Annotated in this window: 32 protein-coding genes (1 of these 32 running past the window's edge); 19 read left to right on the forward strand and 13 right to left on the reverse strand. The window is 66.9% G+C overall.

The features are described from left to right. Together IG178_RS12065 and IG178_RS12070 are read right to left on the reverse strand one after the other, a co-directional pair. Positions 1 to 621, reverse strand: a 621-nt coding sequence (locus IG178_RS12065) for an RNA polymerase sigma factor (RefSeq protein ID WP_193212808.1), incomplete at its 3' end; no start/stop codon positions are given. Between the two features lie 80 nt (positions 622 to 701). After that, positions 702 to 1,592: a glycerophosphodiester phosphodiesterase gene (locus IG178_RS12070; protein WP_193212809.1), complete on the reverse strand. Its 891-nt coding sequence runs from the start codon at positions 1,590 to 1,592 to the stop codon at positions 702 to 704. Positions 1,593 to 1,778: 186 nt separating this feature from the next. Between IG178_RS12070 and IG178_RS12075 the strand changes: the two genes are divergently transcribed. Beyond that, complete coding sequence (locus IG178_RS12075) at positions 1,779 to 4,109, forward strand: alpha-galactosidase (protein WP_193212810.1); 2,331 nt, start codon at positions 1,779 to 1,781, stop codon at positions 4,107 to 4,109. A 27-nt stretch (positions 4,110 to 4,136) separates the two neighbouring features. Here the strand turns inward: IG178_RS12075 and IG178_RS12080 are convergent, their stop codons facing one another. Both IG178_RS12080 and IG178_RS12085 read right to left on the reverse strand, forming a co-directional pair. Further along, positions 4,137 to 5,534, reverse strand: coding sequence for a sulfatase family protein (locus tag IG178_RS12080; RefSeq protein ID WP_193212811.1), 1,398 nt, complete (start codon positions 5,532 to 5,534; stop codon positions 4,137 to 4,139). A gap of 139 nt (positions 5,535 to 5,673) precedes the next feature. Continuing rightward, a complete protein-coding gene (locus IG178_RS12085) occupies positions 5,674 to 6,843 on the reverse strand; it encodes an AraC family transcriptional regulator (protein WP_193212812.1) in 1,170 nt (389 codons plus the stop codon). 248 nt (positions 6,844 to 7,091) lie between these two features. Here IG178_RS12085 and IG178_RS12090 point away from each other — a divergent pair, with 248 nt between their 5' ends. The 4 genes from IG178_RS12090 (at position 7,092) to IG178_RS12105 (ending at position 18,290) form a co-directional block, all read left to right on the forward strand. Further along, a complete protein-coding gene (locus IG178_RS12090) occupies positions 7,092 to 9,680 on the forward strand; it encodes a choice-of-anchor D domain-containing protein (protein ID WP_193212813.1) in 2,589 nt (862 codons plus the stop codon). Positions 9,681 to 9,767: 87 nt separating this feature from the next. Further along, positions 9,768 to 11,225 (forward strand): arylsulfatase, encoded by a 1,458-nt coding sequence (locus IG178_RS12095; protein ID WP_193212814.1) that lies wholly within the window; start codon positions 9,768 to 9,770, stop codon positions 11,223 to 11,225. A gap of 239 nt (positions 11,226 to 11,464) precedes the next feature. Next, positions 11,465 to 15,892 (forward strand): Ig-like domain-containing protein, encoded by a 4,428-nt coding sequence (locus IG178_RS12100; protein WP_193212815.1) that lies wholly within the window; start codon positions 11,465 to 11,467, stop codon positions 15,890 to 15,892. A gap of 181 nt (positions 15,893 to 16,073) precedes the next feature. Then, the gene (locus IG178_RS12105; RefSeq protein ID WP_193212816.1) at positions 16,074 to 18,290 is read left to right on the forward strand and encodes an immunoglobulin domain-containing protein; all 2,217 of its coding nucleotides are present in this window, start codon (positions 16,074 to 16,076) and stop codon (positions 18,288 to 18,290) included. A 66-nt stretch (positions 18,291 to 18,356) separates the two neighbouring features. On the opposite strand, the gene IG178_RS12110 is transcribed toward IG178_RS12105, so the two are convergent. After that, positions 18,357 to 19,070, reverse strand: coding sequence for a DNA alkylation repair protein (locus tag IG178_RS12110; RefSeq protein ID WP_193212817.1), 714 nt, complete (start codon positions 19,068 to 19,070; stop codon positions 18,357 to 18,359). A 75-nt stretch (positions 19,071 to 19,145) separates the two neighbouring features. After that, positions 19,146 to 19,616 (reverse strand): hypothetical protein, encoded by a 471-nt coding sequence (locus IG178_RS12115; RefSeq protein WP_193212818.1) that lies wholly within the window; start codon positions 19,614 to 19,616, stop codon positions 19,146 to 19,148. A gap of 106 nt (positions 19,617 to 19,722) precedes the next feature. Here IG178_RS12115 and IG178_RS12120 point away from each other — a divergent pair, with 106 nt between their 5' ends. The 7 genes from IG178_RS12120 (at position 19,723) to IG178_RS12150 (ending at position 34,997) form a co-directional block, all read left to right on the forward strand. Continuing rightward, positions 19,723 to 20,766: an alpha/beta fold hydrolase gene (locus IG178_RS12120; protein ID WP_193212819.1), complete on the forward strand. Its 1,044-nt coding sequence runs from the start codon at positions 19,723 to 19,725 to the stop codon at positions 20,764 to 20,766. Positions 20,767 to 20,918: 152 nt separating this feature from the next. Further along, positions 20,919 to 22,322, forward strand: a complete 1,404-nt coding sequence (locus IG178_RS12125; RefSeq protein ID WP_193212820.1) for a L,D-transpeptidase family protein — start codon at positions 20,919 to 20,921, stop codon at positions 22,320 to 22,322. A gap of 60 nt (positions 22,323 to 22,382) precedes the next feature. Next, positions 22,383 to 23,765 carry a sulfatase-like hydrolase/transferase gene (locus IG178_RS12130; RefSeq protein ID WP_193212821.1) on the forward strand — a complete coding sequence of 461 codons (1,383 nt, stop codon included), beginning with the start codon at positions 22,383 to 22,385 and terminating at the stop codon, positions 23,763 to 23,765. Between the two features lie 207 nt (positions 23,766 to 23,972). Next, entirely contained in the window at positions 23,973 to 28,673 is a 4,701-nt protein-coding gene (locus IG178_RS12135; RefSeq protein WP_193212822.1) for a putative Ig domain-containing protein, read from the forward strand. Between the two features lie 312 nt (positions 28,674 to 28,985). Then, positions 28,986 to 31,430: an autotransporter outer membrane beta-barrel domain-containing protein gene (locus IG178_RS12140; RefSeq protein ID WP_193212823.1), complete on the forward strand. Its 2,445-nt coding sequence runs from the start codon at positions 28,986 to 28,988 to the stop codon at positions 31,428 to 31,430. 72 nt (positions 31,431 to 31,502) lie between these two features. After that, positions 31,503 to 32,162, forward strand: coding sequence for a c-type cytochrome domain-containing protein (locus IG178_RS12145; RefSeq protein ID WP_193212824.1), 660 nt, complete (start codon positions 31,503 to 31,505; stop codon positions 32,160 to 32,162). Between the two features lie 222 nt (positions 32,163 to 32,384). Next, complete coding sequence (locus IG178_RS12150; protein ID WP_193212825.1) at positions 32,385 to 34,997, forward strand: PH domain-containing protein; 2,613 nt, start codon at positions 32,385 to 32,387, stop codon at positions 34,995 to 34,997. Positions 34,998 to 35,343: 346 nt separating this feature from the next. Here IG178_RS12150 and IG178_RS12155 read toward each other — a convergent pair whose 3' ends face one another. Next, complete coding sequence (locus IG178_RS12155) at positions 35,344 to 36,156, reverse strand: DUF899 domain-containing protein (protein WP_193212826.1); 813 nt, start codon at positions 36,154 to 36,156, stop codon at positions 35,344 to 35,346. 120 nt (positions 36,157 to 36,276) lie between these two features. On the opposite strand from IG178_RS12155, the gene IG178_RS12160 reads away from it, so the two are divergent. From IG178_RS12160 to IG178_RS12170, 3 genes are all read left to right on the forward strand, one after another. Beyond that, a complete protein-coding gene (locus IG178_RS12160) occupies positions 36,277 to 37,497 on the forward strand; it encodes a helix-turn-helix domain-containing protein (protein WP_193212827.1) in 1,221 nt (406 codons plus the stop codon). Between the two features lie 9 nt (positions 37,498 to 37,506). Further along, complete coding sequence (locus IG178_RS12165; protein ID WP_193212828.1) at positions 37,507 to 38,151, forward strand: Vgb family protein; 645 nt, start codon at positions 37,507 to 37,509, stop codon at positions 38,149 to 38,151. A 94-nt stretch (positions 38,152 to 38,245) separates the two neighbouring features. Further along, on the forward strand, positions 38,246 to 39,469 hold the full coding sequence (locus IG178_RS12170) for a hypothetical protein (RefSeq protein ID WP_193212829.1): 1,224 nt from the start codon (positions 38,246 to 38,248) through the stop codon (positions 39,467 to 39,469). Here IG178_RS12170 and IG178_RS12175 read toward each other — a convergent pair. Beyond that, positions 39,466 to 43,257, reverse strand: a complete 3,792-nt coding sequence (locus IG178_RS12175) for a LamG-like jellyroll fold domain-containing protein (protein ID WP_193212830.1) — start codon at positions 43,255 to 43,257, stop codon at positions 39,466 to 39,468. The genes IG178_RS12170 and IG178_RS12175 overlap by 4 nt on opposite strands. A gap of 254 nt (positions 43,258 to 43,511) precedes the next feature. Then, on the reverse strand, positions 43,512 to 44,006 hold the full coding sequence (locus IG178_RS12180) for a hypothetical protein (RefSeq protein WP_193212831.1): 495 nt from the start codon (positions 44,004 to 44,006) through the stop codon (positions 43,512 to 43,514). A 393-nt stretch (positions 44,007 to 44,399) separates the two neighbouring features. Between IG178_RS12180 and IG178_RS12185 the strand changes: the two genes are divergently transcribed. Further along, positions 44,400 to 45,704, forward strand: coding sequence for a sugar-binding domain-containing protein (locus IG178_RS12185; protein WP_193212832.1), 1,305 nt, complete (start codon positions 44,400 to 44,402; stop codon positions 45,702 to 45,704). 16 nt (positions 45,705 to 45,720) lie between these two features. On the opposite strand, the gene IG178_RS12190 is transcribed toward IG178_RS12185, so the two are convergent. Beyond that, positions 45,721 to 46,143, reverse strand: a complete 423-nt coding sequence (locus tag IG178_RS12190; protein WP_193212833.1) for a hypothetical protein — start codon at positions 46,141 to 46,143, stop codon at positions 45,721 to 45,723. Positions 46,144 to 46,250: 107 nt separating this feature from the next. Here IG178_RS12190 and IG178_RS12195 point away from each other — a divergent pair, with 107 nt between their 5' ends. Next, positions 46,251 to 47,819: a hypothetical protein gene (locus IG178_RS12195; protein ID WP_193212834.1), complete on the forward strand. Its 1,569-nt coding sequence runs from the start codon at positions 46,251 to 46,253 to the stop codon at positions 47,817 to 47,819. A gap of 9 nt (positions 47,820 to 47,828) precedes the next feature. Here the strand turns inward: IG178_RS12195 and IG178_RS12200 are convergent, their stop codons facing one another. Continuing rightward, a complete protein-coding gene (locus IG178_RS12200; RefSeq protein WP_193212835.1) occupies positions 47,829 to 48,389 on the reverse strand; it encodes a GNAT family N-acetyltransferase in 561 nt (186 codons plus the stop codon). A 229-nt stretch (positions 48,390 to 48,618) separates the two neighbouring features. After that, a complete protein-coding gene (locus tag IG178_RS12205; protein WP_193212836.1) occupies positions 48,619 to 49,776 on the reverse strand; it encodes a hypothetical protein in 1,158 nt (385 codons plus the stop codon). A 488-nt stretch (positions 49,777 to 50,264) separates the two neighbouring features. Here IG178_RS12205 and IG178_RS12210 point away from each other — a divergent pair, with 488 nt between their 5' ends. Further along, the gene (locus IG178_RS12210; protein ID WP_193212837.1) at positions 50,265 to 52,676 is read left to right on the forward strand and encodes an esterase-like activity of phytase family protein; all 2,412 of its coding nucleotides are present in this window, start codon (positions 50,265 to 50,267) and stop codon (positions 52,674 to 52,676) included. 149 nt (positions 52,677 to 52,825) lie between these two features. Next, positions 52,826 to 55,831, forward strand: a complete 3,006-nt coding sequence (locus tag IG178_RS12215; RefSeq protein ID WP_193212838.1) for a hypothetical protein — start codon at positions 52,826 to 52,828, stop codon at positions 55,829 to 55,831. 40 nt (positions 55,832 to 55,871) lie between these two features. Here the strand turns inward: IG178_RS12215 and IG178_RS12220 are convergent. Further along, positions 55,872 to 57,671, reverse strand: part of the annotated coding region (locus IG178_RS12220; RefSeq protein ID WP_193212839.1) for a delta-60 repeat domain-containing protein (this coding region is incomplete at its 5' end). 461 nt of the annotated region lie beyond the right edge of the window; 1,800 of its 2,261 annotated nt are in view.

Genomic DNA, 57,671 nt, shown 5'->3' on the forward strand with positions numbered 1-57,671 from the left:
GGCCGCCGCCACCGCCCCGGCCAAGGCGGCGGGTGCCGGCGTCACGGCATGCGCGGGCAGCAGCACGGCGAGGGCGGCGGCGCTGGTCGGGATGCCGCGCCGGACCAGCTGCGCCCGCAGTTTTTCCAAGGCGCGGGACGCGCGTTTGCGGGCATTGGCTTCCGAGCAGCCCAGCTGCGCCGCGATGCGGGCGTGGGGTTCGTTGCGGTAGTACTTGGCCAGCACCAGCTCGCGGTCGGCGGCTGGCAGATTGTCCACCAGTTCGTCGACCAGGGGAGCGAGCTGCTCCCAGCCGGGGTCCGGGGATGTCGTCATGGCTTCGTTCTGGAGGGAGGCCCGCTCGCGGTGCTTGCGCCGTTCCTCGGCGCGCACCAGGTCGATCGCCAGTGAGCGGCTGGTGCGATGCAGCCAGGCGGTCAGGGAAAGGCCGCGCGGAACCGTGGCCGCGCGCTCCGCCAGCCGGACAAAGGTCGCTTGCGAGATGTCGCGGGCCAGCTCGCGGTTGGCGGTCACACGCGACGCCACCGAATGGACGAGGTCAAGGTGGCGGTCGACCAGCTCGCGGAAGGCAGCCTCGTCGCGGTCGGCGAGATAACGGTCGAGCAGGCGGCGATCGTCCATGGTTCCTCCATGATTCGGCACCGCCCCGCGATCGTGACAGGAAAATTTCGGCCGGGCCGCCGCCAGCCGCGGCGATTCGCCTAGCGACGCCCGTAGTAGTCCCGCACCGTCGCCGCCGCGAAGTCAGGGAAATCGGTGGCAAAGCTGGCGACGCCCAGGTCCATCAAGCGGACGAACAGCGCCTTGTCGCGGCTTTGCCACGGCAAGGCCTGGAACAGGATCCCGTGGGCGCGGAGCCTGGCACCCGTCTGGCGGAGAAAGGCGGCCGATGGGGTGAACCCGTCCGCGGCCGGCTTGACGTGGATCTGCAGCTGGTCGACACCGGCAAACTCCACGGCTTCCAGTTTCGCGATCCGCTGCGAAAGCACCGCTTCGTCGCCGCCCATCCAGTGCAGCGTCTTCGATTCCGGTGCCAGGTCCTTCCACTTGCGGATCACCGCGTGGTCGGTGCTGGCGAGGATCAGCCGGTCCGCGACGCCGGCCTCCTTGGCAAGGCGGGCGAGCTGGCCGAGGTCGACGTTCTTGATGTCGACATAGACCCGGCGCCCCGGCTTCTCCTTCATCTGGGCGAACATCGCGTCGATCCGCGGCACCCTCTGGCCGGCGAACTCCGCTCCTTTCCATGCGCCGATGTCGAGCTCCGCGACTTCGCTCCAGGTGAGGTCCTCGATTCCCTTCTTCTTCGTCTCCGCGCTTGCCGCCGGCAGGATGCGGGCGAAGTCCGGGTCATGGAACGCGACGATCACGCCGTCCTTGGTCGTGCGCAGGTCGGCCTCGGGAATGGTGCCCAGGCTCCAGGCGAGCTCGAAGGTTTCCCGGGAGTTCTCGGGGGCCAGGTTGCCCGCACCACGATGGCTTTGGATCACGAAATCCTCCAACGGTACATGGTCGCGGACATTCCAATCCGCCGCGGGGACGATGGCGGGCGCGAGCAGGAACAGGAGGGCGGAGGTCAGGCTGGGAAGTCGCATGGGAGGGGTTTCTACGGCCCGCGGGCCTGCGCTCCATCCGGGAATGCGTGCCGGTCCCGTCACCCAATATCGTCCTCGGAATTGTCTTAAAACATCATGATTTTGACCAAAACGAGATAAAATGAGCGACTCAAGAAACATCCGGATCGTGCTTTCGTATCACTTCCCGCCTCTCCCATGCCCGTCATGAAGCTCCTCATCCTGCCACTTTTTGCCGTTCCGCTGCTCGCGGCGCCGGAGTCGATTACCCTCGAGAACCAGTTCCTCAAGCGGGTGGTGACGGTCGGAGAGAGCATCGGCACCACGTCGATCACCAACAAGCTCGATGGCCGGACGCTGGCGCTGGAGTCCGCCGAAGCGTTCGTCATCCACCTCGCCGACGGCACCAGCCTCGCCGCGTCCGACTTCACGGCCACCGGCATCGACGACGGTTCCGGCGCAAGCGGGCAGGATGTCACGCTTCACCTCAGCTGCGCCGATCCCGCCGTCGGGGCGACCGTCCGCTACCAACTCGGCAGCGGCGACTTCTACCTGCGCAAGTCGGTGACCCTCACCCCGGAGGCCGACCTCGCGGTGGCGGACATCGAGGTCGAATCGCTCAAGGTCGCCGGGGCCTACCAGCCCTACACCATGTCGCAGATCACCGCCCGGGGAGCCGGGCAATGGCGGCCCGGTCTCGGCCAGCCGCTTTACACCCGGGAATCGGGGACCTTCTGGGGCCTTGAGTATCCGGCGGCGGTCAATCGTGTCACCGACGGGCACCTGATTTGTTCCAAGTTGGTCGGGACAACCTTGCCAGCCGGCAAAGTCCATATCGCTCCCAGCGCGGTCTTCGGCGTCGCCGGTTCGCCGGATTTCGTCCAGGACGCGTTCTTCGACTACATCGACCGGACCCGGATCCGGCCGTTGCGACTACAGACGCAGTACAACAGCTGGTTCGACTTCGGGCCCGGAGTCGATGCCGGCAAGTTCGCCTCCAGCGTCGAGACCATCCACCGCGAGTTGGTCACCGGACGCGGGGTGCCGCCGCTCAAGGCCTACGTGATCGACGACGGGTGGCAGGACAAGGGCGCCGACTGGAGCAAGGGCCTGTGGCCGGTCAACGGCAAGTTCGATCCCTCATTTGAAAGCAGCTTCAAGGTTGCCTCTGCGGCCGGTTCGCAGCTCGGCCTGTGGCTGAGCCCGGGTGCCCTGTTCGGGGCTTCCGCGGCCATCCCGAAGATGAAGGCCGCCGGGCTGCGCTCGCTCGACCCGTGGATGTCGCTCGACGACCCGGCTTACACCGGCCTGTTGGAGAAGCGGATGGTGGAACTCGCCCGCGCCGGCGTCGGCTATTTCAAGCTCGACGGGATCTTCGGCCATCTGAACACCCGGAATTTTGATATCGAGGGATTCAAGGGCGGCGAGGCGGAACTCAACGATCCGAAATACGACCGGCAGAAGATCCAGTACCTCAGCGACGGCACCGACCGGCTGGTCCGCATCTTCGCCGCGATGGCCGGGGCCGATCCGGACATCTACATCGTGATTTCGAACGGTGCCTGGCTCTCCCCGTGGTGGCTGCAGCACATCGACGCGGTGTGGATGATCAATGCCGGCGACGCGGCGTCGGGCGCCGACCGCACCGGCGAGCTGACCTACCGCGACGAGGTGTATCACCAGCTCGCGGTCGAGGAGCAGACGCAGTTCCCGCTCCACTCGATCTTCAACCACGAACCGAAGAAGACCTCGTCGGAGGAGACCAAGGACAGCTTCCGCCGCTACCTCTACATGAACCTGTCGCGAGGTACGGGGTTCATCGAACTTTACCTCAAGACCCCTCTCCTCAAGGACTACGACTGGGACGTGCTCGCCGAAGGCCTGCACTGGGCCCACGCCGTCTTCCCGACCTTCAAGCGCTCGCGCATGCACGGCGGTGATCCCGGCAAAGGGGAAGTCTACGGTTACACCGCCTGGAACGACCGCCAGGGCTACGTCTCGATCCACAACCCCTCGGCGGAGAGTCGGACCTACGAGATCAAGCTCGACCGGCGCTTCGGCCTGGGTCCGGGAGCGGTCGCGGACCAGACGCTCTTCCACCTGTCCTCGCCGCTCGCCGGGAGCCTCGATGGCCTGGCCGGTCAATATCGACCCGGCGACGTGCTGCGTTTCACCCTCCGGCAGAAGGAAATCCGCATCCTCAATTTCGACACCGAGCCCCGCGACTGGTCGGTCCTGGAAGACCTCCAGGCCCGCACGGCCGCCGACTACCAGCCGCCGGAGCCGGTTGACCTGACGGGCCACCCGCTGCTCGGGACCTGGAGCTACTTCGCCGGCGGCGTGGCGCACAGCCGCGAGTTCCGGGCCGACGGCACCTGCATCCTGAGACAGGGCAACAAGGTCAACTGGACCAAGTCCTTCACCGCCGGCGGTGACGGGGAACTCGTCGTCGAAGGTGGCTACCGCCACCGCTTGAACGCCGATGGCACGCTCGACATCGAGGGCCGCTACACCGGGAAGCGGGCGGGCAAACCGTGACGGGCCGCCCCGTTCCCGCCGGGCGGATCAGCGGTCCTGGTCCTCGTCGGCGGGCTTGCGCTTCGGGGCCGGGCGGCGGGCCTTTTCGGTCGCCATGCCGTGGTCGTCGAGGGACTTCATCCACTCATCGACCGCGCCGCGCAGCCGGGTCAGCTCGTCGGCGTGCTCGGACTTTGCCACCAGGTTGACCAGTTCGTCGGGGTCGGACTCCAGGTTGTAGAGTTCCTCGGCCGGGCGGTGGAGGTAGCGTTGGACGATCGCGGCGATCTTCGGGTTGTCCTTGGCGTCCCTGACCCAGGACGGCCAGTAGCCGGTATCCTTCGAGGCGAGGTCGACGTGGCTGTGGAATTCCAGCGTGGGGTCGATGTTGCGGATGTACTTCCACCGGCCGATGCGAACCGAGCGGGCGGGGAAGAAGTTGAATTTCCCGTCGCCGCTGTGGGTGGCGAGGATCCGGTCGCGGTGCGGCTTGGCCGGGTCCTTCAGCACCGGCAGGAACGAGCGGCCGTCGATGCCCGGCGCGGCCTTGGCCGGGTCGGCCCCCGCGATTTCCATCAGCGTGGGCATCAGGTCGAGCCAGCTGACCATGGCGCCGGTCCGCTGGTTGGCGGCGACGTGGCCGGGCCAGGAGACGATCAGCGGGACCCGCAGGCCCGCTTCGTAGAGGTTCCACTTGGAGAACGGGAACTGCGAGCCGTGGTCGGAGGTGAAAAGGAACACGGTCTCTTCCGGGAGGTGGCGCTTCACCGCGGCGCGGACCTGGCCGAGGTCGCGGTCGGCGTTGCCAACGGCGGCGGCGTAGCGCGCGCGGGCGACCCGGGTTTCGGGCGTGTCGGCGAGTTCCGGCGGGAGCTTCAGGCTGTCCGGCGGGATCTTGCTTTTGACCGGCCACGGGACGTGCGGCCAGTTGGTGCCGACGAACAGGCACAGCGGCTTGCGCGACTTGCGCTGCGCCAGCCACTCGACGGCTTTCTCCACGCAGGCGTCCTGATGGTATTTGTAGAAGCTGGCCTTGTCGAAGCCGTAGGAGGTGACCTGAGCGTAGTGGGCGACCTTGCCGATCGCGACCACCTGGTAGCCGAGGTCCTGGAAAAACGACGGCCACCTGCGGATCCCGGTGTCGACCGGCTGGTGGTTGAAGGTGCTGCCGCTGCGGAGCCCGTAGCGGGCGGTCAGCAGCGCCGCCCGGGACGGCGCGCAGCTGGGGGAAGCGACGTAGGCGCGGTCGAAGGTCAGGCCTTCCTCCGCCAGCGCCTGCATGTGGGGCGACTTGATCCCGCGGTTGCCGTACGGCGTGCAGTCTTCCACCGACAGGTCGTCGGCGAGGAAAATGACGAGGTCCGGCGGACGGTCGCCGGCGGCACGGAGGGCCGCGGTCAGGACCAGCGAGGTGGCGGCAAGCAGGACGGCAATGGGAAATCTCATGTTCGGGTGGATGGGCTCGAGGTACCGTTTCGCGAAAGTCCGTCCTGTTACCCGGAATTCCCCCTCCGGCGTTGGGCGGGGACGTTCCACTGGCCCGCAGCGTTTGGCCCGGCAATCTCGCGGGTGCGGCCGGGCGGGATCATGCCCCGGACTTGCCCGGGCGAACGCTGCGGCGGAACTCGGCGGGGCCCATGCCGGTCTGGCGGCGCACGAAGTTGAAGAAGTTCGACGCCGCCGGAAATCCGCAGCGTTTGCCGATCTCGCGGGTTTCCAGGTCGGAATCCGCGAGCAGGCGGATCGCCTCCAGCTGGCGGCGGCTGCGTGCCTCGGCCGCGATCTCGAAACCGTAGGCGCTGCGGAACCGTTGCCGCAGGGTGGCCGGGGCGCAGCCGGCGATCGATGCCAGTTCGCCGACGGTGACCCCTTCCACCGCGTGGCGGTCGAAGTGCCGTTTCGCGCGCTCGATCGCCAGCCTTCCGGAGAGGCCGCCGGTGCTCTGGCGCATCGCGATTTCGCGGCACGGGACCAGCCGTGAAACCCGCTCCGGCGTTGCCCCGGACATCCAGCGGTCGAGCAGCTCCGCCGCCTGGTGTCCGATGTCCTCGCCGGGGATCTTCACCGTCGACAAGGGGCAGGGGCCATAGCGGCCGATGATCCGGTCGCCTTGGCCGAGGATTGCGACGTCGCCGGGGACCCCCAGGCCAAGATCGCGGGCGACCTCGTAAACCATCACGCCGAGGTAGTCGTCCTGGCATAGCAAGCCGGTCGGCCCCGGCAACTGGCGGAGGTAGTCCTTCAGCCCGGGGATGCTGGCCCCGTGCCAGAGCAGCGTGGGGTCCCACACGGGATGGTGGTCGCGCGTGTCGAACTCGGTCCACTCCAGGCCCGCGTCGAGCACCCGCTGCCGGAGGTCCTCGACCCGCGGCACGCGCCGGTCGTCGACGCGCAGGTTGCGGCCGATGTAGCCGGCGCATTCGATGCCCGATTCCTGGAAGTGCTCCACCGCCAGGCGGTTGATCGAGTGGCGGTCGAAGGTGATGCGCAGGCGGCGTGACCCGGGGCCGGCGTCCTCCTGCTGGTCGGTCGCGCCGACCTCGATGATCGGGATTCCCCAGCCGCGGATGGTCTCGGAAATCGCGTCCTGCTTCCAATCCCACAGGATCACCCCGTCGAAGTAGCGCCCGAGATCCGCCGTGACCCGGGATTCCTGGGGGTCGAGCTCCATCAGCCGCCAGGGACCGCTGCGGTTCGCCCAGTCCATCACCCCGCGTCTCACGCTGCGCCCGTACTCGTAGAACATGGGTAGCATCAGCGCGACGTTTCGGAATGCTGGAGTTTGCATGAAGGATGCTAATATCTCCGGGCTTTTCACAAAAAGTGAACTGAGATTGCAACAACGGAAATTGCGGCTCGAAGGCGCGGAAACCCAGCCTGCGATGATCCAAGGCAAGGTTTTCGGATCCCCGGATGGCACCCCGCTCCCTTCCCGCGAAGTCCCCCGCGGCGGCTCCGGATCTCCGCCAGGCACCCTGCCTTGGTCCCAATAAAACCATCGCCATGAAATCCCTCAGAGTTCTTGCACTCGCCGCCGCGGCCCCGGTCTTGCTCGCCCTGCGATCCGGCGCCGACACCATTCTCATCGACTACAGTGACGGAGGCTCCGACGGGGAGCACGACGTTGCCGTCAACGACGGCGACTTCTCCCTCCAAGGCCCGTCCGGGACCGGCGCGGTTGCCGCGCCCTGGGTGCTGATCACCAACAGCCAGTTCCTCAGCAGCAACGCTTCCGGTGTCGGCAGCGCGATGAACTTCGCGTCCATGGGGGGCTCCACCGCCGAGAACGCCCGCCGGATCGGCATCGATGCCTCGGGCAGCTCGGGCTACACACTGGCGGTCGGCAATACCTTGAACGCCTCGTTCATGGCGCGCCCGGCGTCCGGTTGGGCGGCGAACGACTCAATGGGGCTGACGCTGTTCTACACCGAAGACGACACCCTCACCGGTGCCGCGACCACGCTGGCGAGTTTCGTTTTCACGGGGAGAAGCGACGGGACCTGGTCGACCGAGACCTTCCCGCCGGTGGTCGTCTCCGACGCCGGAGCAGTCGGCAAGAAGCTGTTCGCCAGCATCCAGACCGCCACGCCCGGCACCACCGCGACCGGCAACTACTGCCGCATCGACAACCTCTTCGTCTCGGTCAACACCGCGACCCTCAGCCCGTTCATGGTGGTCGAGCCGGAGTTCACGTTCTCGAACACGGGTTCCACCACCAACTACGGCATCCCGGTTTCCAATGCACCGGGTGACGGGACCACCGCCCTCAACATCAGCGGCGTGGCGGCGAGCGGCGATGCCGCGGGCGATGTTTCCAACATCGTCTTCCCGTCCACCCTGGCCGCGGGATCGGCGGACAACATCACCTTCGACTTCACGCCCAGCGCGGGCGCCGGCACCTACACCTTCGACCTCGAGATCACCTCCGACGATGCGTTCGAGTCCCCGTCGCGGGTGATCCCGGTGGAGGTCACCGTGCTGCCGAGCCCCGACCTGGAGGCGGTCGCGTCGATTTCCTTCATCAACGACGGGACCTCGCAGGGCTACTCGGTCACGCTCACCAACAATGGCGCCGACGGGACCACGGCCCTCAACATCGACGACGTCACCGCGTACGGCTTCGACGCGACCTACGTCTCCAACCTCGCCTACCCCTCGTCGGTCGCTTCCGGGGAAAGCGGCGATATCACCTTTGACTTCCTGCCGTCCGACGGCGCCGGGATCTACACCTTCGACCTCGAGGTCTCCTCGAACGACGAGAGCGACTTCTCGCCCTGGGTCATCGAGGTGACCATCGACGTTCGCGACCCGGTGATCGCCGCCGCCGCCTCGTCGATCCAATTCGGCAACTTCACCGTCAATCCCGGCCCTCAGACCGCGACGCTGACCATCACCAACACCGGCGGCGGTAGCGACCTCGTCATCGACCAGCTGCTCACCGCCATCACGGGCGACACCGCGTTCACCGTCACCTCGTTCCCGGGACCAATCGCCCCGGGTGCCAGCGGTGACATCGAGGTCACCTTCGACCCGGGAGCGGTCGAGGGCCTGCACTCCGCGACGCTGGCGATTGTCTCGAACGACTACCAGGACAGCACCCCGCAGATCGCGCTCACGGCCTTCGTGGTGCCGCAGGGGAACGTCGCCGCGGCCGACTTCGGCAGCGCGGATTCCGGAGTGGCGGCGGATTACACCCGTTTCGTCGTCGGCGAAGGCGCCGTCCAGAGCCTGGCCGGCGTGACCCTCCAGATGGTCTCGAAGAACGGCGACATCGCCACCTTCAGCGGCCTGGCGTCCGGCGACCTGCTGGGTGACGGGGCGGCCACCACTTTCAACGGCGGTGCCGGCAACTACATCAGCATTCTCCTGACCGGCCTGGCGGCCGGGGAGCTGAACCTGGTGACCAGCCACGACTACGATTCGGGCTACGGCCTGCCACAGAACATCATGTTCGGCGAGCAGGGTGCCACGCTGGACACCGTGGCGGCCAACTTCAACCGTCCGGGCCAGTTCGCCCACACCGCCACCGTCGAGTCCGGGAAGACCTACGAGCTGAGGATGCTGGAGAACGGCAACGCCAACCTTGCCTACATCAGCAGCCTGATCCTGTGGGGCGATGCCGTTCCCGGTGGCACCGCCTTCGGTTCCTTTGTCAGCGGCGCCGGCCTCGATCCCGCCACCACCGGCCTCCCGGACCTCGATCCGGACCAGGACGGGGTGGCCACCGGCATCGAGTGGGTGATCGGTGGATCGCCGAACGACCCGGCCAATCCCGACAGCGCGAAGCTGCCCGGCGGTGACCTGGTCACCGCGGATCCGGACGGCGACGCGACCGCGTCCTCCTACCTGCGCTTCACCTACCGCCGCAGCGACCTGGCCGCCGCCGATGCCAACACCGCGATCGGCGTCGAGTATGGCAACGGGCTCGCGGGGTGGACCACCGCCGCCGACGGGGTGGACGGGGTGGTCGTGGTGGAGACCAACGACGGCTTCGAAACCGGAATCGACCGGGTCGAGGTTTACATTCCGGCCGCCCTCGCCGCGGACGGCAAGCTCTTCGCCCGCCTCGCCGTCACGGTGGGCAACCCGTGATGAACGCAACGCCGGGAAAGGTTGCTACGATGAAAACCGTAGGATCACGGCCGGTGGCTCCGATGCCCGGCGTTCCCGACCGATCCCATGCAGCACCGGACCTTCCTGTTCCTCGCCTTCGCCGCCCTCGTTTCGCCGGGGGCGGCCCGCCAGCCGAACATCATTTACATCAACACCGACGACTGGGGGATCGGCAAGGTCCCGTGCTACGGCATGGATCCCGCGAGCGAGCGGATCATCGAAACGCCCAACATCGACCGCCTGCGGGCGGAAGGGATGCGCTTCACCAACTCCTACGCCGGCAACGCGGTGTGCGGTCCATCGCGGTGCAGCCTGCTGACCGGCAAGCACCCGGGCCACGCGGCCTGGCGGGCCAACCGCGAGAAGAGCCCGGTGTCACCGTGGCCGCCGGCCTACCCGATGCTGGGCGCGGTCGCCCGCGACGCCGGCTACAAGACCGCGGGATTCGGCAAGCTCAGTGCCGGCGGGATGTCGACCCCGGAGGAAATCACGGCCTGCGGCTGGGACTACTGGCTCGGCTTCCTCGGCCACATCGATTGCCGCGACTACTACGCTTCTAAGATCTGGGAGAACGGCAAGCTGGTGCCCGTGCCCGGGAACGATCCCGGGACGCTCGCGGGCACCAGCTTCACCACCGGCGAGGGCAAGCGGGGGCAGGCGCCCCGCGACGACACCCCGCCCGGGGGCGAAAAGGGCAGCGGGATGGTCAAGGGCGGCACCTTCATCGAGAAGCTCTACGGCGATCGCATCATCGAGTTCATGACGCGGCACCGCGACGAGCCCTTCTTCATCTACTTCGCCTCGACCGTTCCCCACGGCGGGCCGCCGGGCGGGATGCGCGCCCCGGATGTCGCCGGCTATGACGGCAAGTCGCTGACCCTTTACGAGAAGGTCTACTGTTCGCTGATGAGCCACCACGACGCCAACATCGGCCGGATCCTGGCGGCGCTGCGGGAGCTCGGCCTCGACCGCGATACCCTGGTGCTGTGGACCTCGGACAACGGCGACGAGATCAGCTACTACGGGCGCACCGCCACCTTCGATGGCAACGGGCCGTTCCGCGACCGCAAGCGCTCGCTCTACGAGGGCGGCATCCGGACGCCGCTGATCGCCCGCTGGCCCGGCACCATCGAGGCCGGCAGCGAGTGCGACCTGGTCACCACCCAGTGGGACGTCATGCCAACCGTGGCGGATGCCGGCGGCCGGGCCGTCACCGCGGAGATGGATGGCATTTCCATCCTGCCGACCCTGCGGGGGGAGACGGATCGCCAGGCGGCGCGCGACCACATCTACTTCGAGTTTTTCGAAGGCGGCAAGCAACAGGCCGTGCGCACGGGCGACTGGAAGGGTTACCGGCGCAACGGGACCGACGGATCGATCGAGCTCTACAATCTGAAGGACGACCCATCGGAAACCCGCAACCTCGCGGCGGCACACCCGGAGATCGTTGATAAGATCCGGCGCATCATGGCCGAGGAGCACACGACCAGTCCGGTCTGGAAGCTCCCGGGCCTCGACGACTGAACCGGGGGGCGGGGGAAAGTTCGGGGGCACACTAAACGGAAATCCGGGGCCGGCTGTATATCCGTTCGTACATGCGCACGAACGGCAGGTCCGGCGGGACGACCGCGACCGGGCGGGGAACGACCTTCCGGGGCCGGCCCCTTGCGCCCGCCGGACTCCACCGCGAGGGTGACTCCCGGTTCCGGGGGACGTCCTGACCTGCGGCCCGGCGCGTGGCGAGCGTCCCTAAACCTGAACCCATGAGAATTTCCAAGGCCCGCCCTCGCCGGGTGTCCGGCAGGACGCCGATCCGTGCCGCCGCGGCGATCCTGCTCGGCAACGCCGCGTGGCCGGGCACGGTGCAGGCCGTCGACGGCACGATCCCGAATCTCAGCTATCCGCCGGCAGAGCTGTTCCAGCAGATCAGCCCGCAGATGACCTCGCTGCACCTCAACCAGCCGTCGGTTTACAACGGCTACCTGATGCTGGCGGGCAACGCGGTCCACGAGGTGTGGGACATTTCCAATCCCTACGCGCCGGTGTCGCTGGCCACGATGACCAGCCCGTTCGCCGACGGCGAGGCGGAGTCCCACCAGGTGTCGTACGGACGCCTGGCGGACGGCACGACCTACCTTGCGACCACCTCCGGCAAAGGGGTCGACATCTGGGACGTGACGGCCACCACCAGCCCGGTGCTGGTCGCCGCGGTGGAACTCCCGAACATCAACTACGGCGACGTCGCCAACGCCATCTGGGGGATCTCCTGGCAAGGCCGCTATCTCTATCTCGGCGCGACGACCCACGGGCTCTACGTCCTGGATGTCGGCGATCCGGCGTCGCCCCAGCTGGTCAAAACCTTCAGCACCAGCCAGCTCGGCGGCGTGGTCGCGGGTCCGTTGTTCGCCCTCGGTAACCTGCTGGTGGTGACCTCGCCCAAGGACCATCACGGCGTGGCCACCGTCGACATCGGCGACCCGACGAACCCGAAGTTGCTCGATGCGTTGATCAGCGGGTCGAACTCCTACATCGGCTCGTTTTACGGCGGCAACGCCCACCTCATCTCGCCCTACCGCAGCTACGACGTCACCAGCGACCCCCGGAACATCCAGCAGGTTGCGTCCGTCGGCGGCCTGCCGAGTGCGGAGTACCAGAGTTATGCGGACCATTTCCTCTACCTCGGCGGCCTGCGCGGCGGTACCCAGGGGGTCTGGAAGTACGACATCTCCAATCCCGCCGCTCCGTCGCTGGTCGGGCGCTACGTCGGCCGCGACTCGCGGTGGGACGACCAGTTCAGCTGCCCCATCGGCAATCTCCTGGCGGTGACAGACGACCAGAACGTCGACGGCTACGTCGGCGGCCTGATCGCCGTGCAGGATGTCAATCCGGACACGACTGCGCCCACGGTGATCAAGGGCTTTCCCGCCGATCAGGCGACGAACCTGCCGCTGACAACCGCGGTGGCGCTTTCCCTCTCCGAGTGGCCGGAGCTGGCCACGGTCGATGGCGCGGCCTTCTTTGTCCGGCCGGCCGGCGGCCAGCCCTTGGCGGGGTCGTGGGGCAGCACCGCCACGACGCTGACCTTTGCGCCCGAGGTGCCGCTGCTGCCGAACACCTACTACGAGATCGTGTTGCCCGCCGGCGGCTTGCGCGACTTCGTGGGCAACCCGGTCGCCGTGGAGTTCAAGTCGACCTTCCGGACCGGCAACGGGGTGACCGGATTCACCGGCGGGGTGATCTCGCCGGTGCCGCCGACCCGGCTCGGCGATCCCACCGGGCTGTCGGTGGCCGGAACCCCGGAAGCCGGGGTCGCCTACGAGTGGGATTTCGGCGACGGCACTACCGCCAGCGGCGCGTCGGTCACCCACACCTATGCCGCCCCGGGGCGTTACACGACATCGCTGCATGCCACGGACACCGTTGATACCTTCGAGGCGGAGGACGCGACGCTGGCGGGCGGGGTGGTCAAGGCCACCAACAATGCCGGCTACCTGGGCAGCGGCTTTGTCGACTATCCGGGGACGCAGGGGGCGTCCGTTTATGTCCGCTGGACCATCGATTCCCCGGCCGCGGGCAGCGTGGACCTCGGGTTCCGCTACGCCTGCGAGGGCCTCGGCCGGCGCCTGAACCTGGTGGTCAACGGCGGCGCCCCGGTGCCGGTCGATTGCACGACCACCGGCTTGTGGACGGACTGGGACGTCGTGACGGTTCCCGGCGTTGCCCTGGTGGCGGGCGCGAACACGATCGAGCTCCAGGCCAGCGCCGGCACCGCGGGGCCGAACGTCGACCAGCTGCTGGTGCCGTTGTTAGAGCCGGAGACGATCACCACCAGCTTCACCCATGTGGTCCACCGGCCGCTCACCACCCACTCGCCGACCCACAGCCAGCCGATGGCGCTCGACGCCAGCCACGGCACCTTGTGGGTCGTCAATCCGGACACCGGTACGGTGACCGCGGTGGACACGGCGACCCTTGAGGTGACCGGCGAGCACGCGGTGGGGGAGCATCCGGAATCGGTCGCGGTCGCACCCGACGGTACGGTCTGGGTGGCCTGCGAGGGATCGGCGTCGATCACCATCCTCGGCGCCGACGGCACGCCGGTGGACGTCCTTTCCCTGCCTGCCGGGTCGGAGCCCTACGGCCTGGCGATGTCCCCGGACGGCGGCCACGCCTTCGTCGCGCTGCGGGCGCTGGGCCGCGTCGTCAAGATCGACACCACGACGCGCGGGGTGGTTGCGGACTTGGATCTCCCTCTGGATCCGGACGGCACCCGGCCGCAGATCCGGGGCGTCGCGGTGGCAGGCGATGGCAGCCGGTTGTGGGTCACCCGATTCCTTTCGCCCGCCGACCGCGGCGAGGTCTTCGAGGCCGATGCGTCCGCCATGACGCTGGTCCGGACCATCCCGCTCGCGGTCGATCCCGGCCCGGACACGCCGCTCGGCGCGCGCGGCGTGCCGAACTACCTCAATGCCGTGGCCATCAGCCCGGACGGCGTGCGCGCATGGCTGCCGTCGAAGAAGGACAACACCCTGCGCGGCAGCTTCCGCGACGGCAATGCGCTGAACCATGACATGACCGTGCGCTGCATCACCTCGGTCATCGACCCGACGACCGGTGCCGAGATTCCCGGTGAAAGGATCGACTACGACAACCGCGACCGCGCCCACGCCGTGTGTTTCAGCCCGCTCGGCGACCTCGCATTCGTGGCGATGCCCGGCAACAACCACGTCGAGGTGGTCGATGCCTATTCCGGGCAGCCGGTCGCGCAGATCCCGACCGGCAAGGCGCCCACCGGGGTTCTGGTCGATGTCTCTTCCCACCGGCTCTACGTGATGAACTTCCTGTCGCGGAGCCTCTCGGTGTTCGACGTCGGCAATTTGATCAACGGCAACGACAACACGGTCCTGCCGGTCGGCGATCCGGTGGTCCTGATCGGCAGTGAAACGCTCGAGCCGCAGGTCCTGCGCGGCAAGGAGCTGTTCTACGATGCCACTTCGGTGAAGCTCAACGAGGAGGCCTACATGAGCTGCGCTTCCTGCCATCTCGACGGCTCGCAGGACGGGCGCATCTGGGACTTCACGAACTTCGGCGAGGGGCTGAGGAACACCATCGACCTCCGCGGCCGGGCCGGCACCGCGCACGGCCGCCTCCACTGGAGCGCGAATTTCGACGAGGTGCAGGACTTCGAGGGCCAGATCCGCGGCATCGGGGCCGGGGCCGGGCTGATGGAGGATGCTCTCTTCGCAGCCGGCGACCGCGCCCATCCGCTCGGTCTGGCCAAGCACGGCCTCAGCGGGGACCTCGACGCGCTGGCGGCCTACGTCGCCTCGCTCGTGGAGTTCCCGCCCAGCCCCTTCCGGAATCCGGACGGTTCCCTGACCGCGGATGCCGTGGCCGGCCGCCAGTTGTTCAACGAACTTGCCTGCCACGCGTGCCACGGCGGTGACACCTTCACCGACAGCCCGCTGGGGGCCATCCATGACGTCGGGACGCTCAAGCCGTCCTCGGGGCAGCGGCTGGGCGAGGCGCTTGCCGGCCTGGACACCCCGACCTTGCGCGGCATCTGGGCCACCCCGCCCTACCTGCACGACGGGTCGGCACCGACTCTCCGCGATGTCCTCACCACCGCCAATCCCGGCGACCTCCACGGTGCGACCAGCGGCCTCACCTCCACCCAGATCGACCAGTTGGTGGCCTACCTGAGCCAGATCGACGGCGCGGAACCGGCCGCCGCGCCCGCGCTTGCGCCGCCCGGACCGACCTTCGCCGGATACCTCTCGGAGCACCCGCTGATGGCGGGAGACGAAGGGCCCGACGACAATCCGGACGGCGACGCCATGAACAACCTGTTGGAGTATGCCCTGGGTGCCAGCAATCCGCTCGATGCCACCTCCAATGTCCCCTTGACCATCGCGATGCCGGTGCCGGGCGGCGAACTCGCCGCGACGTTCGCCTATCTCCGCCGCGCCGGCGGCTTCTGGGAGAACGGGATTTATCGTAGCGGCGACCTCGACTACCGGCCGCAATCCTCTGCGGACATGAGCGGATGGAACGTCCCGGTCGTCGAGGTTCCCGTCCCGGCCGGGTTGTTGCCCGCGCCCGCCGGATACGAATGGGCGGCCTTTGCCCTGCCGGGCCCCGCTCTAACGGGATCGTCGGGCTTCGGACGGGTCCAGGTGAACCTGCGGTGAGCCGCTGCGGAGAAATCTTCGCGGCGGCACTAAACGAAAACCGGGGGCCGGCTGTATATCCGTTTGTAGATCGACGGAACCCCGCGTCGCGGCTTCGGCCGGGTCATCCGGCCGGCTGCCGTCCGATGCCCTCGATCTATCTAACAGACCCAAGCCTCCCATCGTATTCCCAAACCCAACCATGAAACATCCGACCGTCAGCACCGTCCTCGCCGCGTGCCTGCTGGGCACCTTGTCCGGCCAGATCACCTACTTCGACGCCCCGTCCTCGAGCAGTGGCACGACCCAGGAGAATTCCGGCCTCACCGCCGTCTGGCAGCAGTTCGACGGCGTGGATTGGGTGGCCTTCGACGATTCTCTAACGGCGCGGGCCTACACCAGCGGCAACTGGGAACTGCGCTTGACCGGTCCCGCCACCAATGCCGCCGGCACCACCGCCTACCAGGTGGGCGACGGTGACATCACCGGCGGCCGCGATGCCGCGCAGATCCGGGTCATTGTCAGCGGCTTCAATCCGGATGATTCGATCAGCTTCTCGATCTACAACATCAGGGCCGCGGGCGTGGCCGCGATCCAGTCAGCCGTCACCACCGATGCCGCGGCGACGGGACTTTATGCGGGGTTGACCACCTTTTCCTCCGGCGGCGTGCCGGTCCTGCCCGACGGGTCGGAAGGCAGTACCTCGGGCGACCAGCGGATCCGCTACGATGCCTTCAGCGGTCTGACCGGATCCGACACCTATGTCATCGTGCTCGACGATTTCGACGGTGCGGGCCCGGGCGACCGGGCCACCCTGGATGGTTTCGGGGTCGAGGCCACGCCGGCGGGAACCGCCCCGGAATTCGGGGTGCCCCCGGAAACCTACTACGGCGCCTTCGGTGACACCTTCACCCTGACCTATCCGGCCGTAGGCAACCCGGCCCCGGGCTACCAGTGGCAGTTCTCGCCCGACGACCTCGATCCGTGGACGGACCTCCCCGGCGAGGTCGGCGAGAGCCTGGAATTCGTCAACGCGCAGCCGGACGACCTGGGCTTCTACCGGGTCGTCGCGACCAACACGGCGGGAACTGTCACCAGTCCCTCGGTGTACGTCGACCTGATCTATCCGACGCCGGAAGTTTCGATCCCGGCCAAGCTCACCGGCTTCCCCGGGGAGAACCTCACGGTGACCGCGACCGCGACGGGCATCGGTGCGCTCAGCTACGAATGGCACAAGATCGACGGCGAAGGCGACACGGTGCTGGCGGAGACCAGCGACACGCTGTCCTTCACCCCGTTCACCGAGGCCGACGCGGCCATCTACTATGTCGCTGCGATTGACGACGGCACGGGCGTCACGCCGGCGGACTTCCCGATCGCGGGCTATTCGGACACCTTGTTGATCGTGAAGGACCCGGGGCCGATCGCCTACTTCGACGCCCCGTCGGGCAACTCGGGAACGACGCAGCTGAATGCCGGGGTCACCGCGGTTTGGCAGCAGTTCGATGGCGTGGACTGGATCGACTTCGACGACTCGCTTTCCACCCGCGCCTCCAATTCGGGCGGCTGGGAGCTGAGAACCACCGGACCGGGCGCCAACGCGAACTCGACCACCGCCTACTCGGCCGGCGACACGTCGGTGGACGCGGCACAGATCCGCGTGATCCTGAGCGGTCTCGACCCGTCGGAGGTCCTCGACTTCTTCGTCTACAATGTCCGCGCCGCCGGTGCCGCGAAGATCCAGTCGCTGGTCACCACCGACACCGCGGCCACCGGGCTCTACGGCGACCTGACACCGGTCGTCGTCACGACCGGCAATGAACCGAACGTCGAACAGGTCCTCGCCGACGGCACCCCGGGCGACCCCGGCAGCGGCGACCGTCGCTTCCGCAGCCTCGTCGCCGCCGGTCTCACCGGGTCCAGCAGCTACGCCATCGTCTTCGACGACTTCCTGACCAGCACCGTCGGCGACCGCACCACGCTCGACGGGTTCGGGATCGCGGGCCTGCCACCGGCGCCGGACTTCGCGACCTGGATCGGCGGCTACGATGTCGGCACCTTGACCGGATTCGAGGACGACGCGGATGGCGACGGTCTCGACAACGGCCTCGAGAATTACCTCGGCACCGACCCGAGCGTGGCGAACCAGGGCCTCACCAACGTGATCAAGGTCGGCAACACCCTCACCTTGCAGCATCCGAAGAACTCGGCGCCGGCACCGGACGTGGCGGCGGCCTATCTCTGGTCGCGCGACCTTTCCACCTGGCACTTCAGCGGTGACGAGAACGAGGGCACGACGGTGACCTTCTCGGTTTCCGACAACACGCCGGGCACCGGCATCGCCACGGTGACGGCAACGATCGGCGGAACCCAGCCGCCGATCTTGTTCACGCGGATTGAAGTGACTCCCGATCCCTGATCCGGGGCGTCCCGCTTTTCCCGGCCGGGCCGCGGCAGTTGGCCGCGTCCGGTTCAGGGGGTTGGTTCAGCACTTCACGGTCTTCCGCTTTTTGCCGATCGAACCGCGGGCCTGGACCTTCCGGATGGTATCGACGGCGGAGGGGACGGCACAGCTGTTGTTGCCAAGCTTGGCGGTGACGGTGCCGATCTTCTCCGCCGCATCGATCGAGGCGCCGGTGAGGGACGTGACATAGCAGCCGAGCGAGATGACGAAGGCATTCATCGCGTAGCGCACGCCGTCGGGCTCGCCGTGGATGCCGGTTTTCACCCGCGCGAGCAGCCCATGGAGCTCCCCGGCGTCGAGCTCCGCGTCCGGCTTGAGCGCGACGAGGCAGCTCCAAGTGGCCCAGCCGGCGGCGGCGATCCGCGGTTCGGGCGAGTCGATCCAGGCAAGCGCGACCTCGCGGCCGTGATGGCTGCCGGCGGCCACCGTCGCGACGCTTGTTCCGGAAAGGGCGCCACCGGCGGCGCTCTCGACCCAGTGCTGGAGGTCGGCGCGGGTCATGCGCGCGTCGTCGGCGATCAGCCCGGCGAGGTAGCGGGCGTCGTAGTTGCCGGTGTCCCAGAGGTCGAGCGCCAGCTGGTAGTCCTGCTTGATCCGTTTCCGGATGGGCTGGAGGTCGCCGATCTTGACGCCGTAACACGGCTCGCGGACGCCGTGGTTGGTCATCATCATCCGCTTGTAGCGGTCGTCGCCCAGCGCTTCGAGTTCGGCAAGGATGTCGGCGGCGGTGGCCATGAGGTTCAGGGTTTCCCTCCAGCAAAGCAGGCCGCCGGGCCCGCGGCAAGGCATCGGGTGCCGCCCGCCCGCGGCTCAGTAAACATACAGCCCGTCGTCCCCGGCGCCGGCCGGCGCGTTGTCATCCGGGGCCGCCGGCGCGGAACCGGAAAGCGACGACTGGAACTCGTCGAAGGCCCGCTGGAATGACCGGTCGGCGACCTTGTCGCGTCCGATCATCGGGGCACCGGCACCCCGTCCGCGGCCCCCGGCCACCTGCCGCTCATCCTCGAAGAGCCCGATGGTGGTGTCGGCGTGGATCGGTCCCTCGGCGATTTTGAATTCGAGCTGAAAATCGCCCGCGCCATGGCGGACGGGCAGATAGCCGCGGTCGCGCAGCGCGGTGTCCAGCTGCGGGATGTAGTTCCGCTCGCGTTCCGAGAGCTCGGCGGGCATGCCGACCGTCGGCGGCCCGCCCTGCGGGGTGAATTCCGATCGGCTGGTGCCGCAGGCGGTGAATGACATGACAAGCGCCAGCGCGGCGAGACAGCGGAGCAGGAGATTCATGGCGCAAGACTACGAGGCCGTCGCCCGCTGACAAGCGGGACCGGGCGACGCCGGCGCAACTGGCTTTTTCCTCCCCAGCCTTCCGGTGACTGCTAGGCTGCGCTCCATGAGAACCGTGGTCCTTGCCTTGCTCGGCCTGCTGGCGAGCCTGGGGGCGGCCGAGATCCGCCGCGGTGAGATCGGCGGGGCGAAGTTCACCGTCGCCTTGCCCGGGGAGAAGGCGTGGCAAGGCAAGTTGGTGCTCCTCGCCCACGGCTACCGCCCGGCCGCGGCGCCGCTGGGTGCGGACCTCGATGTCGGTGACGATTTCTCCCGGCCCTTGCTTGCCGAGGGCTGGGCGGTCGCGACCACCAGCTACCGTCGCAACGGCTGGATCGTCGGGGATGCCATCGCCGATCTCGCGGCCTTGCGGGATCACATCGCCCGGGAAGTCGGACCGGTGAAACGTTGTCTGGTCGTCGGCAATTCCATGGGCGGCCTGATCGTGACCCGGATCGCCGAGGGCGCGCTGGACGGGGTGGATGGCGTCGTGGCGATCGGTGCCTACCTTGGCGATGGCGAGACGGAGGCCTATCATCCGGCGCTCACCTGGCAGCCGAAGGTGCCGGTCCTGTTCCTGACCAACCAGGACGAACTGGAGCATCCCGCGCACTATGTCAGCGCGGCCGGGACGGAGCGGACGGCTTTTTGGAAGGTCGCGCGCGACGGCCATTGCAACACCTCCGACCTGGAACGCCTGAACGCGCTGCGGGCGGTCGATGCCTGGGTCGATGGCAAGCCTCCAGCGCGCGAGCGGGACGGGACCGTTCCCCCGCCGCGGCGACCGAGCACGGCCAGCGCCGTGGAGGAGGGCGGACTGGAGGGACGCGTCCGGCTCGCCCACGAGGCGTGGGGAAACCTGTCCACCGATCTGGTCGCGGCGGACCTCGAGACGCTCGGCTTGAAGCGCGGTGACCCGGCCGTGGTGTCCGCTCCTGGTGGCAAGGGACGACTCGAGGTCACGGTCGTCGGTTTCCGCAGCGACGTGAAGCCGGGCAAGGGGGCGCTCTATGTCACGGTGGACGGCTGGGTGCTCGTCGAGATCAACCATGGCAATGCCGCCAAGGCCCTCGGCGTGAAGACCGGGGACAAGTTGCGGATTTCGAAGTGAGGGGAGGGTATGTTGATTCCGCGCTTCATCCCGGGATTCCCCGTTGCGGGGAAGGCCAACCGGGGTATATCGTGGGCCCCATGTGTATCTCGAATGTTCGTTGGTTGACGGGCATCGTTCCCCCCGGGTTCGCATGCATCTGCCTGGTAGGCTTGTCGTCCGCCGGTCGGCTGGCCGCCGCGCCGGGAATCGAACCGGGCCTGGAGGAAGCGGTGGCGTGGAAGTGGGACGTCGCGCCCGCGGGGTCGGACGAATGGGGCATGAAACTCCCCGAGAAGGCTGCCGCCCCGGCCGCCGGTGAGGTCCCTGCCGTGCCGGCCCGGCCGGCGACTTATGAAGTCCGGAAGGGCGACGCCCTGGTCAAGATCGCGCGGAAATTCAACATGACCGTCGCCCAGCTGAAACAGCACAACGGTCTGAAAGGCGATCTCATCCGCATCGGCGACGTGCTGCGCATCCCCACCCACGAGGACCTCCTGGCGATGGCGCCGCCGCCGGTGGCCAAGCCGGTCGGCGGCGGCGACGAACCGGGCGGCAAGGCCGGCGGGCGGCCGGGGCTCGAGTTGCCACCCACGACCGTGAAGGAACTCGAGTTGCAGACCGTGCTGGTCCAGGTGTTCCTCGACCGCGAGATGTTTTCGCAGGGACCGGTCGACGGCGAGATCGGGCCGATGTTCGAGTCGATGCGGCGGCTCTATCTGAACACCCACCCGGAGCTCGTCGACCTCGCCCAGCTGAAGGAGAAGGCCCTCGAAGCGGTGGACTACCCCTATGCCAACTACACGCTCCGCGAAGAAGATTTCCGCTTCATCCGGCCGCCGAAATCCCCGGCTTCGCCAGCCGCCACCCTGGTGGTCGACCGCAAAGCCCCATCGGACGCGGAGGCACCTGCGGCGGTCCGCTACGAGGACCTGGCCGGCGCCGGCTTCCTGCCCTACGCGGATGGCTGGGAGTTCGTGGCCGAGCGGTTCCACTGCCAGGAGGCATTTCTGAGGCGGCTCAACTCGCACATCGATGTCGACCCCGTCCCTGGCACCATCTTCCAGGTGCCGAAGGTGATTCCTTTCGAGATCGAGCACGTGCCCGAGCTGCCCTTGCAACCGGAAGCCGACCCGCGGAAGCCGGTCTCCGCCGCGGTGGTGAAGCGCTCGATGCTGGAGGTCACGCGCGCCGGCCGGGTCATCGCGGTGGTCCCCTTGGCCTCGGCCCGGCCGGGACTGCATGGCCGTGGCTCGTGGACGGTGCTCGATGCGATCGCCCGCCCGCGGATCGTCACGCGGCGGGAGCCACGCGAGGCACCGGAGGTCCGGTCCGACGAGCCGCCGCGGCCCGGCGAATTCCTCGCCCCCGGTCCCAACAATCCGGTCGGGGTGGTGTGGATCAACCTCGCCAAGGCGAAGAGTACCGAACCCCTGCGCTACGGTTTGCACGGAACCAGCATCCCGGGGCAGATGAACCTGGAAGGCATCGGCGGGCTGCGCCTCGCCAACTGGGACATCGCCCGCATCGTGCGCCTGCTGCCCGCCGGCACGCCCTTGCAGTGGCGGGACAAGTGACGGACCGCATTTCCGGTCCCGGGGCTTGAAAGAATTGCCGGCGGTTCTCGTTACTGCCGCGTGATCCGCCGCTGCTTGTTTCTCCTCGGTCTCTTCGTCGCCGTCGCATCCGCCGCGCGCCGGCCCAATGTCCTGGTCATCCTCACCGACGACCAAGGCTCCCGGGATGCTGGCTGCTATGGCGCCGAGGACTTCGCGACGCCGAACATCGACCGCCTGGCGGCCTCCGGGGTCCGGTTCACCCAGGGCTACGTGACCCATTCCTACTGCAGTCCGTCGCGCGCGGGGATCCTGAGCGGGCGGTCGCAGCAGTCGTTCGGCCACGAAGCGAATCCGCCCTACCGCCTGAACGACAACAAGACGGGCATCGACGTCGCGACCCCGCTGATGCCGACGTTTTTCAAGGCGGCCGGCTACCGGTCGGCCTCGTTCGGCAAATGGCATGTCGGTACCGGTCCGGTGTTCCGGCCGTGCCAGCGCGGCTTCGACCACTTCTGGGGCTTCCTCGGCGGCGGCCACGACTACTTCACGCTCGATCCCGAGGGCCAGGAATACCGCAGCCCGATCTGGGTCGACGGAGAAGCGTCGGACGAGCCGATCCACTACCTCACCGATGATCTCACGGACCAGGCGATCAATTTCGTCAAGGAGCAGGGCGACCGTCCCTGGCTGGTCTACCTCGCCTACAATGCGCCCCATGCCCCGGACCAGGCGAAGCCCGCGGACCTCGAACGGGTGGCGTCGATCGCGAACCCGCGGCGCCGTGCCTACGCCGCGATGATGGTGTCGGTGGACGACAATGTCGGACGCTTGATGAAGCAACTGGACGAGCAAGGCCTGCGCGAGGACACCCTGGTTTTCTATCTCAGCGACAACGGCGGCCGCGCCGGCAGTGCCGACAACCGCCCGCTGCGGGGAAACAAGGGCTGGATGTACGAAGGCGGCATCCGCGTGCCTTTCATCGCCTCGTGGCCCGGCAAGCTTGTCGGGGAGCGGACCTACGACCGCCCGGTGAGTTCGCTCGACCTTTTGCCGACGGCGCTCGCGGCGGCCGGCTTGCCGGTGGCCGGCTCCTTGGAAGGTGCCAACTTGCTGCCCTTCCTGGAACCGGGCAACCGGGAGAGCCCGCACCGCCAGTTGCACTGGCGGGTCTCGGGAGGACTGGGATTCGCACTCCGGGAAGGAAAGTGGAAGCTGGTTCAGGACATCGGCATGGAGGCGCCCGAGCTCTATGACCTGGAGGAGGATCCATCGGAAACCCGAGATCTGGCGGACCGCCATCCGGAGCTGGTCGAGCGCTTGCTCGCCGATCACCGGCGCTGGGATGCCACGCTGGAGAAGCCCCGTTGGCCGGATGGCCATTCCCGCAACATGAAGCTGGAGCGGGAGCGTGCGGAACCCAACGGCTATCGCCACGCGCCCGAGAGCTTCTGGCTGAAATAGCCGGGATTTCCCGGTTGGCCGCGGTTGCAGGGAACGTTGCTTGAGCTCCTCATCCGAGCCTCGGGAGCACGTCGCGAAGCATTTGGTTGCATAAATGTGCATTTTCTGGAGGATGCAGGGAGCCGAACGGAGGGCGCCGCGCGGATCCCTCCTGAACCCTTCGGCCGGATCGGGCTCTTTCGGGACGGTCCTCCACCCAACCGACCGATGAAAAACCCGTTCTTCTGCTTGCTGACCGCCGCCTTGGCGATGATCGCCTCCGACGCGGCCGTGGCCGCCACCTTCAGTGTGCCCGGCTTCGTCCAGGAGACGATCTACCAGGGCAACGGCATGATCTCGATGCGCTTCGATTTCGCCGGGCGTTTGTGGGTCTGCGAAAAACAAGGACGGGTGCTCGTTTTCACGCCGACCTCGGAGACCGAATACGGACCTCCGGTGGTTTTCGCGGACCTCGTCTCACAGGTGAACACGAACGCCGAAAGCGGGATGACCGGGCTCACCCTCGATCCGGACTTCGAGCACAACCGCTACCTCTACGTGCTCTTCGCCACCGCCAGCGACCAGCGCATCCTGCGGCTGACCTCGAACGAGGACGGCACCGCCGTGGTGCCCGGTTCCGAGGTCGTCCTTCTCAGCGGCCTGCCGAACACCATCGGCGTCCACAAGGCCGGTGACATCGCCTTCCATCCGGACGATCCGCACAACCTCTACGTGATGATTGGCGACGACGGGAACCGCAACCTCGTCGGCGACCTCGATCTCTACAACGGCAAGATCCTCAAGATCAGCGCCTCGGACGGCAAGGGGCTGGCGACCAATCCCTACTACACCGGCGACGTCAATTCCGTGCGCTCGCGGGTCTGGTCGGCCCGCTACCGGAATCCGTTCCGCTTCACTTTCGATCCCGCCGCGCCGATCCCGGACGTCCTCTACATCTCGGAAAACGGCGACGGCACCGACCGCATCGCCCGCATCGAGAAAGGGGCCGACGGCGGATGGCCGGACCAGTTCACCAACGACTCGGGCGACGGCAAGCGCACCATCCTGCAGACGTCCTCGCCGTCGAAGACCGGGATCGCGATCCTCCGCAACGGACCGCTGTCGATCGGCGGCGCGCCCACGCTCTATCACGCCCGCCACAACAGCGAGGTGCGCCGCTGGACGCTGACCGGCGCGGGACTCGACACCTTGACACCGGTTCCCGCCGACGCGGGAGCGGCCTTCGCCGAAAACTTCGGCCACAACATCGCCAGCTTCACCGCCGGCCCGGACGGGGCGCTCTACTATACATCCAGTGACCAGGGTCCGGCCACCGGCACGGGCAGCCGGCTCGCCCGGATCCGCTTCATCGGCGGCACCCAGCCGGCCGCGGATTTCACGGCCAGCCCCGCTTCCGGGCAGTGGCCGCTGGAGGTGACCTTCACCGACACCTCGGCGGCACCCGACAGCAGCATCGCCTCGTGGTCCTGGAACTTCGGCGACGGCAGCAGCTCGACCGCGCAGGATCCGGTCCACACCTATGCCGGCCCCGGGGTCTACCCCGTCACCTTGACCGTCGCGAACACCGAGGGCCTCGAAGACACGAGTTCATCGACGGTCACCGCCTGGCACCAGACCCAGGTCACCTTCACCGGCCAGGTCCACGACGGCCGCGTCCTTCCGGCCGCCGGGCTCGCCGCCGCGACCGAGCTCCATTTCTATCAGAAGGACGGCATCACGCCGCTGGCCGTCACCGGTGGGACGGGTCCGGAGGGCAACGTGCTCGCCATCGCCGCGGGTGGTGAGATCGACCTGTCCTTTTCCGCGCAGGTCACCGGGGACGCGATGGTCGTTTCCGCCGGTGAGGCGCCGGGCGATGGCGTGGAGCCGGCCTTCGCCGGCGTCGCGCTGTCGACGACGGAACCGGACCAGGCCGCGGAAGCGGATTTCTTCCTGTCGGACACGATGCTGCGCGGCCGGATCGTCGACACCCTGGGCGTGCCGGCCCGGGTGGACCTGGGTGTTTCACGCGGCTCCGCCGGGAACTACTACGACTTCGGAGGCGGCCGGGACTTCCTCGCCGGGTCCGGCATCGCGGCCAGCGGCAACGACCACCGCGTGGTGCCCGATGTCCTCGGCTACTACCATGTACCGGTCCGCAGTGGTACCGGCAGCGTCACCTTCCACCTCGACACCACCGCCGACACGCTGACCGCCAGCCACGGCAAGGTGAAAGCCTCCGTCGCCGTCGGTGACGGGGAAAGCGTGGTGCAGGACCTCGTCATCGGCCTCTACCACGGCGGCACCGGCGAGGTCGACCTATCCGGCATTGCCGTGACCCCGGACGTCGATTTCGCGACCCAGATCGAGCCGATCCTCAGCGGCCTGTGCTCGGCTTGCCACAATGACATCGCGACCAACAGCTACGGGCTCGATCTCCAGGCCGGCACCGCCTACAGCGAGCTGGTCGACAAGGAGAGCGGCCAGGCGCCCGGCGTGATGCTCGTCCAGTCCGGATCGGCCGCGCGCAGCTACCTGATGGAAAAGCTCGGCGCCTCGCCGCCGCAGGTCGGCACCTCGATGCGTCCCGGCGATCCCATGGCAGCTGCCCAGCAGGCGCTGATCCGCGACTGGATCAACCAGCTCACGCCGCCCGATCCGGATGCGCCGCCGGAGATCGACAGCGCCCTCGCCAAGGCCGCCGTCGTCGGCACGCCGTTCAGCTACCAGATCACGGCGATCAACATTCCCACGGCATTCGGGGCGACGAACCTGCCCGCCGGCCTCGACCTCAACCCGGTCACCGGGGTGATCTCGGGAACGCCCACGGCGGACGGCACCGTCGAGACCATCATCACGGCAACCAACGCCAACGGCACCGACACCGAGACCCTCGTCTTTACGATCACGCCCGGTCCCCCGCCGGAGATCACCAGTCCGCTCGCCGTCACCGCGGCGGTGAACGTCGCCTTCTCCTACCTCATCGCCGCGGACCACAATCCGGTCAGCTTCACGGCCACCGGATTGCCCGCCGGCTTCTCGATCAATCCGGCGACCGGCGAGATCAGTGGAACCCCCGTGGAAACCGGATCGTCCACCGTGGCGATCACCGCGACCAACGCCAATGGCACCGACTCCGGGACGCTCGAGATTTCGTTCATTGCCAACCTCTCCGTCGGCCAACCGACCGCGACGTCGAGCGACATCAATGCCGGCAGCACCGGGGCGGCCGCGGTGGACCTCGACTTCAATGGCAGCCGCTGGGAATCGGTCCACGGCGTCGACCCGCAATGGATCGCCATCGACCTCGGCGCGGCCAAGGAGATCCACAGGGTGGTGCTGAAGTGGGAGAACGCCGCGGGCGAGGATTACCAGCTCCAGGTCGCCGATGATCCCGCCGGACCGTGGATCGACATGGTCGTGGTGACCGGCAACGCGGCAACCGGCGAAATCGTCTATGACAACCTCGGGTTCACCGGTCGCCACGTCCGGATGTACGGCACTAGTCGTACGACGCCCTATGGTTACTCGCTCTACAACTTCGAGGTCTGGGGCATGGATCTCGACGAGAGCGTCCTACCCCCGGTCATCACCAGCAGCCTCACCGCGAACGCGATCGTTGGCAGTCCGTTCAGCTACACCATCGCCGCCACCCGCAATCCGACCGCCTTCGCCGCCGGCGGGCTGCCCGACGGCCTGGAAGTCGACACCGCCACCGGCGAAATCCACGGCACGCCCGCGGCTCCCGGATCGAGCGATATCGCCATTTCCGCGACCAATGCCAACGGCACCGCCAACGCGACCCTGGTCCTCACGGTGACGACCGGCCCGCTTCCCGAGATCACCAGCGCCCTCGCCGCCAACGGCACGGTGGGCACCCCGTTCAACTACGGTATTTCCGCGACGAACGCCCCGGAGAGCTTCACCGCCAGCGGGCTGCCCGCCGGCCTCTCGCTGGACCCGGCGACCGGGGTGATCTCCGGCGTGCCCGGGGAGGCCTTCACGGGCGATGTCGCCATTACCGCGACCAATGCCCACGGCACGGCCACCGCGATGCTGGCCCTGGTCATCGCCCCGGACATCGTCAATCTCTCCGTCGGCCAGCCGACCGCGACCTCCAGCGACATCAATGCCGGCAGCACCGGGGCGGCTGCGGTCGACCTCGATTTCAACGGCAGCCGCTGGGAATCGGTCCATGGCGTCGACCCGCAATGGATGTCGATCGACCTGGGCGCCCCGAAATCGATCCGCAAGGTCGTGCTGAAATGGGAGTTCGCGGGCGGCAAGGACTACCTGCTCCAGGTGGCCGACGATCCCGCCGGCCCGTGGACCGACATGGTGACCGTGACCGGCAACACCACCACCGGCGTCGACCTCGTCTACGACAACCTCGATTTCACCGGCCGCCACGTGCGGATGTACGGCACGATTCGTACCACCGGCTATGGTTACTCGCTCTACAACTTCGAGGTGTGGGGAGGCGAGCCGCCGGCGGTATCGCCCTTCGATGCCTGGCGGCAGGAGAGCTTCGGTGAACTCGCCGGCGATCCCGAAGCCCTGTCGGAAGCCGACTTCGACCGCGATGGCCGGTCGAACCTCCTGGAGTTCGTCCTCGGCACGGACCCGGTCGTTTCCGGACCGGATCCCGGCTATGCCTCGGCGGTCGGGGAGAGCGGCCGCCTGGAGCTTTCCTTCAACCGGCCGCTCCAGATGGCGGGGGTCACCGTCACCGTCAGCGCCTCCGACTCGCTGCTCCCCGGAAGCTGGGAAGTCCTCGCCACCCGGGCCGGCGACACGGCCTGGACCGTGGCCCCCGGGGTGGCGGTCGCCGATCCCGGCACCGGCGCGGTGATCGTGACCGATTCCAAGGTGATTCCCGGCGTCCCGCCGCGGCGATTCCTGCGCCTCGGCGCGGAACTGACACCTTGAACCGGTCGGGACGGAGGGTCCCGCTCGAATGACATAAGTGGTTGAACCTGCGTCGGGAGCGGGCGGGTGATCGACCGCTTTTCACGGCTGCCTGAACATCCGGCCAAGACAAGTGAGACATTCGCCGCAACTCTTCGCAATGTTACGGTTTGCACTTGCGCCATCATCGGGATGATCTCCCTTTGATGGAGCCTGTCGACATGGTGCCCCCTCGCTCCTGCCCTCCCTTCCGGGGAGCCGGGCCATGGCGGGATTTCGCCGTCCACTGTGCCCGTTACCCAAGATACCCAATACCCAAGAAACTTGTAACCCATGAACCACCGGTCCATTCCCCACCTGTCGTTGCTCGGATTGATCTTCATTCCCCTCGACCTCGCCACCGCCGATTCGATCGATTCCGATGCTTCGGGAAACTGGAACGACACCGCCAGCTGGTCCACGGGGGTCGTTCCCCAGACCGGGGTGGGCGACACCGCCAACATCCTCACCGGGCACACCATCCTCTACACCGACAGCGCGCCCTTCGCCGGGTTGGATCAATCCAACGATTTCGGCGTGGGCAACGGCAACAGCGTCAACATCAACGGCGGCGTGCTCAGCCAGGCCCAGGACGGCTGGTGGGTGCGGATCGGCCACAAGGGGGCCGGAACGCTCAATATCAACGACGGCCGTTTCCATGTTACCAATGGCACCGGTGGCGGCACCAACCTCCAGGTCGGCGTCGAAGCCGGCGGCAACGGCACCATCAACGTCGGTGACGGCACCGGTGAGTTCGGCAGCGCCGTTCTCAACCTCCGCGACCGCATCGACGGCTCGCCCAACGGCGGGGCCTTCACCATGAACCTCGCCTACACCGCCGGTACGGTCGGGACCGTGACCATCAACGCCGAAGGGATCCTGGAAGGCGACCAGAAGACTTGGAACGGCACCACCGTGGCCCAGAACCCCCACATCCGGATCGGCCAGTCGACCTCCGACCTGCAGAGCGTCCTGACCGTGAATCCCGGCGGACAGTTCAATGCCCGCGGCAACGTCGAGATCGGTGCCGGGAACGGCGCGAAGGGGTTGCTCCATCTCACCGGGACCGACTCCCACATGGACATGACCGACGGTGAGCTCACCGTGGGCTTCACCGGCACCGGCGTGATGACGGTGGAGGAAGGCGCGATCTTTTCCCGCACCAACACCACCGAAGCCCGTTCCGACCTTTTCATCGGCCGGAATGGCACCGGCAACGGCACCCTCACCATCGCTTCCGGCGGGGAATTCCGCCGCGGGGCGGGCGGCAACGTCGGCGACATGCGCATCGGCTACGACGGGACCGGCGTGCTGAACGTCGAAACCGGCGGCCTCTACTACAACGAGTCCGGCAACTGGGATTGGCTCGGCCAGAATGGCGCGGCCAGCAGCGGGACTGTCAACGTGAACGGTGGCACCTACCAGATCGCCAGTGGCGCCAACCTGGTGATCGGCGGCAACGGCACGGGCACCTTCAACCATAACAGCGGCTCGACCAACGTCAGCGGCATCCGCGCCGGCGTGAACAGCGGCACCGGCCTGATCACCATCGCCGACGGGACCTTCAACGTGCGTGCCGGCATCTATCTCGGCGGTGACGGCGTTGCCAGCGCCGGCACCGGCTCAGGCACGGTGAACCAGAGCGGGGGAACGACCACCATCACCGGGGCCCTGGTCGTTGGCATCGCCGCCAACCACACCGGAGCCTACAACCTCAACGGCGGCACCGTGACCCACTCGACTTCGGACACCAGCGTCGGCGAATCGGGCAGCGGCACCCTCACCATCGCGGACGGCGCTTCGCTGAGCGAGACCACCACCGGGCAGTTCTTCGTCGGGCGCAACGAGGGCTCCAGCGGCATCCTCATGGTCAATGGCACGCTCACCAAGAGTGGCAGCACCAATGCCATCCGCGTCGGCAACGGCGACCCCAATGGCGTCGACAACACCACCGCCACCGGCCTGTTGGGAGGCACAGGATCGCTCTCCTCGGATGCGGGCGTCCGCATCGGCAGTCATGGCACCCTCACCGGCGGATCCACCGATGCGACCGGCGAGCTCGACATCACCGGTGACCTGGTCTTCTCGGCCTCCGGCAGCTACTCGTGCGACGTCGATGGCGCCGCCGCCGACCGCGTGAATGTCGACGGCAACCTCGACATCACCGGGGCGACCCTCGCGTTCGACGAGATTTCCGCGCCGAGCGGGGAAAGTTACGTGATCGCCAGCTACACCGGCACGCTCACCGGTAGCTTCGCCGCGAGCGGCACGCCGGCCGGCTACGAGGTCCAGTACGACGGCGATGCCAAGCAGATCCTGTTGGTGCAGGCGACGCCCAGCACCAGCTTCGCCGATTGGGCCGGCAACAACGGTCTGTCGGGCGACCCCGCCGACGACTTCGATGACGACGGCCTGAGCGACGCGGTCGAATTCGTTCTCGGCACCGATCCGAAAGCCTCCAACGGCAGCGCCACCATGGTTTCCGCGCCCGGCACCGACCTGGTCTTCACCTTCAACCGCGATCACGATTCGCTGACACCGGACGTCTCGGTCGATATCGAGGTCGGCACCAACCTCGTGGATTGGCCGGATGTCTACCATGTCGGTCCCGTCGGCGGACCCTCTGCAACGGAAGTCGAAACGGTCGACAACGGCGACCACGACACGATCACGCTGACCGTTCCGCGCGATTCGGATGCGGCGAAGTTCGCCCGGCTGCGCGTCACGGTGACACCTTGACCCGATCCACGCCCTTCAACGGCCGTGGGAGCAGCGATCCCGCTCCCACGGCCGGTTGCCTTTTCCCTCCTCATGAACCATCCAGCACTCCCCGTCTTCCTGGTCGCCGGGCTTCTCACCGCGAATGCCCGGGCCCTCGATTACGAGAAGGATGTGATGCCGATCTTCGAGGCGAAGTGCTACGATTGCCATAGCGCGAAATCGAAGAAGGTGAAGGGCGGCCTGCGGCTCGACGATCCGGAGGGCTTTTTCAAGCGCTTCGCCAAGAATGACGTGGTCATCCCCGGCGACTGGGATGCCAGCTATCTGTTTGTCACGATCACCAAGCCTCGCGAGGAGAAGCACGCCATGCCACCCGAGGACCGGGGCGACCCGCTCACCCCGGAGGAAATCACCACCGTGGCCAAGTGGATCCACGAAGGGGCCCGCATCGGCCGCGAGCGCGGGGACAAGGGCAGCAAGGACAGGGACCCCGAAAAGGTCCTCAGATTCAAGGACGGCGTCCTGGTGACCGAGACGCTGGAAGAGGAGGCCCCGCCGGAAGTTCCCGCGGCACCCCTGGAGTGGACCAACCGCGAGGGCCGGAAGATCATCGCCACCTTCAGGGGCCTCGAGGATGGCAAGGTTCACCTCGAGCTGGAGAACGGCAACGATGCGTTCTACCCCCTCGACAAGCTCTCCGACGAAAGCCAGGCGGTGATCCGGGAGCTGGCCGCTGGCCCGACCGGTTGAGTCGCAGGGTGGGGATACGTCACCCGTTGGGTTGCAGTCGGCGCGGGAAGGAAGTCCGGCGGAGGGCTCGCTTCAGATATCACCACCGGGCTCACGGCCCGGACGCGGTGATCGCCGTGAGGTAGGGCGACATCGACGGATGCTTCCGCCGGTAGCCACCGACCAGGCGGCCGATTTTCCGTGCGACCTGTCGGCAGATTAAATAATCAGCAATTATTAATCATGTCGTCGCGCGAAAATTCGGAGTGGTTCTATGGCTCCGCGGAAGGGGAGAGGGTGGGGCCGGTCAGCATCGGGGAACTCAGCCGGTTGGCCGGCCAGGGCAAGGTGGGTCCCAAGACCCTGGTTTGGAGCTTCGGCTATCCCGATTGGATTCCCGCGGAGCAGATCGGGGATCTTCTGATGGCGGCCCGCGATGCAGTGCCCGCCAATCCGGTGCCCACCACGGTGCCCGCGGCGGAAGGGCCACCCTCCACGGAGGAGACTGGGGTTGGTGCCGCTGCGACGGAAGAGGGCGCGGCCGTCGATTGCCAGGTGATCAAGCCGAGGAAGGGGTCGTTCGTGTTCCCGCGGATCGTCCTGGGACTTGCCGTCTGTTTGCTGTTAGGCGGGGTGACGGCCGGCGTCCTCATTTCGATGAAGATGGCGCCGTGGCCCGGCCTGGCAGTCTTCGCGGCCGGCGTCGTGCTGGCGGTGGCCGGCAGTTTCGTCGCCTACCGGAAGGAGTCCTATGAAATCCAATCGTCCCGCTTGTTCTGCCATCGCGGCGGCCTGGTGAGCGACCAGACGACCGAGCTCGAGATCCGCAACATCACCCACGTGAAGCTCAAGCTGCCGTGGTTGCGCTACAAGATCTTCGGGGTTGGCAACCTCAGCGTCGAAACCGCGGGCAATGCCCAGCCGGTGGTGATGCGGGCCATCCGCGGGCCGGAGGCAGTGTATGCCGGGCTGCAGGAGCGGATGAAGGGAAACGGCTACGACCTGACCCGGCGGGAGCTGTTGCACGAGGAGCAGCCGGCGGTGATCGGCGCCTTGGCCGAATGCTTCGGTATGGCCGGCGGCGGCGCGGTGGCGATCGCTTACATCAGCGCCATCTTCCTGGGCGCGAGCGAGGCCGCCAAGTCGCCGGTCATCGACACGCTGGCGTTGGCGGGGATCGGCCTCGCCGGTTTGATCCTGGTTGCTTCGGTCGTCGTCCACTTCCTCGATCTCCGGCGGCGCAGTTACCGGGTGTTCAACGATGTGGTCGTTTACGACGAGGGCTTTCTCACCCGCCACCATGCCTTCATCCCCTACGAGAACATCGCGGATTCCAACACCCGGTGCTCCTTCCTCGACCGCCTGCTCGGGCTCTTCGACGTCCAGGTGAGTTGCCAGGGCAGCGGCCGGGAGATCAAGTTCCGCCGCCTCCGCAACGGCGTGGCGCTCTCCGCGGCGATCGATCACCTGGTGGTGCTCGCCCGCGGGAAGCAAAAGCCCGCGGCCTCCGGCAACAGCCTGTCGTCCGCGCGGCGAGCCCGCCGGGGCGAACCCGACCCGGTACCGGCGGGTGAAGCGATGGTGGCGGAACTGCGGATGCACGCCGGGCGCACGCTGGTGCCCCTGATGCTGTTGTTGCCGCTGTTCCCGATCTGGATCGCGGCGATGATCCAGGCTGTCATCCGCGTGGCATGCACCCAGTACTCGGTGCGGCCCGGATCGGTGCGCCACTCGTTCCGCTTCCTCACGGTGAACGACCGCGAGTTCGCGTATGACAAGATCACCGGCGTGGTGATCAGCAGGAACCCGTGGGACCGCCTGTTCGGAACGCTTACGGTGAGGTTCTGGTCGCTCGGCTCCGGACAGTCGCTGGAGTTCAGCCACGTGCATGCCGCGCAGTTCGACGTCGAGGCGCTGTTGCGGCAGGCCGGCATCCCGGCGCCGTCGCCCGCGCCCCATGAAGCCAAGGCTGCCTTCAGCGTGTTCGCCTGGCTGCGCGGCGGCCTCAAGCACCTGCCGTCGCTCGCCTTGATGGCTGCCGGCATCGTGGTTGCCGCGGAGCAGGTCGATCGCATCCTTTACTCCCTCCTCGTGCTGCCGGCCTCGATTGCCATGGGTGCCTGCATCGTCGCCAAGCTCCGCGCATCGCGCCAACGGCTGCTTTTCCACGACCATTTCGTCGAGGCCGAACAAGGCGTGTTTGCCAAGCGCCACTTCCTGGCCCGCTACGGCAACATCAAGCGACTCAAGGTGACCCGCTACCCCGGCGGCGAAACGGGTGATCTCGAGGTTTTCGTTGCGGGGGAAGAAGTCCAGCAGCAGGCCGACAAGGGCGACAAGAACGGGTCGGTCAAGATCACCCGACCCTGCTCGTTTACCAGCCGCTTTCTCCCTGATGTCAGCGGGACCGGCTTGTTGCTCGACGACATTTTGGATGGTCGCGCCGATCCCACGCCACGGGCCGTCTCCGCCGAGCCGCTCGAACTCCTGCTGGAGTCCAAGCGGGCGGTCGGCAATGCCGTGGTGAAACTCATCCTGCTGAGCATCCTGCTGCTTCCCCTGGTGGTGCTGTTGCCGCTCACCATCCCGCTCACCGTGTGGCGGGTGAAGCGGTGGCGCTATCGGGTGGACCCTTCCCGCGTGGTGGCGGCCTGGGGGATCTTCTACCGCAGCGAATCGAGCATCCTGCTCGACCGCGTTGACAGCTTGCAGCAGAGCCAGGGTCCGGTGAACAAGCTGTTCCGGAATGGCAATGTCACCCTGATGACCGCGGGCAGCAGCAAGCCGGACCTGAAACTTCCCGATGCATCCTCATTCCCGGACCTCTACCGGACCATCCGCGAACTGGCCCGGTGAGTCCCGGGGCCAGCCGCAGGGTCAGGCGTCCCGCCGGGTCCTGGACAGGTCCTGTCGCGAACGGCGGCAGGTGACCTAGTAAAGGGCGGCCGGGGATTTCCCATGACCCTGGCCACGACGGTAAGAGTGATCAGCGCGATCCCGGCGAGCGAAACGGCATCCTTGAGGTAGGTCGCGGCCGTTACCGAAAGGCTGATGCCGGTCAGCGTCGCCAGATAGGCCGCCACACACAGCGGGCACTTGGGTGTCAGGACGAGCAGGATTGCGCCCATCAGGAAACCCGTGCCCTGTGCGGCCTTGGCCTTGCCGGGTGCCAGGCGATGTCTCGTGCAACAGGCGGGACCTTTCATGCTTCCGGTCCGCAGGTGGTTCCACGGCAATCCGCGATCGCATGGTCCGCGGGATCATATTCGTCGTGCCGGCGCCACAGGACGCCCGGCTCGTTGCGGCCCTTCGGCGCCCGGTCGAGCCAGGGGTACATGCCCCACAGGGCGTCCAAGCCGCGGGCGTAGGTCGAGTAGCAATGGTGGATGACACCGCCTTCCAGCACGAAGCTGCTGAGGCCCGGACGCTCGCGGGTGAAAGTCGCGGCGTCGGTTCCCGTGGCGGCGGCGATGTCGGCAAGCGGGGTGCCTTCCATCCCGTCGGCCGGCCACGCCGGCTCGCGGCGGTAGTTGTAGTCGACCTCTCCCTCGAGCTGCTGGTGTCCGCTGAAGGCGACATTGAAGTCCGCGTTGAAATCGCCGCCGGACGACGAGGCCCAGGGGAAGGACCATCCCATCCGCCGCCGGAACGCTGCCAATTTCGGATAGGGGGCTCGGGACACGGCCCAGAGCATGACGTCGTGATGGGCCAGGTGCACGGCGATGCCATTGAAGCCGTCCGCGATGCCGGAGCACGACGGGCAGCCGGCGTCGAAGTCAGGACCGAACATGAAATGATAAACCAGCAGCTGCGAGCGGCCTTGGAAGAGGTCGCCGAGGGAGAGCTCCCCCTGCTCGCCTTCGAACCGGTAGTCCTTTTCAACCGGCACCCACGGCAAGTTCCGCCGTTGCCGTGCGAGCTCGTCGCCGAGCCGGGTATGTTCCTTTTCGGCCTTGAGCAGTTCGAGCCTTGCCGCCAACCATTCTTCGCGTGATCCGATCGGGTGTTGTTTCATGGGATAGCTTGTTCCGAGTTCTTGCTTTTTCGCTGAAGACGGCCGCACCGGGCGCCGCCGGAAACGAGATACCCTTTCGCCGGTGCGGGCGTGAGTGACATCGGTGGCGCGATTCCTTCCATGAAACCGTTGATCACCGCCGCTGCCCGCGCCCTCGCCGCCGGTGATCCCCTGCGGGCCCTGAATCTGGTCGCCTTGAACGACGAAGCGCCCGCTCTCGCCTTGCGCGGCATTGCCTTGGCGCAGCTCGGCGATCTCGGGCGGGCGCGGCAGCTGTTGAGGCGGGCCGCGCGGGCCTTCGGCAAAGGAGATGTCGTCGCCCGGGCGCGCTGTGTGGTCGCGGAAGCGGAGATCGCCCTGGCGACGCGTGACCTCGGCGGATCGCCCGCGGTGTTGGACTCCGCCCGCGCCGAACTTGCCGGCTGCGGTGATGTTGCCAACGCGGCGCATGCGGCCCATCTCCAGGCCCGCCGGTTTTTGCTCTTCGGCCGGCTCGACGAGGCGGAAGGAATCCTTGCCGCGATCGATCCGGGGGAGCTGCCTTTTTCCCATCGGGCCACCCACGAGCTGGTCGCGGCGGGGATCGCGATGCGGCGCCTGCGGACGACCGCGGCGCGTTCCGCCTTGATGAGGGCGTCGGACGCGGCGGGCCGGTCCGGCATCGCGGCCCTGCAGGCGGAGGTGGTCGGGGCGGCCCGGCTCCTCGACAGCCCCGCGGCGCGCACGGTCCGCCGCGGCGGGGAGACCCTGGTCACCCTCGATGCCGTCGCGGACCTCTTCGCGTCGGACGAGCTCATCGTCGATGCCTGTCGCCGCGTGGTGCGGAGGGGGCGGGTGGTGGTGCCCTTGGCCGCGCGGCCGGTGTTGTTCGCGCTGGCGCGGACGCTCTCCCGGCAGTGGCCCGGCGAGGCCACCCGGGAACAGCTCGTCGCGGAGGCTTTCGGGGCAAGATCCGCCGACGACTCGCATCGCGCGAGGCTGCGGGTTGAGATCGGACGTCTGCGCAAGCTCCTGGGAAAGCTGGCGCGGGTCGATGCCACCCGGCGGGGCTTCCGGATGGATCCCGGGCCGGACAGGGAAGTCACGGTCCTCGCCTGGCCGGCCGATGAAGAGCACGGGGCGGTGCTCGCCTTCCTCGCCGACGGCGAGGCCTGGTCGAGTTCGGCCCTCGCGCTCGCGCTGGGCGTCAGCCAACGCACCGTCCAACGTTCCCTCGACGCCTTGTCGGAGGCGGGGAAGGTCCAGTGGTTCGGCCGCGGCCGCGCGCGGCGATGGATCACGCCTTCGGTGCCGGGATTCGCGACAATCTTGTTACTCCCGACGCCCGTTCCCGGCTGCTAGGTTCGCGCCATGAAACAATCGAATGCCGAGGTCATCCGCGAGTTCGGACCTTTTCCGGGATCGGGGAAGGTCCACGGGGTCAGCTATGACGGTGAAGCCGTGTGGTGGGCGTCGGGCGAGAAGCTCAACGCGCTCGATCCGCGCGACGGCGAGATCCTCCGCTCGATCGAGGTGCCTGCCCACGCCGGCACGGCGTTCGACGGCCGCCATCTCTATCAGATTGCCGACGGCAGGATCCGGAAGATCGATCCCGGAACCGGCGAGGTTCTGGGATCGATCCCGGCGCCGAGCACCGAGGGAAACTCCGGATTGGCCTGGGCCGAGGGCAGCCTCTGGGTCGGGCAGGCCGGCGCCAAACGGATCCATCAGGTCGATCCAGGGAGCGGGGAGATCCTGCGCACGCTCGAGTCCGACCGCCTTGTCACCGGCGTGACCTGGGTCGACGGCGAGTTGTGGCACGGCACCTGGGAGGAGGGGGACATCAGTGACCTGCGACGCATCGATCCCGAATCCGGCGAGGTCCACGAGTCGCTGGCAATGCCCGGCGGAATGGGAGTATCGGGCCTCGAGTCGGATGGAGGCGATCGCTTCTTCTGCGGGGGCGGGAGCAGTGGCAAGCTCCGGGTTGTTCGCCGACCGCGGCGCGACCCGTGAGTCCGGCTTCCACGGGCCCACTCGGGGCAATCGCCCTCGGCGCGACATGGCGGCGGTTTGACTCTTTCCCGGGATTCCGTCAGACAGCGTTCCCATGCGCCCCTTGTTCACGAAACTCTGCGTGTTGCTGCTGACCTTGCCCGCGTGGGGCGGTGACCGGGATCACGCGTTCGACGGAAGCATGTCCGAGACGGTGCTCCGCAACTACCTCTCGCGGGCGATGACGATGATGGAGTCGCTCCAGGACGGCAGCGACAACGCCGAGAACATCCGGATGTTCACCGGCTGCGGCGGGAAGTTCTTCGGCCGTGGCGTCTATCTCTGGGGCGGCGAGTCGCGGCTTCCGGCGAAGCTGGAGGAGGCGAAGCTCAAGATCGAAGGGCTTCACGAAGCGGATCCCGACATCATCGTCCAGGCCTGCATTTTCGAGATCATCAGCAAGGACGTCGACCGGATTCCGGTTCCCGCCTGGGCCTTCGAGGACCTCGGCCTGCCCGTTGAGACGCGGAATTTCCGCTACGACGACATCATCTATGCCGACGGGAGCGGCCGGAAATGGAACGACCGAGCCCAGGTCCCCGATGTCAGCCGTCCCGAAACGAAGTTGTGGTTCCAGTTCCTCGCCCGCAGCTACATCGACATCGGTTGTGAGGCGATCCACATCGGACAGGTCGAACTGATGGACGGCCACGACCCCGACCTCGCGCATTGGAGCGAGGTGCTGGAGCGGATGCGCGGCTACGCCAGGTCGCGCGCCCGCCGGCATTTCCTCGTCCTCGACGCCCATGTACCGGGCGGCGGGTTCCTCAAGGACGGGAAGCTGTTGCTGGATTTCCATTCCTTCCCGGCACGGGTCAAGGAGGACCCGGGCCAGCCGAAGACCGGTACGCTGGAAGTCGGCCACACCGACGCCCTCTACGGCCGCAGCAAGGGCGGCATCACCCCCAGCGGCTGGCGCTGCGATCACCTCCCGTACCTCGTCGAGCTCGACAACTACGGCAGCAGTCGTAGCCCGGGCGAACCGGGCCAGGGGCAATTCTGGGTCTGGGGTTGGGATGAGATCACCTGGTTCTCGCAGTTGCCGGCGAAGGACCGCGACGCGTGGCTGCGCCACGCCTGGTCCTGGGTCCGGACCCACGACCCGGAGGGCTACCTGCAGATGCCGGGCGCCCGCATGATCAGCCGCGCTCCCGATGGCAAGCGGGTCTACCGCGCCAACAACCCCGGCGATGCCTGTCCCGATGGATACGGTCAGGAGGACACCATCCGGGAGATCTGGGCGATGGACGGGAGCCCCGGTCCGGCAGGGGCGGATTAGGGAAGTGCCACCTCCACCTGGACGAACCATCGCGGCGCGGTGGCCGGGTTCACCGGTTCGTCGATCACCACCCGCTGCCAGCCGGTGCCGATCGGGGTCACGGTCATCGTTCCCGTCAGCGGCACGGCGGATCCCGCTCCGAGTGTGCTGGTTTTCCGCGCCTGATAGATGAGCCCGCTCGCGAGGCGCTCCACGTATTCCACGCGGATGTAGGTCTCCCCGGCGACCTCGACCAGGCGCACCGATGGCAGGCCCGAGCTGCCGCCCGGTGCCATCGTCCCGGCGTCCGGGCCGGTCAGGTCCATGTTGAAGGCATCCTTGAGGATGTTTTCCACCCCGTCGCCGAAGGGTGTTGCCTCCGGGTCGGCGTCCGCACCCGTCAATCCAGCGGCCGCGATCCGTGAGGCAAGGTCGGCTACCGTGACCTCGAGCCCGGTGCTGTCCACGCCGCCGTTGTCGTCGGTCACGGTCAGCGTCACGACGGTGGTTCCCGCGGGCAGGCTCACCTCCGGGTTTTCACCCGCGGCCGATCCGCCGGACCAGCTCCATGCCCAGGACACGATCGTTCCATCCGCGTCCGTCGAGTCGCCCGCATCCAACATCACCGACCCCAGCTCCGCGTTCAGGAGAGTGAAGGTGGCCGCGGCGATCGGGTCCTTGTTTGCGGGCAAGACCTCGATCTCCAACAGCGCGTCGGCAGCGGCGCCTTCGAGGTCCGTGACCCGCACCGTCCACTGGTTGATCCCGGTGTCGCCGGCGGCCGGGGAGCCTGACAATCCGCCGTCCTCCGCCACCGTCAGCCACTCCGGGCCCGAGGTCCTGCTGAAAACCAATACCTCGCCCTCGTCGGGGTCGGACGCGTCGCCGGCGAGTGTGCCCGCGATCGGCATCCCGGCGGTCACCGCCGGCTTGGTCACGGTCCCGGCGTTCCAGGCCGGCGGGTTGTTCGGCGGATCGAGCCGCTCGATGACCAGCCCGGTCAGGCAGCCACGATTCGACCCGTTGCGGACTTCTCCCGTGATCGTGCAGGTCGACCCGGTGGTTTCAACGACCCAGTAGTTGCCCCTGACCACGCCCGGTTCGATTTTCGTCCAGTAGCTCCCGTGGGCGGCGAGGTTCGCGTGGATCGTTCCCCAGGCATCCGCGGTGGTGTTGCCGTTGCCGCCGAGCGCCCAGCTTCCGTTCACGTTGAAATTCACGATCCCGCAGGCGCTGCCGCTACCCTGGTTCTGGTCGGTGGCGAAAAGCCCGTAGACCCGGTAGCGCTCGAAGGGAATGTCCGAAAGGGTCACCAGCACTCCCTTGTTGTCGCCGTTCGAGCCGTCGCCGTCGTCGAGGTACCCCGTCGCCAGGCGGTGCTCGTCATCGGAGACGCCGTCGTTGTTCGACCAGAGCACCGAGGAGTGCCACGTCATGCTGGCGCCGCTGCCCAGGCCGGAGCTGTTCACCAGGCTTCCGAGCGTGCCGCTGGCACCGGCCACTTCGTTCCAGTCGCTGCTGCCTGCCGCCGTGGGTCCGATCAGCTGGCCGCCGGCGAAGGCTTCGCTGCCATCGCGGCCGAAGTTGATCCGGATCTCGCCGCCGGGTTCGACCACGGTTGCCGTCGTGAAATGCCACAGCTTGCCGGGCAGGGTCGTCGATCCGGTGATCGTGTCGACCCGCCAGAAGTACTCGGTGTCGTCGGTTAGATCGGCCAGTAGGACTGGGTCCGGGACGTTCCCGGCGAACTCGGGCGAGGCCTGGTTCGCGGCGAGGACGGCCGCGGCGTCCGTGCCGAGGTAGACATCGTGGGTCACCGCGGTGGCGCCGGGTGTCCACGACAGCCTCGGGTCCGTGACCGCAGTCTGGCCGTCCTGAGGGACCGGTGCCTCCGCCCCGCCGCCGTCGCGGATGATCTCCAGTTCGGCCTGCGAAAGCGCCCGGTTGTAGATCCGCACCTCGTCGATCATCCCGTCGAAATGACGCGAGCCGCTGTTCGGGTCGTAGCCGATGTAGGTCGTGCCGAAGGCTTCCGGCAAGTGGCTTCCGGGGTTGACCGCCGACACCATCCCGGAGCCGTCGTCCATGTAGATCCTTCCCTGGTCGGGCTCGATCACCAGCGCGACGAAGGTCCAGACGTCCGCCGGCGGGACCAGGCCGGAGTTCCAACCCCACTTGCTGCCGTTCCAGTGGTAGCGGAGTTCCGTGCCATCACCGATGTTCAAGCCGGCGGCACCGCCGCTGCGGCAAAAGATGATTCCCGCCCAGGGGTTCTGGGTGTCGCCCTGGCGGATCCACGCCGTCATCGTCACCGTGGCCGTCCCCACTGAAACGCCGTCCGCCTTCACCTGGTCGTCGATGCCGTCCAGATCGAGTGCGTTGCCATGAGCGCCCGCGGTGCCGGCGGTGGCGAAATCGGTGTTCTCGACGGTGCAGTCATGGTCGAACAGCGAGGCGTCGTCGGCATCGCTGCCGGTCGTCTCGTCCAGCTTGAGATACAACCTCAGCTCGTCGTTGGGACGCACGTCGACCACCACCGCGCCGGTGGCCGTCTTGCCCGCGGTGTCGGTGATGGTGTAGAGAAAGTGGTCGCCGCCCGTGAAGCCGGCGGGCGCCACGTAGACCAGCTCGTCGCCGGAACGGGTCACCGTTCCGCCCTGCCACGAGACCGGCTCGAAGCCGGTCAGGCTGATCGCCTGGCCGTTCGCGTCGTGGTCGTTGGTCATCACGTCGAAGCCCGTCGAGCTGTCCGCGGTTTGCACGAACACGCCCGCATCCAGGGCCGCGAAGGGCGGGAGTTCCACGGCGGTGAAGGTGCCTTCGTCGTCCAGGATGCCGCCCGCGCTGACCCGCGAATTCCGGTGGTTGAAAACCCGGTAGGCCTCGCAGCTGCTGAAGCGGGCCGGCTGGTTCCCGCCCATCAGGCCCTTGCCTTCCGGGCTCCCCCCGATGAAATGCCCGCAGTCCCAGTTGTGGCCCATCTCATGCCGGAACACGACGTCGAACTTCCCGTTGCCGTCGCTGCCGTTCACCGAGTAGCCGCTGGAGCCTCCGACCACTCCGACCCAGGCCAGGCCGCCGCCGATCTTGGTCGGCGATGCCCCGCACACGAGATCGGGATCCGTGTCGGTGTGGTTCGTGTTCCACTCCGCGCGCAGCGCGCTCAGGTAGTCGCCGCCGTTCAGGCCGGCGTAGGGATCCTGGGAGGCGTCGGCCCGCACGATGACCCGGCCCAGATACGGTCTCAGTAGTACGTCGCGCAAGTAGATCGCCCGCACCAGGCAGACGCTGTACTCGACCTGCTCCAGCGCCTTCAGCTCGCTGCTGCCGGCGGTGGTGAAGTAATCGTGGTCGACGTCCACCCCCAGCTCGTAGCCGTAGGTCGTCGTCCCCGCCTGGCCCGGCGCCACCGTCGGGGCCGCCGGGAACTGGTATTCCCGGAAGCTGCCGTAGTCCAAGGCCCGGGTCTGGAAAACGGTGCTGCCCAGCGTGAACCAGCTGGCCCCGCGATCGAAGTAGACCGCGCCGCGGAACTGCCCGTTGTCCTGGAGGATTCCGCAGGAGACCGCCCCGGGATGCTCGTCCACCGTACCGATGTAGGACCGCTCGCCGCCCGGCGTCACCGGGTTGTAGCCCCCGGTGGCATTCTGGGACAGCAGCTCGAAGTTCGGGCTTCTCAGGGGCTCGAGCTTGAGCTGCATCGTGATCGTCTCGCCGTTGTAGGTGACCGTCTGGGTCACGGTGTCCGGCGCGGCAGCGGACCAGAGGGTCGTCGCAACCAAGGCGGCGACCGCCAGCAGGGCTTTCATGGGCGGCAGGGATTCGGGTTGGTGGAAGGCTCCCGGAGAGGTGCCTGTCTAGCGTCGGGGAACTAGATGAAATGGCACGAAAAAACAATAAATTAGCTCAAAAGATAATTCTGCGCTCCGCTTTCTGCCCTCCGCCGCCGGGACGAACTGCCTTCCCCCAAAAAAAACGGCCGCAGGTGGGTGACTGCGGCCGGAGATAGGGTGGATGGCTTCGGCTGTCCCGGATCGAGGCGATTCAGACGGGATGGGGCGGGTTATTTTTTGCTCCGCCTGCGGCCCTGCCCGGGCGGCGGATCCGGGTCGGCCCCCTTGGGAGGTGCCTTCTTGCCAGCTCGCTTGCGGCTGCTTCCCGAGCTTCCCGGTGACGACGAGGGCTTGCGCGTGCCGCGGCGCGTGACGGCGGCTTTCGGAGCGGGCGATCCGATGATTACGTCAGGGCCGGCCACCGTCGGCGGCGGGGGCGAAGACCCCACCGTTTGCGCGAGCTTTTCGCTCCGTCGTTTCTTCCACACAAACTGGATGTCATGGGAGTCCTGGTGGTTCCGGTTTTCTTCGGCGCGCCACACGGGGAGCTTGCCGGTGGCCACGATCACCAGGGTGGTGAGGGCTCCGCCGGCCCATTGGTAGGAGCCCGGGAGGTGATCCGAGAAATAGAGGCTCGGACCCCCAATGCCAAGGGTCCGGAGGGCGAGGGACAAGCCCTGGTGGCTGAGGCTACCGATGAGGGAACTGGATTCTTTTTGGGTCATGGCAGTTTTATTTTTGGGGTTGTTCCACCTCGGGGGCGGTTGCCGGTCGAAGTCCCGCCTCGCGATGCAGATCAGGCCATCATGACCCCAGGTTAGGCCGGAACCGATGATATTTCGGGCTTGGAAGGGAACCTCGCCGAATGGATCGGATCCAATCCAGCGGGTGTTCTGATTGTAACTACCCGGTTTCATCCAGGTGATTGCCTGCAGACCGTAGATCTGCCTGGGCGTCCGTCACTTCCAAGCGACCGACAATCGTCGATCCCGTGCCTGCGGAGGCGAGCGTCAGGATTCAGTGGGGGTCTCCTCGCGCAGGGGCTTGGCAAGCCGCAGGGACCTTGTGCAAACTCGTCTAACAGCCTTGCGGCACTTGTTCTTATCCTCCCTCCTCCCATGGCAATTCCCCCCTCAGAAAACAGCTCCTCTCTCGCCGGAACCACGGCGAAACCCATTTCCAAGGACGAAGAGGAAGCCATCCTGCTCGCCACCCGCCGCCACTATTTCATCGCCGATGAAGCCACCGGCCGCCTCTTGAAGGTCCGGGATCAGATGGAGCTCCTGGCTTTGCTGGGGAAGGACAAGTGTCTGGAAAAATACCGGTGCGGCGAGAAGAAGCGTTTGCGGTTCTTCGACAAGTCCCTGGGAAAGATCGTCACCCTGAACAAGGGATCGATCCGGCAATTGATCACGCAGGCCCTGGAGCGCCATCCGGTGAATCTGACGATCGAGGACGAGATCAGCAGGAGCCGCTTCGAGGAAGGCTGCCGGTTGATCAAGGAGATCTACCGCTTGAAGGAGCTCCGGGTGGCGTCGCGCTTTTCGCGGCTATCGGAGGGGCACATGCCGACCATCGGCCGGGAGGCGGCACGCTTTTTCCATCAGCTGCTGGGGAGCCAAGGTTCGTCCCGACGGATTGCGATCGGCGGTGGGCGGACGCTGCGGGACATGACGATTGCCTTGGATTGCGGCGAGTCGTCCGCGACTTTCGCGGCGACCAACTATGCGACCCGTATCCCGGAGGGGGAGATCTTTGACAGCAGCTACCTGGCGATGAAGGTGCACTGGCTGTTTGAGGGCAGCCGGGCGGAGGTGGTCAGCATCCCGCCCCTGCCGGGTGGAGGGGTGGCAGGGGTCGGTGAGGCGGAAGCCGCGCGAAACCGCGAGGAGTCGGCCATATGGCACAGCGACCTCTATCGCAGGAACCCGGACATCGAGGCGCTCTTCAAGAAGAGCACCGAAAGCGATGTGGTCTTCCTGGGGGCGGGCGAGTTCGACCGCGATTCGCCATCAATCAAGCGGGTCTACCAGCACCTCGGCATCACCTACGAGAAGCTGCAGCGCATTCAGCCTCCGCCGGCGGGCGATATCAACTTGTCCTTCTTCGACGACAACGGGAACGACATCACCCGGAAGATCCTGGCCAATGCCATCCCCGCCGATCGCCCGGGTTGGGACCCGGCGGCGAAGAGCTTCTTCGGCGACGACGAGATGTGTCATCCCTTCCTGATCGGGATGAGCATCGCCTGTCTTCAAAAAATGGTCCGCGAGGACAAGACCGTGGTGCTGGTTGCCGGTGGCGATGGCAAGGGTGAGACCATCCGCGCCGCGCTCAAGACCGGGGCGGTGAACGCCCTGGTGACCGACATGACCACGTTCAATTTCCTGGCGGACCCGCTGCGATCGAAGAATCGCCGGTGAGTGGAGGTTCATCCCGTCAGCCCCCGTCCCGGTCGTGAACCAACGCGGCGACGGGTAGAGGGAGAAGTGAGGTCAGGACCGCGGACAAAAAGGTCAGCCCCCACCAGTGGGCCGCAAGGTGGGCGGAGGAAAGCATGAAGATCCCGATGGTCGCTGCGAAGAACAGGTTGCCCGCCAGCAACATGCCGCAGACAAAGCCCACGGCCGCTCGGAGAGGGGCCGGCCGGATGCGCTTCCAGTTCCTTGCGACCGCTGGGGTTGCAATCATCGACAAGAGCAGTTCATAGCCGTAGAGCGCGGTGGCGATGCGACCACCGGGACCACGGAACACCCCCCAGACATTCCAACCGAACCGCGAGAAATTCACGGCGAGAAGGATGCATCCGATGGAGACCAGCGCCACCCATAGCCAGGCGCCGTAACCTGATGACAATTTCATCGCTCCGGAGGGATGGCGGACTCCGCCTTTGAAAGGAAGTCCCGATGGCAGCGAGGCGAGGCGGGCTCGACAGCTTTCTGGCTGCGCCGCTAGCGTCGGGGTTGGAAATGACCTGCCAAAAACCGTTCTTCCGCATCCTGCTCCTGTTGGCGGTGTCCTGCGTCCCGGCGGGCGCTGAAAACCTGCCCGGCGATCTCCGCTTCCGGCGGCAGGCGAGCCAACGGATGATCTTCGACGAGGACCAGGCCTTGCCGCTCGCCGTGCTCGATCCCGCGAAAGTGGTGGGGCTGGACGTGATGCATCCGGTGAAAAGCAGCGGCGGGGGATCGGCCATGTGCCGCGATGGACGGCTGTGGATGAAAGGACCCGCCGCCTCTGATGTGTCCGTCTGGCTTTCCGGTTTCAATCCCTTCGCGACTTACCGGGTGGAACTCGCCTCGTGCAGCGGAGGCAGTGCGGGCTTGGAGTTTGTCCACGACGACGGCTCGACGCTGCGGGTCGAGTTGGTCTGCGGTGCGGATCGCGTCGATGGCCTCCGCTGGTCGCTGCGAAAAGGCGACGCCACCTTGATCGAGGGTGCTGCCAAGGACTTCCGGTCGCGGAGCCTAGAGGAGCCGGTGACCTTGATCGTCCAGATGGCGGCAGTGGGGTTCAATGCCTACCTCAAGCAGGGCGGGATCATCGAACTCGCCGGCCGTGCCGATGTGGTGGCGCACCTTGACCTGCGGCGGAAAGACGTGTTCCGCAACCTGTCGACGTGGATCCATGCGAGCGGCCGGGATGCATCGGAGATCTCGATTTCCCGCGCAGCCGCCGGGATCAGTCCGGGCATGGGACTGGCGGACATCCGCTCGATCACCGACGAGGAGGGAACACCGCTTCTGGACGAAGGGCGGCTGTGGTTCACCGCCACCACCCGCGGCGGCGCCTTGCCCCATCCGTCGCAGGGGGTCTTCAGCCTGAATCCCGGGCTTTTCGACCTTCGCTTCGAGGGCATGATCGCCTTCGACCGCGGCGACGGCTTGCTGCGGAACGAACTCGCGTCCCACCTTTTCCTCGATCGGGCGAGCGGCGAGTGGCGGGGCTGGACGACGGCCTTCTCCGCCTTCGGCGATCCCGCGCGGAAGGAGAAGAAGGAGATCCTGGCCGTGCGTTCCAAGCACGACCCGCGGCGCGGTTTTTCCGTGATGAGTGCCACCCCGGCCGGCCTGGTGGGCGACTACGAGGACCCGCAGGGAGTCTTTGATTCCGCCAGCGGCAAGTGGCGGATGCTGCTGTGCCAGAACGTGGATGGCTACAAGGCCGCGGTCTTCGAGTCCGGCCGTTGGGACGGCGGCTTCCGGCGCATCGCCGGGCCGGTCGAGCCGGACAGCACCGGCACCACCCTCCAACGGGTGGGCGGGACGAGATATGCTTTCTTCGGCAGTGCCGACCGGAGCTTCCACGTTTGTTCGTTCCCGGACTTGAAACCGCTGGGCAAGCTCGACCTGGATCTCCCGCCGTGGAGCGCTGACGGGCCCAGCCGGGTGTGGCCGTGCCTGGTGCCGTTGCCGGAAGGATACCCGGCGCCGTACCTGCTTCTCACCTTTGACCGGGCGAACTTCCCCGGAATGCCGATGCCCAACTGGACCTACGGCGCGATCCACTTTTACCACGGTCACTTCACGGATCGCTGAAGCGCGCCGTCACCCGCGCGCCTGGAAATCATGCGCCGTCAGGCGATAGAACGCGTGGGGCGCAGCGCCTTCCGGGAAGGGTGCGGTGTGGGAGTAGGCGGCGCCGAGCTTTTCGACCGCCCGCCGTGAGCGGTGGTTCTCCACGCCAACGTGAAACCAGACGGCTTCCGCCCACTGGAAGATGTGGTTCAGCATCAGCGTCTTCATCTCGCGGTTGGCCGGACCACCCCAGTGGCTGCGGGCCAGGAAGGTGAAGCCGATGCCGATCTCCCGCGTCGCGGGGTCCCAGCCGTAGTAGCGCGATGTTCCAATTGCCGATCCACTGGCTTGGTCCGTGACGAGCAGGGCGCCGCGGGAGGCGATTGCGGCGGTGAAGAACTCCTTGAAAACCTCCGGCTGGTAGCGGTCCCGGTGCGGATGCTGTTCCCAGATCAAGGGATCGGCGGCGGCTTGGTAGAGCGCTTCGAAATCATCTTTCTCGAGCGGCCTCAGGGCCACGATCTTGCCCGCCAGCGTGGGCTGGAGGTCCAAGGGTGTCACCTCGTCGAGATCGGGAACGGGATCGGTCATGCGAGCCGCCATTAGTGGCCTTTCGTCCCGAGTCTTCCGGGCGATTTCCTTGATGGCAAGTGCCCGCGGCTCCACCTGCGCGTCCCCGCCAGACGATCGCCCGACCTGCGATCATCGGCGACCTCGACCGACGCATCGGCCATGACCCGAGCCCTCCGGTGGGAGATGGTCCCACCGGATTGCGGATCGGGTCGGCTTGAAGTGCAGGGTAAGAGCGGCGGATTCGCGCTTATTTCGGCGGGTGCAATTGGACGTTGCCGCCATCGAGGTAGCCGGAGGCTTCGAAGACCACGGCATCGCCGTTGTTGGGATCGGTGACGATGATTTGGAAGTAGTCCTTGTCGTGGCCCTTCTTGCCGGCCGGTTCACCGGCGTCGATCACCATCCCGGTGAGCTCATAGCCCGATTTGCCGTTGAGGCGGCCGGTGCCGGCGAAGGTCGCCGCGTTGGCGACGAAGCCCTTCTTGCCACCCGGTTGACCGGGGCCGGTGCTGTCGACGACGAAGCACTCGACGATGTGCACGTCGTTGGTGTGGAAGTTGTCGCCGTTGTTGTGGTCGACGACTTCGATGGATCCCGAGGACGGCGGGCCGACGTTGCCGCCGAAGGTGAAGTCCTTGCCGCCCGACTGGATGCCCGCATTCTGGAATCCGCCGAAAGTGAACCAGCAGTCGCCGCCTTCATCCTGGTTGAAAGTTCCGCCGGCGAAGGAACCGGATCCGTTGAGGTTCACGCGCATGTGGGTCACCCCGGCGAGCGAGATGCCGTCGATGCTCGCCACGCCATTGTCACCGGTCGGGGGGATGGCGATCAGGTTGGTCGGCAGGCCCGGTCCCGACAGCTCGACGTAGGTGCCGGCTTCCCCTTGTTCCGCTTCGATATCGATGAAGGTCAGGCTGTTGACGGTCACCGTCGGGGCCTTCTTGCCCTTGCCCTTTCCGAGCGTCGAGAAATCGAAATCCATGTAAGATCCCTTGCGATCGGCGTCGTCAGGATCGTCGATCAGATCGTCTCCATTGTTGTCGACGAGGTCCTCGGCAATGATCGCGATGTTCCCCAGAGGGGAGCCGTTGGTGGCGCCGGGGGCACCGATGCCCGGTCCGGCGTAGATTTCGTTGGGCGTGCCGAGGTCATCGTCGCCGCCGGTCGGATTGGCGGAGTCGAAGATCAGCACGGGATTGATGGCAAATCCGAAGGCGGAGCTGTAGCCGTTGACCCCGACCGTTCCGGCCGGACCACCGCTGATGCCAGCGCCTTCACTCAGTTCGAAGGCCACCGTGCCGGCCGGGAGTCCTTCAAAATCCAGCTCGAAGGCCCCTGCCGGAGCCAGGCAAGCGCCGAGAGCGATGGCCGCAGGGGCGCGCAAGGTTCGTATCAACGTTTTCATGATGCATCACTGGGTTGTTGATCCGAGCGCAGCCCCCGCACGCTGCCGCACGGAACTTGGTTTCTAGGATTGGTAATCAGGCACGACTCACCTCGATCCGCCGGATCGGCAGGCGAGCCGTGACCTTGCCGTGACAAGGCAAGGTGGGGGAATTTGGGGGGTTGCAAGTCTAGGGTCTTCTTCTCAATCCTGTCAATTTCGGCCTATCTGAGGGTCCGTGATTCACGACTTGATCCCCCAGCGACGGCAGGTTCCGGAGTTTTATCGATCAGGTATGGATCATAAGGCATTGGGAACCATCTTCCCGCGCGGGCTTTGTTCCTGGCCCTGCACGGGGGCTGGTGACCTGACGAGAGGCCCGATGGCCTGACTCCCTGCCGACCGGACTCGGTGACAACTCTGCCCCGGTCCGCCACTTTGCATGCGACGGAGAGGCCCTGTGATGCCGTCGGGTCGCGCTGAAACCCTGCGGCCCCACTGCAATCCCCATGAAATACCACCCCCGGAATCCCTGGGCGGCCCGGCCGCTCCGCTACGTCACACCGCTTGCCGCCTTGGCCCTGACCACTTCGGCCGGCCTGGCGAAAGAAAAGAACCCGTCCCGTGAAGCCCAAGGCCCGGGCGATCGCGGGCAGGAGATGCGCTCGAGCTACTTCCAGCGCATCGCCGCCTTCCCGGTCTTCGAGAACTCGGACATCGACAACGAAACCGTGTCCGAAATCGTCGCCGCTTCGATGGACGGCAAGACGCTGATCTACACCGACAGCGCGCTTGAGCAGATCGGCTTCATCGACATCAGCAAACCCGAAAATCCGCAAGCCGGCGGCACCTTCCCGGTCGAGGGCGAACCCACTTCGGTTGGTGTGGCCGGGCGCTACGCGCTCGCCGCCGTGGTCACCGACGGCACCTACACGGCGCCGGCCGGCCAGCTCGAGGTCATCGACATCGACAAGCGCGAGCGCGTCGCGGTCATCGATCTCGGCGGTCAGCCGGACTCGGTCGCGATCAGCCCCGACCAGCGCTACGCGGCGGTGATCATCGAGAACGAGCGCGACGAGGACCTCGGCGAAGGCGAACCCGGCCAGCCTGGCAACCCGCCGGGCCGTCTGGTGATCGTCGATCTCAAGGGCCATCCCGGAAAGTGGACGACCCGCGATGTCGAGCTGACCGGTCTGGCGGAACTTTTCCCCGAAGACCCCGAGCCGGAGTTCGTCGACATCAACCAGGCCAACATCGCGGCGGTGTCGATGCAGGAAAACAACCACATCGTGCTGGTCAACCTGCGCAGCGGCAAGGTGATCAAGCACTTCCCGGCCGGCACCATCGACCTCGACGGCATCGACGCCACCGAGGACGATGTGATCGACCAGACCGGGTCGCTCGTCGCGATTCCGCGCGAGCCGGACGCGATCACCTGGATCGACGGCTGGACCCTCGGCACTGCGGATGAAGGTGACCTCTACGGCGGCAGCCGCGGCTTCTCCTTCTTCAGCCCCAATGGCGGCGTGACCTTCAGCTCGGGCAACAGCGTCGACCAGCGGATGGCCCGGATCGGCCACTACCCCGAAGATCGCTCGGAGAACAAGGGCAACGAACCGGAGGCGATCGAATACGCCCGCTTCGGACCCGAGAAGCTGGTCTTCGTCGGCTCGGAGCGCTCGAGCGTGGTCTCGGTCTATTCGCTCGATGCCTCGGGTGAGCCGGTCTTCAAGCAGGTCCTGCCCGCCGGTCTCGGCCCGGAAGGCCTGGTCGCCATCCCGCACCGTGGCCTGCTGGTTTCGGCCAGCGAGAACGACAGCCGCGGCGACGGCTTCCGCGCGGTGGTCACGATCTACCGCAACGGCTTCGACGAGCCCTCCTACCCGACGATCGTTTCCACCGACCGCCCGGACGGCTCGCCGATCCCATGGGCCGCCCAGTCCGCGCTGGCGGCCGATCCGCTCCACAACGGCCGCGGCTGGAGTGTCGAGGACAGCTTCTACAAGAAGAACCGCATCTTCGCGATGGACGTCTCGACCACGCCGGCCGTGATCGACGGCGAGATCCGGATCACCGACCCGAACGGGGTCTTTCTGGCCGCCGCCGAAGCCGCCGCACTGGACAACCCGGAACTCGATCCGGCCGGCCTGCGCAACGACGACGGCACGATCAACATCGATCCCGAAGGCCTCGCCCGCAGTGAAGACGGCTACTTCTGGCTGGCCTCGGAAGGTTCGGGAACCCACGGCGACGCCGCGCGCCCGATCACCTCGCTCAACTGGATCTTCAAGATCGACGACAGCGGCGTGATCCTGGACGTGATCGGTCTCCCGGCCGACACCAATGCCCGCCAGCGCCGCTTCGGCTTTGAAGGGGTGGCCACGGTCGGATCCGGCAGCGATGAAGTGCTCTACGCTTGCTTCCAGCGCGAGTGGGCCGTCGAGGATCCCTCGCTCGGCCGTGACCCCGCCGGCCTGGTTCGCATCGGCCGCTACCAGGTCGCGACCGGCGAGTGGAGCTTCTACTACTATCCGCTCGATGCCCGCGAGTCGCCCAACGGCGGCTGGGTCGGACTGTCGGAAATCGTGGCGCTCGGCGACGACAACTTCGCCGTGGTCGAGCGCGACAACCAGGCGGGTCCCGATGCGCGCATCAAGCGCATCTACCGCTTCACGGTGGCCGGCCTGACGCCGCTCGCCGAAGCGCCGCTGGGAACAGACCCGGGCTTCCCGGTCGTGAGCAAGGAACCCGTCACCGACCTGATGCCGGCCCTCGAGGCAGCGAAGGGCCTGGTGATTGAGAAGGTCGAGGGCTTCATGGTCCTGCCGGACGGTGACGCGGTCATCGTGACCGACAACGACGGCGTCGATGACTCCAACGGGGAAACCCAGCTGATCCATCTCGGCGAGCTCTTCGAGTGAGCTGAGTTGATATCATCCGCGAACTGAAGGCGCGGCTCCCATGCGGGAGCCGCGTTTTGCTTGCCGGGGTGCGGCACATCTGGCGGGAAGCCGCTGCACCAGTTCCCGGTTGTTCCAACAGCCCATGGATGTTTCCCTGCGACCGCCCTATGAAATGCCCTCTCACCTTCTGGGGACTCGTCAGCCTTTCTCCCCTCCCGGCAGCCATTGTCACCTGGGACAACGAGGCCACCCTCAATGGCGAGCCCAACACCTCCTTCTTCGCCGACAAAAACTGGGACAGCAATTCGGTGCCGGGATCCGGAGACCAGGTGCGGATCCTCACCCACGGCGACATCGAGCCGGTGGTCCTCAGCACCAACTCGGCCACGGTGCTGTCGATCACCTGCAAGGTGCCCTTCGACCTCGGCTCCACGATCACCGTGTTGTCGGCATCGGAATTCGAGAACAGCCTGGTCGGCCAGCGGATCGGGACGATCCGCGCGGACGGACTGGTGACCTTCAAGGGGTCGAACAACGGGATCCGCACCACCCTCGAGGGCGCCACCGGCTTCCAGAACGATGGCGCCCTGATGCTCGCCGGCCGGCCGGTTTCCGCCACCTTCCTCAACAGCGCGAACGGTGAGGTCACCCTGACCTCCAACGGCATCGCCCTGAGCAATTTCGCCAATGCCGGCATGCTGCAGCTCGGGCCTTCCGGGGACATCACCTCGTCCTCCTCGGTCCTCAATACCGGCACCATCCGCAAGGACGACCCGACCAACACGTCCGAGATCGCCGGTGACCTCGAGCAAGTCTCGGGGGCGATCGAGGTCGGCGCCGGGGCGGAACTCAGCATCTCCGGCAGGGTCCAGCAGTTCAAGGGCGGCTCGGTCACCGCCAACGGCCTGCTGCGCCTGACCAGCAGCGTCGGCGGCACCCCGGAACGCAGCTTCGCCGGCCTGGCCGAGATTTCCGGCTCGGGCTTCGTTGACCAGGTGCGCTCGTACGACGTCGAGGAAGACCTCAGCCTCAATCTCTCCACCGCGCCCGGCTACGAGGCCGGCGACCTCTCCATCGCCTCCGGCAAGACGCTCACCAATCTTGGCAACCTCCGCTTTTCGGGCTCCGAGACCTTCGGCACCGCCACCGGCAACCCGCTGTCGGCCTCTTTCGTCAATTCCGGCAGCATGACCAGCAGCGGCAACCCGCTGTTCGATGTCTACACGCAGAACCCGGGCACCTTCTCCGCGACCAGCTTCCGCATCGGCACCGAGTTCGAGAACTCCGGCACGCTCGAACTGTCGGGAAGCTTCACCCGCCTGTCCCCGTTCAACGGCGGCTTCCTCATCAACAACGGCACCGTCGACTACAACCCGGAGCTGGCCGCCGATGCCTACGAGATCGCCGCCGAGGTCCGCAACGAGCCGGGCGGCACCCTCAAGGCCAGCCAGGGCCGCCTCACCCTGAGCCAGCCGTCGACGACCTTCGCCGGGACGGTCAGTGCCGTGGCCTCCGGATCGCTGGTGCGGTTGTGGGGTTCGCAGTACGACGCCAATGGCGGCGAATTGAGCTTCACCGGCAACGGGGAAGTTGAAGCCGGTGCCTCCGGGCTCCAGGTTGAGATCGTCAGCGACAACTTCCTGCTCTTCGCCGTCGGCGATCCGGTGTCGGACCCCGTGGCGAGCACCGGCTTTTGGCTCTACAACGGGCTCATCACCTCGCCCTCGGCCGATCTCGCCAACAGCGGCATCTTCCACTGGCGGACCGGCAGCATCACCGCTCCCTACACGCCCGGCCCGAGCTCCAGCGGTTTCATCAACAACGGCAAGCTGATCCTCGAGAACTCAGGCCAACGGAAGCTGGTGGGGAACTTGATCCAGAAGATGAACCTGGAGCAGAAAGCCGCGCTGGCCAGCGATCCCGCGTCCTTCATCCGCAACAGCGGATCCTGGGAAATGCAGGGTCCCTCGACGCTCAGCAACAGCAACCTGGCTTCCACCGATCCCGCCGACATGCTCAACGAGGGATCGCTGAACCATTCCTACACCGGCACCTCGATCGTCCATCTCGACTTCCGCAACCCGGGTTCGGTTCACGTTGCCAGCGGCACCCTCGACTTCCGCCGCCCGTCCGATCTCGACGTCAACGGCGTCCTGTCGGGCCAGGGCAGCTGGTCCGTCCAGTCCGGAGCCGCGATCACCTTCCCGCGGACGCTGGTCCACCTCACCGACGGCGTGAGTTGGAGCGGGGGAAGTTCGACGAGCGTGAGCCTCGTCGATGGCGGCGCCTCCTTCGCGCCGGACGACGGCCAGACCAATCCGGCGCTGACCGTTACCGGCGGCGGCACGCTGCTGGTAGGAGGCACCTTCAACTGCCCGGACCTGAACCTCGACGGCGGCACCCTTGCTTCCGTGGGCGGCACGATCAACGGCAACATCACCGGTCTCGACAACGCGGTGATCCAGGGAGTGCAGAACAGCACCGTCACCGGATCGATGCAGTACTCGAGCAGCACCCGCCAGACCTTCGACCTGGCCGATCCGGTGCCCAGCCAGCCGACCTTCAACGTCGACGGCAACGTCACCGTCGGCGGCACCCTGGTTCCCACCTTCTCCACCGCGCCCTCGCTCGGCAGCTCCTACCCGGTGGTCTCCTCCGCCAGCTCGCTTGGTGGCGAGTACGACTTCATCGACCACAGCCAGACCGGTGGCCGCCTGAAGTTCAATCCGAGCTACACGGCAACCACGGTCAGCATCACCCCGGAGCTCACGACTTACGCCAGCTACGAGGACTGGAGTATCGACAACTTCTCCGCGGCCGACCGGCTCGATCCCTCGATCTCGGGCAAGGATGCCGATCCGGACGAGGACCGCCTGACCAACTTCCAGGAATACTGCCACGCGACCCCGCCCTGCTGCCCCACGATCAATCCGTGCAGCATTGCCGATAGGACCGAAACCCATTTCACCATCGAGTTCCCCTGGGCCGAAGGCATGGCCGACGCCGGCTACTCGGTTGAAACCGGCGATGGCCTGACCAGCTTCACGCCTGTCGCCGGCGCGCAAACGACGACGAGCGGCAATGACTCGGTGAAGAACTGCAGGATCGAGATCCCGACTTCCGAATTCAGCTCCTCGTTCTACGTCGTCGTCCGCTCGGTCGAGGTCGAGTAGTCCAGTCCAGCGGTGATTTGCGCTTCTTCCGGAAGTACCTTCAATCCCGGCTTGCCGAGATCCTCCAGAAGGCGGCCGGAACGGTGTTGCTGTCCTCTAACAAATAGTAGGCCTGCAGCAGGGTGTCGCCTTCGTCGATGGCATCCCCGAATGCCACCAGCGTCGCGGAGCCGTCACCGAGATTGGCAAGATCGGTGCCGGCCTCGATGACCAGCGTGACCCCGTGCGGATCCTTTGGCAGGCGGATCCAGGTGACGTAGTGCCGGGCGCCGGGATCGATTCCGGCGGCCGGGGACAGGGCGTTGATCTCGGCGCCGGTCAAGCTGCCTTCATTCTCCGAAACCAGCGGCCGGTCGCCGGGGTCGGCGGGATGGCTGCCATAGGCGAACTCCAGCAGGTTGGCGATTCCGTCGCCGTCAGCGTCGTCCTCCGCGCCACGGAGGTTCGGGGGGACGCCGGCATCCACCAGGTAGCTTTCGAAGGGATCGGTCGCGCCATGGCCGGCGAAGACCCGGACGATGCCGCTGTGCGGGGTGCCGCGGAAGTCCCCGGAGTCCGGGACATAGAAAGCCTTGTTGCCGCCGTCGGCGAGCACGGCGTCGTTGACCGCCTTCTCGGTGTTGATGTTCTTGAAGCCCGCGGTGGCGTCGTAGCTGGCATCCAGGGTGCCGCTGCCGGTCAGGCGGGCGTGACCGAGGGCCGGGTCGCCGCCGAAAGCCTCGAAGGCACCGTAAACCAGGATCGCGTCGTTCGACTGCGGCAGGAAACCGTGGATCGAGCTTTCAAAGAGGACGTTGGCGGCGTTGAAGTCCGCGTCGTAGGTGCCGTCGGTGTGGAGACGTTTCGGCATCCGGTCGTTGGTGCTGGTCGCGTAGAGGATCTTGCCGTCGGGCTGGATGGAAAACTTGCGGATGGTACGATAAACGTAGGGGATGTCGTCGCGAATCGCGAAGGCCGCGTCGCGCGTGCCGTCGGAGTTGAGGCGGGCCAGCGGGCCGGCACCGGTGGAAGTCGCGTCAGCCCAGTTGGCGGTGGCGATTTCGACCAGGATCTTGCCGTCGGGGGTGATGCCGAGCCGGGTGGCCTTCGGCGCGTAGCTCGGCGAGGAATTGACGAAGGGACTGGCGAAACCGGCGACCCTCGCGCCGTCGTAGTCGAACAGGGCGACCGCGGGCAGCGGCTGACCGTTGTGTAGCGTCTGGTCGTAGGTGGCGGTGAGGTAGCCTTGGCCGGGCAGCTCGACCACGTGGGTGATCCTCGGCGTCTGGCTGGCCGCGTTGCGGGTGAAGACCACCGGTGTGAAACTGGCGTCATCGGCCAGCGTGCCGGGATCGAGCCGCATCAGGGTGTAGTCGCCCCACACGACCAGCCGGCCGGCGGCATCGAGAAAGCCGCGGCGCAGCTTCGCGTCGCCGACCGTCGCCCGCTCGGCGAGCTTGGTGCCACCGGCATCGAAGAGATAGGCCTTCGGGGCCTGGATCGCGAACAGCCGGCCGTCGGGGTAGGCGGCGATGGAAGTGGTGCCGTTCAAGACGGGGGTGGTCTCACCGAAGGTCGTGTCCTGGAAGCCGGGCGCGGCGGGAATGACCTCGAAGGCCAGCGGGTTGGCAGCGCTGGCCGTGCCGTGGTCGCCGGTGACGTCGAGGCTGAGGGTGCCGGAAGCGGTCACGGTGAAATTGAGTGTTTCCGCCGTGGCGCCGGCGATCGGGGCGCCGTTGAATTTCCATTGGTAGGCGAGGTTTTCTCCTCCGGCGAGCGCGGCGAAGGAATGCACGGTGCCGCTGTTCGCGTAACGGGGCGAGACCTGCCCGGCGAAGGGTTCGATCGCCAGCTGGGTTGA

The organism is Neoluteolibacter marinus, from assembly GCF_014904755.1.
GTDB lineage: Bacteria > Verrucomicrobiota > Verrucomicrobiia > Verrucomicrobiales > Akkermansiaceae > Haloferula > Haloferula marina.

Excerpts from the sequence above, each read along its gene's own strand:
- IG178_RS12160 (WP_193212827.1), top strand. The coding sequence starts at position 36,277 with ATGAAACCGTTGATCACCGCCGCTGCCCGCGCCCTCGCCGCCGGTGAT.
- IG178_RS12140 (WP_193212823.1), top strand. The coding sequence starts at position 28,986 with ATGAACCACCGGTCCATTCCCCACCTGTCGTTGCTCGGATTGATCTTC.
- IG178_RS12145 (WP_193212824.1), top strand. The coding sequence starts at position 31,503 with ATGAACCATCCAGCACTCCCCGTCTTCCTGGTCGCCGGGCTTCTCACC.
- IG178_RS12215 (WP_193212838.1), top strand. The coding sequence starts at position 52,826 with ATGAAATGCCCTCTCACCTTCTGGGGACTCGTCAGCCTTTCTCCCCTC.
- IG178_RS12110 (WP_193212817.1), bottom strand. The coding sequence starts at position 19,070 with ATGGCCACCGCCGCCGACATCCTTGCCGAACTCGAAGCGCTGGGCGAC.
- IG178_RS12170 (WP_193212829.1), top strand. The coding sequence starts at position 38,246 with ATGCGCCCCTTGTTCACGAAACTCTGCGTGTTGCTGCTGACCTTGCCC.
- IG178_RS12200 (WP_193212835.1), bottom strand. The coding sequence starts at position 48,389 with ATGACCGATCCCGTTCCCGATCTCGACGAGGTGACACCCTTGGACCTC.
- IG178_RS12080 (WP_193212811.1), bottom strand. The coding sequence starts at position 5,534 with ATGAGATTTCCCATTGCCGTCCTGCTTGCCGCCACCTCGCTGGTCCTG.
- IG178_RS12095 (WP_193212814.1), top strand. The coding sequence starts at position 9,768 with ATGCAGCACCGGACCTTCCTGTTCCTCGCCTTCGCCGCCCTCGTTTCG.
- IG178_RS12100 (WP_193212815.1), top strand. The coding sequence starts at position 11,465 with ATGAGAATTTCCAAGGCCCGCCCTCGCCGGGTGTCCGGCAGGACGCCG.
- IG178_RS12180 (WP_193212831.1), bottom strand. The coding sequence starts at position 44,006 with ATGACCCAAAAAGAATCCAGTTCCCTCATCGGTAGCCTCAGCCACCAG.
- IG178_RS12190 (WP_193212833.1), bottom strand. The coding sequence starts at position 46,143 with ATGAAATTGTCATCAGGTTACGGCGCCTGGCTATGGGTGGCGCTGGTC.
- IG178_RS12165 (WP_193212828.1), top strand. The coding sequence starts at position 37,507 with ATGAAACAATCGAATGCCGAGGTCATCCGCGAGTTCGGACCTTTTCCG.
- IG178_RS12155 (WP_193212826.1), bottom strand. The coding sequence starts at position 36,156 with ATGAAACAACACCCGATCGGATCACGCGAAGAATGGTTGGCGGCAAGG.
- IG178_RS12150 (WP_193212825.1), top strand. The coding sequence starts at position 32,385 with ATGTCGTCGCGCGAAAATTCGGAGTGGTTCTATGGCTCCGCGGAAGGG.
- IG178_RS12185 (WP_193212832.1), top strand. The coding sequence starts at position 44,400 with ATGGCAATTCCCCCCTCAGAAAACAGCTCCTCTCTCGCCGGAACCACG.
- IG178_RS12105 (WP_193212816.1), top strand. The coding sequence starts at position 16,074 with ATGAAACATCCGACCGTCAGCACCGTCCTCGCCGCGTGCCTGCTGGGC.
- IG178_RS12085 (WP_193212812.1), bottom strand. The coding sequence starts at position 6,843 with ATGCTACCCATGTTCTACGAGTACGGGCGCAGCGTGAGACGCGGGGTG.
- IG178_RS12070 (WP_193212809.1), bottom strand. The coding sequence starts at position 1,592 with ATGCGACTTCCCAGCCTGACCTCCGCCCTCCTGTTCCTGCTCGCGCCC.
- IG178_RS12210 (WP_193212837.1), top strand. The coding sequence starts at position 50,265 with ATGAAATACCACCCCCGGAATCCCTGGGCGGCCCGGCCGCTCCGCTAC.
- IG178_RS12120 (WP_193212819.1), top strand. The coding sequence starts at position 19,723 with ATGAGAACCGTGGTCCTTGCCTTGCTCGGCCTGCTGGCGAGCCTGGGG.
- IG178_RS12115 (WP_193212818.1), bottom strand. The coding sequence starts at position 19,616 with ATGAATCTCCTGCTCCGCTGTCTCGCCGCGCTGGCGCTTGTCATGTCA.
- IG178_RS12175 (WP_193212830.1), bottom strand. The coding sequence starts at position 43,257 with ATGAAAGCCCTGCTGGCGGTCGCCGCCTTGGTTGCGACGACCCTCTGG.
- IG178_RS12090 (WP_193212813.1), top strand. The coding sequence starts at position 7,092 with ATGAAATCCCTCAGAGTTCTTGCACTCGCCGCCGCGGCCCCGGTCTTG.
- IG178_RS12135 (WP_193212822.1), top strand. The coding sequence starts at position 23,973 with ATGAAAAACCCGTTCTTCTGCTTGCTGACCGCCGCCTTGGCGATGATC.
- IG178_RS12195 (WP_193212834.1), top strand. The coding sequence starts at position 46,251 with ATGACCTGCCAAAAACCGTTCTTCCGCATCCTGCTCCTGTTGGCGGTG.
- IG178_RS12205 (WP_193212836.1), bottom strand. The coding sequence starts at position 49,776 with ATGAAAACGTTGATACGAACCTTGCGCGCCCCTGCGGCCATCGCTCTC.
- IG178_RS12075 (WP_193212810.1), top strand. The coding sequence starts at position 1,779 with ATGAAGCTCCTCATCCTGCCACTTTTTGCCGTTCCGCTGCTCGCGGCG.